This window comes from Amycolatopsis sp. NPDC024027, assembly GCF_040638975.1.
GTDB lineage: Bacteria > Actinomycetota > Actinomycetes > Mycobacteriales > Pseudonocardiaceae > Amycolatopsis.
On record NZ_JBEZYY010000005.1, the window covers coordinates 56,566 to 114,236 of the forward strand.

At 72.3% G+C, this 57,671-nt stretch carries 45 protein-coding genes and 3 pseudogenes (2 of these 48 only partly in view); 21 read left to right on the forward strand and 27 right to left on the reverse strand.

Translation table 11 applies throughout. The features are described 5' to 3' along the window. The 5 genes from AB0F52_RS14550 to AB0F52_RS14570 form a co-directional block, all read right to left on the reverse strand. Positions 1-42, reverse strand: partial view of a hypothetical protein gene (locus tag AB0F52_RS14550; RefSeq protein WP_360169768.1) — the 5' portion only. Its footprint begins 651 nt before the window's first position; the window shows 42 of its 693 coding nt (coding positions 1-42); it begins with the start codon at positions 40-42; its stop codon lies off the left edge, out of view. Between the two features lie 68 nt (positions 43-110). Beyond that, positions 111-398: a type VII secretion target gene (locus tag AB0F52_RS14555; protein ID WP_360169771.1), complete on the reverse strand. Its 288-nt coding sequence runs from the start codon at positions 396-398 to the stop codon at positions 111-113. Then, entirely contained in the window at positions 395-1,600 is a 1,206-nt protein-coding gene (locus AB0F52_RS14560) for a PPE domain-containing protein (RefSeq protein ID WP_360169774.1), read from the reverse strand. The genes AB0F52_RS14555 and AB0F52_RS14560 overlap by 4 nt, the downstream gene beginning before the upstream one ends. Continuing rightward, entirely contained in the window at positions 1,593-2,024 is a 432-nt protein-coding gene (locus AB0F52_RS14565; protein WP_360169777.1) for a hypothetical protein, read from the reverse strand. Before AB0F52_RS14565 ends, AB0F52_RS14560 begins: the two co-directional genes overlap by 8 nt. A gap of 308 nt (positions 2,025-2,332) precedes the next feature. Further along, the gene (locus AB0F52_RS14570) at positions 2,333-2,608 is read right to left on the reverse strand and encodes a hypothetical protein (RefSeq protein WP_360169782.1); all 276 of its coding nucleotides are present in this window, start codon (positions 2,606-2,608) and stop codon (positions 2,333-2,335) included. Between the two features lie 325 nt (positions 2,609-2,933). Between AB0F52_RS14570 and AB0F52_RS14575 the strand changes: the two genes are divergently transcribed. From AB0F52_RS14575 to AB0F52_RS14605, 7 genes are all read left to right on the forward strand, one after another. Further along, the gene (locus tag AB0F52_RS14575; RefSeq protein WP_360169785.1) at positions 2,934-3,593 is read left to right on the forward strand and encodes a DUF2589 domain-containing protein; all 660 of its coding nucleotides are present in this window, start codon (positions 2,934-2,936) and stop codon (positions 3,591-3,593) included. Further along, the gene (locus tag AB0F52_RS14580) at positions 3,590-4,045 is read left to right on the forward strand and encodes a DUF2589 domain-containing protein (protein ID WP_360169788.1); all 456 of its coding nucleotides are present in this window, start codon (positions 3,590-3,592) and stop codon (positions 4,043-4,045) included. Before AB0F52_RS14575 ends, AB0F52_RS14580 begins: the two co-directional genes overlap by 4 nt. Before the next feature lie 13 nt (positions 4,046-4,058). After that, positions 4,059-4,592, forward strand: a complete 534-nt coding sequence (locus AB0F52_RS14585; protein WP_360169791.1) for a DUF2589 domain-containing protein — start codon at positions 4,059-4,061, stop codon at positions 4,590-4,592. A gap of 3 nt (positions 4,593-4,595) precedes the next feature. Then, positions 4,596-5,048: a hypothetical protein gene (locus AB0F52_RS14590; RefSeq protein ID WP_360169794.1), complete on the forward strand. Its 453-nt coding sequence runs from the start codon at positions 4,596-4,598 to the stop codon at positions 5,046-5,048. Positions 5,049-5,053: 5 nt separating this feature from the next. Beyond that, a complete protein-coding gene (locus AB0F52_RS14595) occupies positions 5,054-5,695 on the forward strand; it encodes a YopT-type cysteine protease domain-containing protein (RefSeq protein WP_360169797.1) in 642 nt (213 codons plus the stop codon). 226 nt (positions 5,696-5,921) lie between these two features. Then, positions 5,922-7,190: an FAD-dependent oxidoreductase gene (locus AB0F52_RS14600; protein ID WP_360169800.1), complete on the forward strand. Its 1,269-nt coding sequence runs from the start codon at positions 5,922-5,924 to the stop codon at positions 7,188-7,190. 144 nt (positions 7,191-7,334) lie between these two features. Next, the gene (locus AB0F52_RS14605) at positions 7,335-7,787 is read left to right on the forward strand and encodes a hypothetical protein (RefSeq protein WP_360169803.1); all 453 of its coding nucleotides are present in this window, start codon (positions 7,335-7,337) and stop codon (positions 7,785-7,787) included. A gap of 196 nt (positions 7,788-7,983) precedes the next feature. Here AB0F52_RS14605 and AB0F52_RS14610 read toward each other — a convergent pair whose 3' ends face one another. The 3 genes and pseudogenes from AB0F52_RS14610 to AB0F52_RS14620 all read right to left on the reverse strand — a co-directional run. After that, positions 7,984-8,622 (reverse strand): transposase domain-containing protein, encoded by a 639-nt coding sequence (locus tag AB0F52_RS14610; RefSeq protein WP_360169806.1) that lies wholly within the window; start codon positions 8,620-8,622, stop codon positions 7,984-7,986. A gap of 63 nt (positions 8,623-8,685) precedes the next feature. Further along, entirely contained in the window at positions 8,686-9,084 is a 399-nt protein-coding gene (locus tag AB0F52_RS14615) for a DUF2255 family protein (RefSeq protein WP_360169809.1), read from the reverse strand. 119 nt (positions 9,085-9,203) lie between these two features. Further along, positions 9,204-9,332 (reverse strand): annotated as a pseudogene (locus AB0F52_RS14620) (SDR family NAD(P)-dependent oxidoreductase); the annotation flags it as partial. Between the two features lie 65 nt (positions 9,333-9,397). Between AB0F52_RS14620 and AB0F52_RS14625 the strand changes: the two are divergent. Next, positions 9,398-9,442: pseudogene (locus tag AB0F52_RS14625) on the forward strand (hypothetical protein); the annotation flags it as partial. A 24-nt stretch (positions 9,443-9,466) separates the two neighbouring features. Further along, the gene (locus tag AB0F52_RS14630) at positions 9,467-9,883 is read left to right on the forward strand and encodes a hypothetical protein (protein ID WP_360170816.1); all 417 of its coding nucleotides are present in this window, start codon (positions 9,467-9,469) and stop codon (positions 9,881-9,883) included. 167 nt (positions 9,884-10,050) lie between these two features. Here the strand turns inward: AB0F52_RS14630 and AB0F52_RS14635 are convergent, their stop codons facing one another. Together AB0F52_RS14635 and AB0F52_RS14640 are read right to left on the reverse strand one after the other, a co-directional pair. Further along, positions 10,051-10,560 carry a VanZ family protein gene (locus AB0F52_RS14635; protein ID WP_360169812.1) on the reverse strand — a complete coding sequence of 170 codons (510 nt, stop codon included), beginning with the start codon at positions 10,558-10,560 and terminating at the stop codon, positions 10,051-10,053. Positions 10,561-11,085: 525 nt separating this feature from the next. Further along, positions 11,086-11,316, reverse strand: coding sequence for a hypothetical protein (locus AB0F52_RS14640; RefSeq protein ID WP_360169815.1), 231 nt, complete (start codon positions 11,314-11,316; stop codon positions 11,086-11,088). A 12-nt stretch (positions 11,317-11,328) separates the two neighbouring features. Here AB0F52_RS14640 and AB0F52_RS14645 point away from each other — a divergent pair, with 12 nt between their 5' ends. Both AB0F52_RS14645 and AB0F52_RS14650 read left to right on the forward strand, forming a co-directional pair. Beyond that, positions 11,329-11,490: a hypothetical protein gene (locus AB0F52_RS14645; protein ID WP_360169818.1), complete on the forward strand. Its 162-nt coding sequence runs from the start codon at positions 11,329-11,331 to the stop codon at positions 11,488-11,490. Between the two features lie 11 nt (positions 11,491-11,501). Then, positions 11,502-11,840, forward strand: a pseudogene (locus AB0F52_RS14650) (cytochrome P450); the annotation flags it as partial. 182 nt (positions 11,841-12,022) lie between these two features. Here AB0F52_RS14650 and AB0F52_RS14655 read toward each other — a convergent pair. Both AB0F52_RS14655 and AB0F52_RS14660 read right to left on the reverse strand, forming a co-directional pair. Continuing rightward, entirely contained in the window at positions 12,023-13,804 is a 1,782-nt protein-coding gene (locus tag AB0F52_RS14655) for a CocE/NonD family hydrolase (RefSeq protein ID WP_360169821.1), read from the reverse strand. A gap of 212 nt (positions 13,805-14,016) precedes the next feature. After that, entirely contained in the window at positions 14,017-15,138 is a 1,122-nt protein-coding gene (locus tag AB0F52_RS14660; protein ID WP_360169824.1) for a zinc-binding alcohol dehydrogenase family protein, read from the reverse strand. Between the two features lie 91 nt (positions 15,139-15,229). On the opposite strand from AB0F52_RS14660, the gene AB0F52_RS14665 reads away from it, so the two are divergent. Then, the gene (locus tag AB0F52_RS14665) at positions 15,230-15,826 is read left to right on the forward strand and encodes a helix-turn-helix domain-containing protein (protein ID WP_360169827.1); all 597 of its coding nucleotides are present in this window, start codon (positions 15,230-15,232) and stop codon (positions 15,824-15,826) included. 715 nt (positions 15,827-16,541) lie between these two features. Here AB0F52_RS14665 and AB0F52_RS14670 read toward each other — a convergent pair. Further along, positions 16,542-17,189: a helix-turn-helix domain-containing protein gene (locus AB0F52_RS14670; protein WP_360169830.1), complete on the reverse strand. Its 648-nt coding sequence runs from the start codon at positions 17,187-17,189 to the stop codon at positions 16,542-16,544. Between the two features lie 354 nt (positions 17,190-17,543). Between AB0F52_RS14670 and AB0F52_RS14675 the strand changes: the two genes are divergently transcribed. Together AB0F52_RS14675 and AB0F52_RS14680 are read left to right on the forward strand one after the other, a co-directional pair. Further along, positions 17,544-18,047 carry a DUF3291 domain-containing protein gene (locus tag AB0F52_RS14675; protein WP_360169833.1) on the forward strand — a complete coding sequence of 168 codons (504 nt, stop codon included), beginning with the start codon at positions 17,544-17,546 and terminating at the stop codon, positions 18,045-18,047. 41 nt (positions 18,048-18,088) lie between these two features. Further along, on the forward strand, positions 18,089-19,597 hold the full coding sequence (locus tag AB0F52_RS14680; protein WP_360169836.1) for a DHA2 family efflux MFS transporter permease subunit: 1,509 nt from the start codon (positions 18,089-18,091) through the stop codon (positions 19,595-19,597). 654 nt (positions 19,598-20,251) lie between these two features. Here the strand turns inward: AB0F52_RS14680 and AB0F52_RS14685 are convergent. From AB0F52_RS14685 to AB0F52_RS14700, 4 genes are all read right to left on the reverse strand, one after another. Then, complete coding sequence (locus AB0F52_RS14685; RefSeq protein WP_360169839.1) at positions 20,252-20,875, reverse strand: MFS transporter; 624 nt, start codon at positions 20,873-20,875, stop codon at positions 20,252-20,254. A gap of 840 nt (positions 20,876-21,715) precedes the next feature. Continuing rightward, positions 21,716-23,515, reverse strand: a complete 1,800-nt coding sequence (locus AB0F52_RS14690) for a serine/threonine-protein kinase (RefSeq protein WP_360169842.1) — start codon at positions 23,513-23,515, stop codon at positions 21,716-21,718. Further along, on the reverse strand, positions 23,512-25,392 hold the full coding sequence (locus AB0F52_RS14695) for a serine/threonine-protein kinase (RefSeq protein WP_360169845.1): 1,881 nt from the start codon (positions 25,390-25,392) through the stop codon (positions 23,512-23,514). Before AB0F52_RS14695 ends, AB0F52_RS14690 begins: the two co-directional genes overlap by 4 nt. Positions 25,393-25,512: 120 nt before the next feature. Then, positions 25,513-26,448, reverse strand: a complete 936-nt coding sequence (locus tag AB0F52_RS14700; RefSeq protein ID WP_360169848.1) for a zinc-binding dehydrogenase — start codon at positions 26,446-26,448, stop codon at positions 25,513-25,515. Between the two features lie 266 nt (positions 26,449-26,714). On the opposite strand from AB0F52_RS14700, the gene AB0F52_RS14705 reads away from it, so the two are divergent. Together AB0F52_RS14705 and AB0F52_RS14710 are read left to right on the forward strand one after the other, a co-directional pair. Next, entirely contained in the window at positions 26,715-27,350 is a 636-nt protein-coding gene (locus tag AB0F52_RS14705) for a histone deacetylase (protein ID WP_360169851.1), read from the forward strand. Positions 27,351-27,433: 83 nt separating this feature from the next. Next, positions 27,434-27,658 carry a hypothetical protein gene (locus AB0F52_RS14710; protein WP_360169854.1) on the forward strand — a complete coding sequence of 75 codons (225 nt, stop codon included), beginning with the start codon at positions 27,434-27,436 and terminating at the stop codon, positions 27,656-27,658. Positions 27,659-27,674: 16 nt separating this feature from the next. On the opposite strand, the gene AB0F52_RS14715 is transcribed toward AB0F52_RS14710, so the two are convergent. Both AB0F52_RS14715 and AB0F52_RS14720 read right to left on the reverse strand, forming a co-directional pair. Then, positions 27,675-28,589, reverse strand: a complete 915-nt coding sequence (locus tag AB0F52_RS14715; protein WP_360169857.1) for a hypothetical protein — start codon at positions 28,587-28,589, stop codon at positions 27,675-27,677. Between the two features lie 169 nt (positions 28,590-28,758). After that, positions 28,759-29,154, reverse strand: coding sequence for a nuclear transport factor 2 family protein (locus AB0F52_RS14720; protein ID WP_103343990.1), 396 nt, complete (start codon positions 29,152-29,154; stop codon positions 28,759-28,761). Positions 29,155-29,396: 242 nt separating this feature from the next. Between AB0F52_RS14720 and AB0F52_RS14725 the strand changes: the two genes are divergently transcribed. Then, on the forward strand, positions 29,397-32,324 hold the full coding sequence (locus tag AB0F52_RS14725; protein WP_360169860.1) for a BTAD domain-containing putative transcriptional regulator: 2,928 nt from the start codon (positions 29,397-29,399) through the stop codon (positions 32,322-32,324). Between the two features lie 25 nt (positions 32,325-32,349). Here the strand turns inward: AB0F52_RS14725 and AB0F52_RS14730 are convergent, their stop codons facing one another. Continuing rightward, positions 32,350-32,529, reverse strand: coding sequence for a hypothetical protein (locus AB0F52_RS14730; RefSeq protein WP_360169863.1), 180 nt, complete (start codon positions 32,527-32,529; stop codon positions 32,350-32,352). 262 nt (positions 32,530-32,791) lie between these two features. Between AB0F52_RS14730 and AB0F52_RS14735 the strand changes: the two genes are divergently transcribed. Continuing rightward, positions 32,792-33,916, forward strand: coding sequence for an AfsR/SARP family transcriptional regulator (locus tag AB0F52_RS14735; protein ID WP_360169866.1), 1,125 nt, complete (start codon positions 32,792-32,794; stop codon positions 33,914-33,916). Next, positions 33,913-41,349: an amino acid adenylation domain-containing protein gene (locus AB0F52_RS14740; protein WP_360169869.1), complete on the forward strand. Its 7,437-nt coding sequence runs from the start codon at positions 33,913-33,915 to the stop codon at positions 41,347-41,349. Before AB0F52_RS14735 ends, AB0F52_RS14740 begins: the two co-directional genes overlap by 4 nt. 55 nt (positions 41,350-41,404) lie before the next feature. Here the strand turns inward: AB0F52_RS14740 and AB0F52_RS14745 are convergent, their stop codons facing one another. From AB0F52_RS14745 to AB0F52_RS14775, 7 genes are read right to left on the reverse strand one after another with little or no spacing between them, the layout of a single operon-like run. Next, a complete protein-coding gene (locus tag AB0F52_RS14745) occupies positions 41,405-42,613 on the reverse strand; it encodes an ATP-grasp domain-containing protein (protein ID WP_360169872.1) in 1,209 nt (402 codons plus the stop codon). Next, positions 42,610-43,872, reverse strand: a complete 1,263-nt coding sequence (locus AB0F52_RS14750; protein WP_360169875.1) for an MFS transporter — start codon at positions 43,870-43,872, stop codon at positions 42,610-42,612. The genes AB0F52_RS14745 and AB0F52_RS14750 overlap by 4 nt, the downstream gene beginning before the upstream one ends. Beyond that, a complete protein-coding gene (locus AB0F52_RS14755; protein WP_360169878.1) occupies positions 43,869-46,130 on the reverse strand; it encodes a lantibiotic dehydratase in 2,262 nt (753 codons plus the stop codon). The genes AB0F52_RS14750 and AB0F52_RS14755 overlap by 4 nt, the downstream gene beginning before the upstream one ends. Continuing rightward, positions 46,127-53,314: an amino acid adenylation domain-containing protein gene (locus AB0F52_RS14760; RefSeq protein WP_360169881.1), complete on the reverse strand. Its 7,188-nt coding sequence runs from the start codon at positions 53,312-53,314 to the stop codon at positions 46,127-46,129. Before AB0F52_RS14760 ends, AB0F52_RS14755 begins: the two co-directional genes overlap by 4 nt. A gap of 37 nt (positions 53,315-53,351) precedes the next feature. Continuing rightward, positions 53,352-54,056, reverse strand: coding sequence for an amino acid racemase (locus AB0F52_RS14765; RefSeq protein ID WP_360169884.1), 705 nt, complete (start codon positions 54,054-54,056; stop codon positions 53,352-53,354). Positions 54,057-54,058: 2 nt separating this feature from the next. After that, entirely contained in the window at positions 54,059-55,453 is a 1,395-nt protein-coding gene (locus AB0F52_RS14770; protein WP_360169887.1) for a methylaspartate mutase, read from the reverse strand. 2 nt (positions 55,454-55,455) lie between these two features. Continuing rightward, positions 55,456-55,869, reverse strand: coding sequence for a cobalamin-dependent protein (locus AB0F52_RS14775; RefSeq protein WP_360169890.1), 414 nt, complete (start codon positions 55,867-55,869; stop codon positions 55,456-55,458). A 185-nt stretch (positions 55,870-56,054) separates the two neighbouring features. On the opposite strand from AB0F52_RS14775, the gene sbnB reads away from it, so the two are divergent. Next, complete coding sequence (gene sbnB / locus AB0F52_RS14780; RefSeq protein WP_360169893.1) at positions 56,055-57,101, forward strand: 2,3-diaminopropionate biosynthesis protein SbnB; 1,047 nt, start codon at positions 56,055-56,057, stop codon at positions 57,099-57,101. A gap of 34 nt (positions 57,102-57,135) precedes the next feature. Then, a protein-coding gene (sbnA, locus tag AB0F52_RS14785; RefSeq protein WP_360169896.1) for a 2,3-diaminopropionate biosynthesis protein SbnA crosses the window boundary here: on the forward strand, positions 57,136-57,671 show its 5' portion. It continues 460 nt past the right edge of the window; only the first 536 of its 996 coding nucleotides appear in the window; the start codon lies at positions 57,136-57,138; the stop codon falls past the right edge of the window.

Consider the following 57,671-nt stretch of genomic DNA (forward strand, 5'->3'; position numbering starts at 1 on the left):
GCCGGGGACCGGGTCGAAGCCGAGGCCGCGGAACTCAGCCATGGCCGCGGCTCCGCCGGCCGGACGCAGGGCGGACCGACCGGCGGGCGGCGTTCGCGGGGTGATTCCGGTCAGCCATCGGCTCGGCCCAGCTCCTCGGCCGCGGCAGCATCCGCGGCCCGGTAAGCCTTCGCGGCCGTCCGGACACCCGTGGCCGCGCCGGCGAAGTCCGTTCCCACCGCTCGTATCCTGCCGGACCACTCGCCGGTCAGCGCGGTGAGCGCCGCCGAGACCGGTGCCGGGCCGAGGTCGTCCGGTGCCGCCAGCGAGTCCGCTGCCGAGCGGTACTCGTCCGCCGTGTCCTCCAGGCGCAGCGCCAACGCGTCGAGGGCCGACGGGTCGGCGTGGAAGCCGGTCATTCGCCGAACACCGGCGGATAGGCCGGCGGGAGGTCGTCGAGCAGGTCGTAGCCCTTCGCGTACTTGTCGCGGTGCTCGGTGTCCTCCTCGCGCCGCGTGCCCTGGCCCGGCGGGTACATGCCGTACCCGCCCGCCGTGCCGCGGCCGCTCGTCCCGCCCGGTCCGAAGCCCGGCGTCCCGGCCCCGAACCGGCCCGCTCCGGCGCGGCCGCCTTCGCCGAGCGTCCCGGAGCCCGGCGTTCCGGCCACGGGAACGCCCGCGAAGCCGGGACCGTAGCCGGAGCCGGCCGCGGCCGGCGAACCCGGCCCGGCGGCGCCGATGACCCCGTCGAGTGCGCCCGGGACTCCGGCGCCGGTGAACGTGGGCGGCAGCGCGGACGCCGTCGACGTCGAGTCGTCCGGTCCGGCACCCGGCTCGTCGTGGGCTCCCTCGTGCGGCGGCGAGGGAGGATTGCGGGGGTCCGGAGGCGCGGGCGGATCGCGGGGGACCGGAGGCGCGGGCGGGGTCCGGACCACCGGTGGCCGCGGTGCGGAGCCGGAGCCGGCGATCACCGGCGGGGCCGTGTCGAACTCCGGGGGCAGCCGGTGGCGGACGTCGTGGCTCGCGCTCTCGTACTGTTCCATCACGCGGACGGCCGCGGCCTTGGCGTCGTCGGCTTCCTTCTTCGTCGGCAGCCTGTCGTCGAGCAGCTGGTCCAGCATGTAGGTGCCCTCGGGGCCGTCGAGCCGCTTCACCGCGTACCCCTGCCGGAACCACCGCTCGGCCCAGTAGTGCACCGGCTCGGGCATCCGGTGCCGGGCTTCGGCGACCACCGACGTGTACGTGTCGAGGCCGGCGCCGACGCGCTGGGCGTTCTCGCCCACCGTCGCCGCCCAGCCGGTCAGCCGGTCCACCGATGCCGCGGCCTGGTCCGCCGACGACCCCTGCCACGACTCCCGCAGCTTTCCGACCAGCGCCGACACCTCGTCGGTCGCGGAGCTGACGCCGGTGGCCACCTCCTTCCACCAGGCCGCATGCTGGTCGAGCTTCGCCGGGACGGCCGACTGCACCATGTCCCACAGTTCGCGGTGCTCGTAGCTGTCCCAGTTGATCCGGCCGAACGTGGCTTCGCGGTTGTTGACCGCCTTTTCCCGGCGGACACGCCGGGCCTTCACCCGCTGCCGCGCGGTCGGGGCGTGGTGCGTCGAGTGGAACTCAGGCATCCGCGTCCCCCGTCGGCAGCCCAGCCGCGGCCTGTCCGTCGTTGCCCTGGTGCATCGTCACGACGGTGCCGAGCGTCTGCCGCAGCACCGCGAGCTCGGCCAGGTACGACTGCAGCGCGGCCTGGACCCCGCCGGCCTCGGCGCCACCGCGCACCGCGAACGAGCGGCGCATCCAGTGGGCGACCGGTCCCTTGCCGTCGGCCAGTCCGGTGTCGAGGGCGCGGGCCGTTTCGAGGTGCCGGCGCAGCTCGTCGTAGCGCTCGTCGATGGCCCTTTTGAGGGCTTCGACCCCGTCGTAGTGGAGTTCGATGCCGCCGGTGCTCGCGGTGGTCACCGGCCCCGCGTCGACCAGCTCGTTCGTCTCGCGTTGCTGCTCCGCGCGCAGCTGCCGCCGCGCGTCGGCTTCGTCGCGCACAGTCGCCATGGAGGTCCTCCCTCGCCACCCAGGCGTCCATCCTGGCCAATGCCGGCCGCGTTGAGAAGAGCGACCCACCCGGGTGCACGGGTGGACATGAAGACTGCACGGGCGGATAGGGCGGGCGTGGTGCCGGTGGCCGGCGGCCCGCCGAGGTCGGCCGGCGGCCGCACTGACGACGGCCCGGTGCGGCCCCGGGCCCGGCCGCCCTCTCCCGGCCGCGTGCTCGGCTGAGCCGGTCGCCATGCTCGGCATGAAGCGGCTCCAGCGCGGTGATCCGCCCCTCACTCGATCGAGGGGAACGCGGCTCGAACGGCTCAGTGGCGGCCGCGGCGGGAGGCACTGCGGGCCAGTGCGTCGACACGCTCGCGGACCCGGTCGTCGGCGCGGTAGACCGCCAGCAACGCCCGGATCCGGGTGTTGGCGTCCGCCCCGTCGTCCACGCGGCCCTGGCGCAGCACCCGGGCGTCGTCGGGGTGCAGATAAACGCTCACCCGGTGCGCCGTGACGGTTTCGGAGGTGAGGATCCGCGGGTCCGCCTGGTGGTCGGCATCTGGGTCGCCGGCGTCGTCTGCCCGTTCTCTGCTGGCCATTTCGTCCTCGTTTTGTCGGCACGGTTGATCACTCCTTTCGAGTCTGATCACGTCGGGCGGGAATGACCAGACGGCCATTGGAGTGACACCGGCGCACCGCCCACTTGTCCCGGCCGCCACGATCGGGGCAGGCCAGCGCCCGTCCACAAGCTACTCGGCCGGTAAAGTGAAACCGCGAGAAAGCGTTTTGACGCATTCACGTGAAATCGTCAAACACAATGGTGTAATTGCGCCGATTCGACGAATGGTCACGCGAAACACTTCATTTCCGCGGTTTCGTGCCTACAGTTCACCTCGTCGTTCCCCCCTTCGATCGGAGAAGACCGTGGCTCTCGAAAAGATGTCCGACCAGTTCCAGGGACTGCCGATGGAATCGCTCATCGGCGGTCCGCTGACCGCGGCCTGCAACGCGCAGGTGATGCTCGCCAACTCCACCGCCACCTACATCAACACCGTCGGCTTCGACCGGCCCGCGGACGGCCCGGTCACCGACCAGGCCGGCTTCGCCCGGCTGCGGACGGTGAAGTTCGCCTTCCAGCGGCCGCGCGAGGTGCCGCCCACCGGGGACACCGGCGGCGACGGGCAGGCGGTGACCGAGGACGTCAGCCTGTCGGTGCCGTTGCTGTCGATGGTCCCGGTGCCGAACCTGCAGGTGGACACCGTCGACGTCGCGTTCGACATGGAGGTCAAGTCCGCCGAGCAGTCGAAGGACAGCAAGGACGTCGAAGCCTCGCTCGACGCCAAGGGGGAAGGCCGGATCGGGCCGTTCAGCCTCTCGGTGTCGGTGCACGGCAAGGTCGCCACCCACCAGGAGAACACCCGCAGCTCGGACAACTCCGCGAAGTACCACGTGGCGGTGAAGGCGACCAACCACGCGATGCCGGAAGGCCTCGCCCGTGTCTTCGACATCATGGCGACCTCGATCGCGCCGGTGACGACGGTCATGCCGGACAAGCCCGCCGACAAGGCGGTCGCGGCGAAATGAGCTCCGAGACGGTCGCGACCATCCTGCGGGCGCTGCACCACGCGGTGCTTGACGCCCAGCGGCTGGCCGAAGAGGAGCACGTGCGGCAACTGCGCCGGCACACGCTCGACGAGTCCGGCGACACCCGCGCGCCGCAGCTGCTGCCCGTCACGATCCCGGGCACCCTGCCCGAGGCCGAGGACCAGGAGATCCAGGTCCCGGTGCTCGCGCTCGCGCCGCCGCACCCGCTGCGGATCCACGACCTGACCGTCAGCTTCCGCGCCCGGCTGCTCGGGCTCGGCGCGGTCCCGGACGCACCGGACGACCCGGCCGTCACGGCTCCGCTGCTGGCGTCACTGGGTTCCGGAACCGAGGGCGACCTCGCCCAGTTCAAGGTCACCTTCGAGACCGGCGAGCGGCCCGAGGCGTTCGCCCGGCTGCTCGACCGGATGACCACGAACAACGTGCCGTGAAGGGAGAACAGCCATGACCGCACCGGATCCACCGGTCGACACCCTGTCGCTGGACCAGATGATCGCCGCGCCCGTCGTGTCGGCGGCCCGAGCGGCCGAAGCGCTCGCGGACGCTTCGGCGGACTTCGTACGCCGGGTCGGGGTGGACGAGCACGGCGCGGTCCGCACGGTCGACTTCGCGTTCAGCCGTCCCGTCGAACCGCCGGGCCCGGCGGCCGAACAGGCGGTGGTGGGCGAAGACGTCCACGTCTCGCTGCCGCTGCTGGCCCTGGTTTCGGTGCCCAGCCTGCGGATCGACACCTTCGAGACGCACTTCAGCCTCGAAATCCGTTCCCTGGGGCCGACCGCCGGCGACACCGGGGAACCGCCGCAGGTGCTCGTGAAACCCGCCGCCCAGCGGGAAAACACGCGGGACACGGACAAGACGGCGAAGTACACGGTCGACCTGCGCGCGTCGGCGGCGCCGCCTTCGGAGGCGCTGGCGCGCGTGCTCGACCTGATGGCCCAGTCGGTCACCGCGGTCCCCCGGCCGCCGGCGAAGGCCTGACCGGTGGACACCGTCGCCGAGGGCCTGCGGTCGCTGTTCCGCGAGCTGAACGGCGAGTTCGGCGCGGTCGGCGCGGTCGGCATGCGGGCGCTGGAAGCCGCGTACTGGATCACCGCGCCGGACGGCGCCCGAGCCGTGCGGGTCACGGTCGACGGCGCCCGCGTCCGGGTGTCCGCATCGCCGGTGCCGGCGCCCGCGTGCCTCACCGTCCGGCGGCGCCCGGGCCGGCTGGTGGTGCGCTGGGCGCCGGTGCCGGGCGCGATGGCCTACGTCGTCCGGCTGGTGCGCGGTGGGGTCACCGTGCGCACGCTCACCGTCCGCGACACGACGGCGGTGGTGCCGTTCTGCCCGCTGCGCCGCGGCCGCCGGTGCGCGGTCGTGGTCGCGGCCCGCAACCGGGTCCGCGGGCCGGGGACGGCTGTTCCCGTGAAAACCCGTTCACACAAGGAAAGGTGAAAACCATGGATTACGAGAAGATCGGCTCGAAGGTGCGCGGCTCCGGAGTGCAGGAGTTCAACCAGTCGGCCGAAGCCGCCCGCGAGCGCGTGACCATCGGCAACGGCGTCTGCCGGGCCCTGGTCGTGCAGTGGCTGGCGGCGAAGGCCCGCGGCGAGGACTACTGGACGAACCGCGGGACCGTGACCGAGCCACTGCTGGCGGCCGCGACGCGCCTGACGAAAGCGGTCGACCTGCAGGCGGAGTACGAACGCGTGGCGCAGTCGCGGTTCGTCGTCGACCCCGCCACGGAAGACGCGCTGTCGGCCGCCGGCCTCGGGTTCGTCATCCGCGACACCACGGCGTCGGCCCAGTGGGGGTTCGCGACGGACAAGCCGAACGACGAACCCGAAAAGATCGTCGGCGCGGCGTTCGACCGTCATTCGCGGGCGTTCATCCTGTCGATCAAGGGCGAATCGGGTGGCCACTCACTGGGCCTGTACCGGTCCGCGCGCGGGGACGTCCGGCTGTTCGACCCCAACATCGGGGAGTTTTCGGCGAAGTCGGAGGCCGAGCTGCGCACGCTGCTGCTGGCGGTCGGCGCGGCCTACCGGGAGCACCGGATCGACCTCCACGACAGCTACATCCTGTGGAGCTTCGCCGACTGACGCGGCCGGGGCCGCACCGCGGGCACGCTCGCGGTGCGGCCAGGGCCCGAACCGGGATCCAGGTTGCCTCGGCGGTTCTGTCCGCTTGGGACGTTCGTGCGGCAAAGCTGCCCTGAATACTCCCGTCCGCGCCGTCGCCCAAGGCCGCCGGCCCATCAGGTGTAAATGGTGGTGGGGGCGGTGGGCGGCGACCGCGGGTAGGTAGTCGACGGGGGAACGGGGCGCGGTGGAGCGGACGACGTGTTGCGTCGTGGGCGGTGGCCCGGCGGGCATGGTGCTCGGCTTGCTGCTCGCGAGAGCCGGGGTCGAGGTCACGGTGCTGGAGAAGCACGAGGACTTCCTGCACGACTTCCGCGGCGACACCGTGCATCCGGCGACCCTGCAGCTGCTCGACGAGCTGGGGCTGGGGGAGCGGTTCGCGCGGTTGCCCCAGACGCGGATCACCGAGGTGGTCCTGCCCGACGGAGACGGCGGAGTGCGGCGGATCGGTGATTTCGGTGCGTTGCGCAGGTGGGGAGTGCGGCATCCGTACGTGGCGATCGTTCCCCAGTGGGACCTGCTGAACCTGCTCGCCGACGCCGCGCGGGCGGAGCCGGGGTTCCGGCTCGAAATGGGGGCCGGGGTGACCTCCCTCATCCACGAGCGCGGCCGGGTCGCCGGGGTCCGGTACCGCACGAGCGGGCCCGGCGGCGAGCAGGTCGAAGGCGAGATCCGGGCGGACCTCACGGTGGCGTGCAACGGCCGGAATTCCGTACTGCCGGCGGCCGCCGGGTTGGGGGTGACCGAGTTCGACGTTCCGTTCGACACCTGGTGGTTCCGGCTCTCGCGTCGCGAAGGCGAGCAGGTCGAACAGCTGACCCGGCGGCCGGGCCGGGGACGTTTCGCGATCGTCATCCCCCGGGAGGGCTACTTCCAGATCGGGTATGTCGCACGCAAGGGCACCGACCGCCGGCTGCGTGCCCGCGGCATCGACGCGTTCCGGCGTGACGTGGCCGAACTCCTCCCGGAGTACGCCGACCGAGCCGGCGAGCTGGTCTCGATGGACGACGTCAAGCTTCTCGACGTCCGGCTCAACCGGCTGCGCCGGTGGCACGTCGAGGGCCTGCTGTGCATCGGGGACGCCGCGCACGCCATGTCGCCGGTCGGGGGCGTGGGCATCAACCTCGCAGTCCAGGACGCCGTCGCGACCGCGACCTTGCTGGCCGGGCCGCTCCAGCGGGGCGCGGTGCACGGAACCGACCTCGCCCGGGTACGGCGGCGCCGGTTGCCGTCACTGCTGCTGGTGCAGGCCTTGCAGCGGATCATGCACACCGACCTCGCCGGCCCGATCGTGTCCGGGGGACAAGCAGGGCCGCCGGGCTGGATCATGACCGCGGCGCGGTGGGTGCCGATCCTCCGGACGTTCGCGGTGTACCTCGTCGGCGTGGGGCTGCGACCGGAGCGAGCTCCGGCGTCCGCCCGACGCGGCGTCACGCCGGAAGTGTTGCCGGGCTGAACCCGCACTGGCGACCGTTCGCCGCGGAGGTAAGCGGATCACCCATCGATCAATCGGGTGACGTTCCGGCCGGCCGAACAACCGGCGTCCGGCCTCCGGCGTGGTCGCCGTACAGGCGCACGGCCTGTTCCGAGGGAGGCACCCGTGAAGAAGTTCGCCATGCTGCTCGCCGTCTTGCTGACGGCGACCGGCCTCGTAACGCTGCCCGCCACCGCTTCGGCGGCGACCAGTTGCAGCGGCAGCCTGATCGACCGCAAAGTCGTGAGTTACGGCGGCGCGGACATCGCCGAGCTGGCGGTGTACTTCAACGCGTCGACGGGGGTGAACTGTGCCCGGATGAACCACCTCGGCGTCACGTACGGCCACCCGTACCGCACCGCGGTGTTCATCGTCGCCTGCACCGAGACGAGCCCCGCGTCGGTGTGCGACTACTACGGCAGCCCGGACGCGCAGGACGGCACCTACTCGTACTACGCGGGCCCGGTCGAGGTGACGGCGCGCGGCCGCTGCATCCACGCGGCCGGGGACATCTACTACCCGTCCGCGTCGAACAAGCGGCACGTCGAAACCTCACCGGCGGCGAGCCACTGCGGCTGAGTGGCACCGGCCTGACCAGCCCAAACGCCCGAGGGGGTGCTGCGCGGACCCGATCGGGCCCCGCGCGGCGCACCTCTCGAACAGTGACGCGTCAGCTGGAGCGGTTCGCCCACCACGTCTGGCCGGCCTCGGGGCAGCGTGGAGATCGGGTCGTAGTACCGGGTACCGCCGCTGCAACGCCTCTGGGTCGTCGAGCTCAATATCGGTCACCCTGTTTGCGCAGTGACGTTCGCGACCGCGAATGTCCACAGTAGACCACCGGGGCATTTCTGGGGCATTTGCGGAAGACGCGATCCGGACCGCGTCGACCGAGGATGTGGCGCCGGCCCGCATGTTGTGCCGACTTCGCCTGGTGCTCATCGCCGCTGGGCTCTTTCGGTTGAGCGTCGATATCGGGCCCGTGCAGGTAAGCCCGGCCATGACCACGAGTGGGTGTGGCACCCATAGGGGTGCCGAGGCTGCCACACCTGTCACTCAACTCTGCCTGACCTGCGCGCCCACCCCTGCCCGTTGCCGCGGAAGCAGACGGGGGGCAGCGAGGGCGCCAGACCACGACTCGTGACGGCAGGTCCCGGACCCGGGCCCGCACCGCTCCGCTGGCGAGGACGTCGTCGACCATCGTGAACGACATGACCTGCGTCAACTCGCCCAACTGCCCCGGGCCGGACCGGCCCGCAGCGACCGTGACCGTGCGGTGGACGACAGAAAGCTCGGACTGCGGAACTCCCAGCTCGACGGGTGTCTTCGAGGACAGCCGCCACGACGGACCTCTCCGGCTTCGTTGTCGATCGCGCAGGCCACCGCTGATCGGGCGTGAACGTCCAACCCGACACACGTCCGCTCGAGAAACGCCGGCGCCTCCCGTGGATCGCGGCGAGGCGCCGGCCCTCCATACGGTCTAGATCCAGACCTGCTCGTTCTGCTCGGGGCTGAGTTGCAGTGTGGTCGTCAGAGCGGTGGCGGTCACCATCGAACCAGCGCCCCGGCGGCCGTACTTGGCGCGGTAGGCGGCGTCGACCGCGGCTGTGACCTGGGGTGAGCTGTCGCCGATGTCCTCGATGGCGACATCGGCTTCCAGACCCGGCACGCGGATGCGGGCTCGACGTGCCCGCAGGGCATGACCGAACCAGCCGGTGTCCCGCCGGTACCAGCTCCGTACGTACACTTGCGCGCCGGCGCACACGACCCAAATCGGTACCCATCGCCGCAGTCTGCCGTCGGCGTGTTCGACAGCGATCTGCAGTTCCTTGGCCGCGTTGATGAGACGCAGGTCCTCCGGAGACCATGGGGAAGTCACGGGCGGAGTCTCCCTTGGCGGCTGCCTTCCGACCACGTCGCTGGGAGTCCGGTCACCAGGGAACTACTCCATTGTCGTCGAAGAGGCCGCCGGCCGGTCCGTCGTCGGGCAGGGTGGCGAGTGGCGCGGACGACGCCGATCACGTTGGTTTCCAGCACCCTCCGGAACGCTTCCGGTGTGACAGTTCCGGGCGCTTCCGGCCAGAATCCCGCGATACCGGCGTTGTTGACCAGCACGTCCAGCCTTCCGAATTCTTCGTCCAGGAACTCCATTTCGGTCGTGCCGCCGAGCGGCTCGGGATCGCCGGCCGGCGTTGTCGCGCACCATCACCCAGCTCGAGCGGCGGCTTGGTGTAGCGCTACTCGAACGTACCAGCCGCAAAGTGACCCTGACCGAGCCCGGGTCCGCACTGCTTGCTGAGGGCAGGGCGATTCTGAACGCGGTTGCCGCGGCCGAGCGACGCACCCGGCAGGCCGCGACGGATGACCCGAAGGTCGTGCCCGGCGCCAAGGCCGGAGCCTCCGGTGAGCTGCCGGCGAAATTGCGTGACGCGTACGCCGCGGAACCGGGCGCGGTCGGTGTCGAGCTCGTGCTGTGTGAATCCCAGCCACAATTGCTGCTCCGAGATGGACAAGCAGACATGGCGTTGCTGCACGAGCCCTATGACTCGACGGTGGGGTTCGACACCGAGGTGCTCCACTCGCAGGACCAGATCGCTGTCACCACGGTGATCGCCTGGCCGCCACACAGCCGCTCTCGGGCTGTCGCTGACCTGATCCGCGTGGCAACGCGCGTCTGAATCCTCCAGGTGAACCCTATGGGGGCTGGTGAGTTGGCGCTCGCAGGCGGTGGTGGAGCGGGGCGCGCCGACGCGCCCGCTCGTTGTCGGCGCGGAGCCGGGGTATCCGCGGCGATCTGATCGACAGGTTCCTTGGGGTGGGACCCGCAAAGTTCACTCGGGCGCGTTCAGATCCGGGAGTGCCGCGCGATCCTGCGGTTGGCGATAGCGATCGTGCCGACGGCCAGCAGAACGGCGACGATGGCGCCGAGGGTGTTCATCGTCCAGTCGTTCGTGTCGCAGATCCGCCCGAGGGCGGGCACGAGAGCCTGTACGGTCTCGATCGCGGCGGACAGCCCGGAACCGGCCGCGAGCACGAACAGCGGCCGCCGTGTGGCAAGCGCGGCGAAGAAGACCGGCGGAATGAAGAGGGCCACGTTGGCCACGAGCTCGATGCTGGTCAATGTGGGCACCGAGAACTCGACCGTGCAGGCAGTGTGACCAGTACGGGGTGAAGTCGGGGAGAGGGGTAAGGCAACGGCTGGGAGCAGGGAAAGGACCGTGAGCGCCGTCAGGATCCGTGGCCCGAATCGACGAGCGCGCAGGGCGAGGTAGCCTGCGCCGGCGCAGATCACGGCGAGCAGAAGCAGCGCCACGGGTGTCAATGCCGGATGCTCCAGCACGAAGATCGTGATCACGGAGCAGATGGTCTCACGGACGTCGAATCGCCTGTGCGGTTCACCCCCAGCGGTGGACACCGAGTTGGCCCCGGCCTGATGCAGGATCTCGCGACCGTGAGCCTGGACAAGACTTGAGCCGGCTTCGGAAGGCCGGAGGTTCGCCACGCCCGACGCGGTCGCGAGAACGTCAAGGCCGTTCGGAAGGAGTGTCCCGAGGGCGCGCAGTGGCGCGGTCCAGGCCGTCGCGGGGGTGCGAACCAGGTCAGAGCCGGTTGGTCGCCGGCTTGGTGCAGCAGGTAGGTCGCGACCGGGTTCTGGGTCGGGTCGGGCGGGACCCGGGTGAGCAGGGCCAGCGCGATTCCCCCTTCGATCTGTTCGGCGAAGGTGGGTGGGGCGAGGGTGTTGTCGTCGATGATGCAGTGGGGGATGGTCAGCACGGGCGGGGTACCGGTGACCCGGCGTGGCCCGGTATACCGTCGCGGTGTTCGGCGCGGACCGGGAACCCGTGTGCACCGGCCACGGTCGCGGCGATGGCATTGACCACTATGGACAGTGTGGTGAGCTCGGCGGGTAGGCGAGGTGCACGCAGACGGGCAGCCGGTCGGCGCTGCAGGCCGGTGTGTAGGCGACTGGCTGGTCGCTGGTGTCGTTGTGCAGCACAGGGATGGTCACCCCGCGGCTGTCGGCGGTACCGGTCGCGACCAGCGTCGCGGCCGCCGACGCCAGAAGCAGGCCGGCGGGACGGCGATGGTTCCGCCGCGGATGCCGAGCCATTCGCGGTGGGTGGTGCGAGCGAGGGCATCGAAGGCGACGGCCGGCCAGGAACACCAGCTGGGTCTCGGCCAGGTCGAGCCGGACGTCGTAGAAGACCGCGGAGTCGAGGCCGACGACGGGGAGCAGCGGGTTGAGCAGTCCAAGCCGCGCACCTCCGGCGGCGGCCCGCGATGATCGAGGCCGGCCCGGGCAAGACGCTCGACGCGGTCGAGGAGATGCTGCGGTACTTCACGATCATCGACGCGGCGGCGTCCCGGCTGTGCGCCGAGGACACCGAGGTCGGCGGGCAGCTGATCCGCGCCGGCGAAGGAGTGCTGGCGCTCGGTCATTCGGCCAACCGGGACCCGCGGGCGTTCGAGCACCAGTGCCTGGGCCAGAACTTGGCTCGGATGGAGCTGCAGATCGTGTTCGACACGCTGTTCCGCCGCATCCCCACCCTGGAACTGGCGATGGACGTCGACGAGCTGCCGGTCAAGGACGACGCGAACATCTACGGCCTGTACCAGCTCCCGGTGACCTGGTAGCGGACGGACTGCCCTCCCCACCTCATGAGGGGAGGGTCATGAAAATCATCGCGGACACCGGCAGGGCCAGTGAGGCCTGTCGTCATCGGGATTCACCGACGTCGCCGCCACGCTGGACGTGGCCCCACGAAGTGGCCCCGATCTGATTTCCGTTTCGGTGTGAAGCGTCGGCCGCCTCCGTGTCAGGCCGACTCGACGATGGGGAGCAGCAGGTAGGAGTTGTACTCGCCACCGGTGTGCAGCCTGACAGTGCCGTTGTAGACGTCGGCGGGCCGGTGCGCGGGGTCGTCGTGCGGGAATGTGTACTGCGCGAACGAACGGTGCGGCGCGGACCTGACGCCGTTGACGGCGGTGGGCAGGTCGTCGGCGCCGGCGTAGAGGTAGTCCGTGCCCCGCACGTCCAAGGTGAGCCGGTAGCCCGCGGGCAACACCAGGCTGGTGGGCAGGATCTCGACGTCCACCTCGTAGACGGCACCCGGTGTGAGCGGCTCGACGCGATCGTGCCGGTGCACCGGCAGGTACGGACGTGACTGGTCCTCGTCCAGGGCCCGGTGCGAGGCGCGAAGCCAGCCCTGCGCGACCGGCACATGAGGATCGTTCGCCCCCTGGAAGACGACCTCCGTGCCGTCCGGGGAAAAGGCGCGCACCACGAGGAACAGGTCCGCGTCGGTTGTGAAGGACTCGACGTACAGCTTCGCCGCCACGGGTCCGGCGATCTCGATGTCGCGTGGGCAGACGTAGGAGAAGCTCAGCGCGCCCGCGCCCGCGTCGTAGCTGTCCTGTGCCTGCCCGGGCGGGGCCTGTGTGCGCAGCGAACAGTCGCTCGCGTCCAGGTACAGGCGAGTCCAGTCGGTCTCGGGAAGCGGCCACTGCGCGGCACTGCGCAGCCCGACCCGACCGTCGGCGTGGCGGGTGCGCAGCTCCACTCGGGGCTGCTTGTTCCAGCCGGTGTCCTCGTCCTTGAGAAAGTGGCCGAAGAACCGCTTCTGCAGGCTCAGGCCGTACTCCGCGTAGAACAGGGAGAAATGCGTGTCCTCGTGCATCGTCAGCCACTTGTCGGCCGACGCCACCTGCTGGAATCCGCGGGTGTTGCCGCGCAGGTGCAGCCCGATCCCGCCCCAGTTGCCGGCCGACAGCACCGGCACCTGGATCCGCGTCCAGTCGGGGAACAGGCGGGCTCGGTGGAACTCGTCGTGCAGCGGGTGCTCCCGGATCTGCCGCCCGAAGTCGGATCGCCGCTGGCTGAGCTCGTCGTCCGTGAAGGTCTCGTCGCCGCAGACCAACTGCCCGGTGTGCGGATTGCGTCCGCCGGCCTCGCCCTTGCCGTACTGTCCGATCAGACCGTACCAGCGGTCCACGAAGGTGGTCAGGATCCCGCCGTGGTAGGAGGCGTCGCGGTAGCTGTCGCCCGCGCCCTCCCACACGCAGATCGCGGCCAGGTGCGGCGGCTGCGCAGCGGCTACCTGCCACTGGTTCATCGCCAGGTAGGAGATGCCGTTGAGCCCGATCCGGCCGTTGCTCCACGGCTGCTCGGCGGCCCACCCGATGCTCTCGCAGAGGTCGCGGGTCTCGCGCGCGGAGAACGGGTCGAGATACCCGGGCGAGCGGCCGGTGCCGCGGGAGTCGACCCGCACGCAGACGTAGCCGTCGGGCACCCATTTCTCGGGGTCCACGACCTCGAAGTTCTGGTACCGGCCGCTGGATCCCTCGAGGATGTCCGGGTGGTCGGTGGTCATCTTGTGCCACGCAGGGGGCATGAGCTCCTGGAACGGCCGGCCTTTCCCGTACGGTCCGCAGCTGAGGATGACGGGGTAGGCGCCAGGGGCGCTCGGGCGGAAGACGTCGGCGCGCAGGACGACGCCGTCGTCGACGGGGATGGGCACGTCCCACTCGATGGTCATGTCGTCGACGGAGTCGATCCGGAAGGGGCCGTGCGCGGCCGAGTTGTCTGCGGTTTGCAGCATGGTCGGGTCCTTCGCAGGAGGTGTCGGGTGAGCGGCCGGCGTCACGGCGCCGTCGGGGTGTCGAAGTAGTGGCCCTCGCCGAGGTCGTCGACGAGCCTGGGACCAGTCGGCCGTGGCCGGCACGCAGATCCATTTGCCGGCAGCGGCGCCCTCGCGTAAGGCGTCAAGGTCGTCGAGAGCGCCGGAGACGGTTGTCCTTGACGTTTGTGACGCTAAGGCAGGGTGACTACGACCTTCGCCGCCGAGACGCCCTTGCGCTGGATGTCCATCGCGTGCTGGAAGTCGTGGACGCCGTGTCCGACGACCGTGGGCTTGGGGGCGGCGATGTAGCGCCCCTCGGCCAGGGCACGCGGGAGGAAGTCCCGATAGATGGCCGTGCTGACCTCGTTGGCCTTCAAGGTGGTGCCGAAGATGTTCTTCGTGCCGACCCGGCGCAGGCGGGACTTCACCTGAAGCGCCACGTTGGCCGTGATCAGCCGCAGGATCACGCGCGGGAGCTCGAACCGGCGGCGGCCCTCGTCGGCGAGGCTGTCGAAGGAGACCGGCGGGCTGGCCATGGCCACGAACCTTGTGCCCGTGGCAGAGCCCACGATCGACACACAGGCCGCGGCCGATGTGGTGCCGATGGCGATCGCGCCGGCCAGCGTGCGGCCCTTGAGGGCCGCGATGATGTCGGCCACGACAGTCGGACTGTGATAGTCGAAGACCTGGCCGGCGCCGAGAGACGTGACGTGGTCGAAGTTGCGCGGCGAAGCCGTGGTGATGACCTCGTAGCCCGCGGCGACCGCCAGTTGGATGGCGTTGCTGCCGACGCTCGTCGAGCCGCCCCACACCAGGACCGTCTGTCCGGTCGGCTCGGCGCCGGCCGCCGGGTGTCGCAGTCCCAGGTGGTCGGTCTGGAACAGGCCGCAGGCCGCGGTCGAGGTGGCCAGCGGGACAACGGCGGCGTCCTCGAAGGACAGTGTGTCCGGGATCGGGCAGGTCATGCGCTCCAGTAGGACGGTGTACTGCTGGAAGGCGCCCTCAGCCGGGCTGTTGCTGTCCTTGTCGGTGCCGACTGCGTGCCCGAGCACCCGATCGCCCACCCGGAACCGGGTGACCGCCTCGCCGACCTCGACGACCTCGCCCGCGACGTCGGATCCCAGCACGGTGGGGTAGTTCAGCCAGCGGTAGGCCAGGTTGCCGGCAGACTGGATGATCCAGTCGAGCGGGTTGACGGCGACGGCGTGGTTGCGGACGACGATCTGGTCGTCCGCAGGCGGGGTGTACGGCGCCGAGGCCGCTTCGAGCCGGGCGTTCTTGGCGGTGATCCAGGCAGCGGTGTTCGTCGGCATGTGCGATGTGCTCCCTCATCAGTGATTGCACTTGGTGCAGTCACTAGCGTGCCATATGACTGCACCAAGTGCAATCAGCTACAGTGTGCGGGTGGCACGGTGGGAACCGGACGCGCGACAGCGACTCCAGCAGGCAGCCATGGAGCTGTTCGCCGAACGCGGGTACGCCGACGTGACCATCGCCGAGATCGCCGACCGGGCCGGGCTGACCAAGCGCACGTTCTTCAACCACTTCGCCGACAAACGGGAAGTTCTCTTCGCCGGCGCGCAGGCGTTCGAAACGAGCGTCGTGCGCCACCTGACTGAGGCCGGCGACGGTCTGAGCCCGATCGACTCGGTGCTCGCCGCCCTCACCCGCGCGGGCCTCGGCCTGGCACAGTACGGCGAGTTCGCCCTCGCCCGGCGCGAGCTGATCGCCTCCACACCCGATCTGCAAGAACGCGACCTGATCAAGATGGCGTCCCTCGCCGTGACCATCGCGAACACCCTGCGCGGCCGTGGCGTGCCCGACCGGATCGCCACCTTCACCGCACAGGCCGCGGTCACCGCTTTCACCGTCGCCTACGACGACTGGACCGAGGACACCACCGTGGACTTCCCCGTCCTGATGCGGCAAGCACTGTCCGACCTGCGCCACGCGACCTGCGGTGCACAGGCCGACCGCGAGCCACCCGGACAGGAACGCTGACAGGTCTGGCATCTCCCCGCCTGAACCGCGGGACGCTGAATCCCTGTGCGACTGGCACCGGATCCTGCTTTTCGCGGCCGCATCGAAGAAGGCGTGCCCGAAATCGCAAAAGCGGCCGGGCCAATGCTGCAGTGGCAGTGAGGTTCCTGGGTAGTCGCTCCCCGCCGGGAGGCGTGCCCGACGCGGGCGCCGCGCTCGCGGCGGTGTCCGGAGGGCGGAGACCAGTGCGCGCTCGAACGCGTCCGGGCCGCCCTGGGCGATCGCGACCTCGCTGATGCTGTTGTGGATGAACGTCTCGGCGAGTTGCCGGCCCTGCGCTGAGCACTGGGGACATCGGTCATGGCCCGCGATGATTTTCGGACCGAGCTGCTGTTCGGCGCTACAGCGGAGGGGGCCGTCCGAGGCGAACCGGTATTCCGCAACTCCTCCGACGAAGCTCCCAAGCCGAGGCGCGTTGGCGTCGGAGCTGGGCAACTGCAGCCACGCTGCGAAGACGATGGCGCTGCTGAACCGGCTCGATGGGGCAGGTCCATCAGGCGCAGCCGACAGCTCGCCGATCGCCACCGAGTCACGTTGCGTCTGCTTCTACCGCCCGTTTTGGGACTCCCACCCAGGGCCCCGGCCTGCGGTCAGGCAACGGGCGGCAGCGGTGCCGAATCGGCGCGCTGGAGGGCGTGGCCCCGCCCATGGCTGAGAGGCGGCCCGTCGTCCCCTGTTACGGCGGGTCCGGGGCCGACGATCGGTCGGTGGTCAGGTAGGCCACCGCCATGAGAGCAGTCCGGCTGCGCCACTGCTCCCAGGTCATGCCGTCCGGAGCTGCCTCGACACTGAGCGCGCGGTGCATCGCCGAGGCGGTGATGGTGCGGCCGATGAACGCGAGCTCCCCGTCCGCGTCTTGGAGTCGGACCGTCCCGCGGTGTGGCGCGGCTGCTTCGACCAGCAACCGCCGCAGGGCGGCCAGGCCCTCGGCGCGCTCGTCGGGGACGGGCCGCAGGCCAACCCCGAAGATCTCCGGCAGGAGGCGTCCGCTCTCGGCCATCCAGTCCACAACCGCAGCGGTGTAGGCATCGATCACCGACTCCAGATCGGCCAGTGGGGCCCGGAGCCGAGCGGTGACCCGGTCGCCGAACCGAGCGAGCATGCGGTCCTTGACGGCGCGCAGGAGCAGTTCCCTGTTCTCGAAGCGGCGGTAAACCGTGCCGACGGAGACCTCGGCGCGGGCCGCGACCGCGCCTATGGTGACCGCGTCGGCGCCGACCTCGATGAGCAGGTCCTCGGTCGCGGCGAGGAGCTTGGCCTCCGTCTCGCGGCTACGCGCCTGCTGCGGGGCCCGCACGCCGACCGTCATGTCTTCGGCCGTCATGACCCGAGACTACCGCCGGATCGCACGGTGACCGGGTGAGATCGACCTTCCGGCTGGACCGTGTTCCGTCTGCTCGCCCATATGTGAATGTGTGCTATACATTCACATATGGGAGACGCTCGATGACAAAGGCACCGCCATCGCTCACCCCAGCGCTTCGCGGACGTCCCGACGCAACTCTCGATGTCCCCTCGCGGCCGATCACGGCACCCGTACTTCGACCAGTCGGACGTCTGCGAAGCGACTTGGGTGTTCCTGCGCCCTCATTCCTCGCCCGGCAACTGGGCCATGCGGCTCGGCAGCGCTTCGGTCACTCGAACCGAAATGCCCGTCTACAAAGAGAAAGCAGTTCCCGTGAGCAACATTGCGCTTTACACGTTCGGCCTGCTCGACCCCGCCATGGAGCCGGCTGCGCTGGCCGACCTCTCCCACCGGGGCGACGAGATCTTCAATGCCGGCGACCATGCCCCGGGGTTCCTCGGCCGAGCCGGGGGAGACTATGCCGGGAACGCGGCACACGCACCCGGCGAAGATTTCGGGCACTGGGGGTCCTACGTGCTACCCCTGGGTCTTCCGGACTTGGCGGGTCACGATCCGCACGCCCACATCGCGACATTGAGCCTGTGGCAGGACGTCGCGAGCGCACGTCTGTTCGTCTACCGAGGTTTGCACCGCGAGGCTCTGAACCTCAGGTACGACTGGTTCCTGAAGGGGGCCTGGCCGGGTCACGTTCTCTGGAGCGTCCAGGACGGCTCGGTGCCCCGCTGGTCGGACGGCGTAGCCAAACTCGAGGCTCTTGACCGGGACGGAGCTTCCGCACAGCACTTTACCTTCGGCTCGCGATGGGGCCGAGAATGACGGCGCAGCACCGGCAACGCCGTGTCCCTCACGGGGGCGTCATGAGCACGTCGGACACCCCCAGTGCCACGGCGCCGAGCGGCGCACCACGTTCGGTCAACCGCCGCCTTACGCTGGTGATCTGCTGTCTCAGTGTGGGCGTGACCGGAATCGACCTCTCCATCGTCAACGTGGCGCTCCCGTCGATCAGCCGGGACCTGCACGCCTCGGTCGGCAGCCTGCAGTGGGCCGTCGATGCCTACTCCCTCGTCATGGCCTGCCTGCTCCTGTTCTCCGGCTCGATGGCGGACCGCTTTGGCCGCAAGCGGGTGTTCCAACTCGGGCTGACGCTCTTCACCCTCAGCTCTCTCGTGTGCGCCATGGCGCCCAGCATTGGGTGGCTGATCGCCTTCCGCGCCGTGCAAGCCGTGGGTGGCTCAATGCTCAACCCGGTCGCCATGTCGATCATCGTCAACGTGTTCACCGACCGTCAGGAACGAGCACGAGCGCTCGGCGTGTGGGCATCGGTCATCGGCGTCACCATCGCGACCGGACCGGTGCTGGGTGGCCTGCTGGTCGGCGCCATCACCTGGCGGGCCGTGTTCTGGGTCAACCTGCCCATCGGAATCGTCGCCCTCCTGCTCGCCCAGAGGTTCGTCCCGGAGTCCAAGGCCGCCCGGGCCCGCGCGTTCGACCCGCCGGGCCAGGTGCTGATCATCGTTCTGTTCGCGTCGATCGTCGCCGGGATCATCGAGGGGCCACGCCTCGGCTGGGCGGCCCCGTGGACACTCGGGCTGTTCACCGTCGCCGTCCTGGCCCTCGTCGGGTTGCTCATCGTCGAACCCCGGCGGCCCGAGCCGCTGATCGATCTGCGGTTCTTCCGCAGCCCGCCGTTCTCCGGCGCGAACACGATCTCGATCGCGATGACTGCCGGTCTCAGCGGCTTCCTGTTCCTCAACACCCTCTACCTGCAGGACATCCGCGACCTCAGCCCGCTGCACGCCGGACTGATGGTCATCCCGCTGGCCCTGGGCCAGGCCCTGGCCGCCACCCTCGCCGGTCGGATGGTGGCCTCGCGAGGCACCCGCCTCCCCCTCACGGTGGGCGGCGTGCTCCTCACAATCGGCGCACTCCTGTTCGTCCCTCTGACCGTGTCCACCGACAGCGTGTACCTGTTGGTGGGCTACGCGGTCTTCGGTCTCGGAGCGGGCATGATCAGTCCACCGATCACGAGCACCGCCGTTTCCGGCCTCCCTCCCGATCAGGTGGGGGTGGCCGGGGCGCTCGCCGCCAGCGCCCGCCAGTTCGGCGCTTCCACCGGCGTCGCCGTCACCGGCTCCATCGTGACCGACACCGGCGCCGGCTTCATCGACTCGAGCCACATCGCCTGGGCACTCATCGGCGGCTGCGGAGTCCTCGTGCTCGCGCTCGGCGTCCTCTCCACGAGTCCTTGGGCCACCGCCTCCGCCGCGCGCAACGGCCGGCGTCTCGCCGCCGCAGCGACCCTCGGTCCGCCGGACGACACCGAGCCCTCTCAGGCTGCGAACCCTCGCGGAGCGAGGAAGGAATGATGCGGAGGTCACCGAGACCAAGTCGACGCGACAGACGTATCCCGCTCTTGGTCAGGAACTCTCGTGCTCACACGGGGTGTCTCACACGATCCTGGCCAAGAGGGGTACGAGGATGCCGTCGCTAGCTGTACCGAATGTCGCGACGAGCAGTTCGATCGCGTCATGTGCCGATTCCGGCGGCCTGACACCCAGCTGCGCGCAGATCGCCGCGTCCGGCGGGTCACCGCGCCGGGGTTCGGAGAGCCACGACTCCGGTCGGGGTCCGCCGCACCCAGCGCGGAAACCCCGGAACTGCGCCAGCCAGACATCGCCCTCTTCACCCGCCGTGACCGCGCGGCGGACCACCCGGACGCGGAACAACCCTCGCCGGGCCAATTCGAGGGTGCTCTCGTGCTCGCCGCCGGTGAGGCCGGCGAAGAGGAGCCGGCCGGTGCGGCTGTGGAACGGCGTCTCGACGACGTCCTCCCACTCGGCGAGGTCGATCTGCGGTGGGCTGCCAGGCGCACTGTCCGATAAGGGTCGCCGGGGCGTCCGTGGAGCCAGCCGTCATCGGCGGCGACTCCGATGCAGCAAGTCCGGGCCGCGCTCGGCGAAGGCGGTGAGCGGCCCGCTTCCTGACCTCGTTGGCACTGAGTGCGATCGAGGCCATCGCCGTCAGGCGCCGCCCGATGGCCGCGGGCCGCCGGTGAACCCGGCAGGCGGGTACGGCACGCCGTAGGGCGGGACCTGGCGTTTGGCCGCGGTGAGCTTGACGAGGCCGAGGACCGCGCTGACGATGAGCGCGACGAGCAGGAACGGGATCGCGGCGAGATGGATCACCCGGAACCCCGCCGCTTCGGAGATCAGCTGGCCGATGACCGGCGCGAGCAGCAGGGCGAGCACGCCGAGCGCGGCGGCCACACCGGCGACGACACCGCGTCGACGGCGGAGTTTCAGGATCAGTGCGGCGGCCGCACCGGCGGCCGCACCCGTGCCGAGCCCGGACAGGGCGCGCCCGATCAGCAGGAGCCCGCTGCCCGGGGTGAAGGCGGCCAGCAGGACGCCGAGGAACAGGAAGCCGGTCGCGGGGATGGTCACGGCCGTGGGAAAGCGGGCACCGAGCAGGAGCCCGACGGGCACGGTGAGGGCCGCGGCGACCAAGTAGGGGACCAGCACGATCATCAGCACACTCTGACTGGACAAGCCGAGGGCGAGCTGGAGGGCCGGCACGCCGTCGAACCGGTAGACCACGGTCAGCATGAACAACCCGATCAGGGCGGCGAACCCAGGCCCGAACACCTGCCACCAGACAGGATCGACGGCCGGACGAGTGACATGAGGAGACGGAGGCGTCACGTGCATGGAGCTCACCGTATAGCGTCGCGGACCGGCATCCACGGCGTTGCCTGAAGTGTCCGGAAAATCGTCGAGCGGGCGGGCCGGGCGTGATCCTGGCCGGTCGCCTGATGTCGGCAGTCAAACGTGGGGGAGTGTCCCGATCGCCCCGTAAAGGCGTTGCAGAGGTGTCGTGGCGGGGGAGCGTACGTCGGCCTGCCTGGCGCCGAGATCACGGTCGCGGAGCCGGATTGCCGCTGGGTAGCGACTCCCTCTCAACTGTATAACGTCCTATACGACAGGCGATTAGAAAACCACCTTCGTGGCGTCCATTTCGGTCCAAACCACATAGAAGCGTACGACCCGAGCCGTTGAGCAGCACATCGACTTTTGTGGTCGAGATGATCACGCTCGTTTGGCGCGACGGGGAGCGGGCGAGTCCCGTCCGCGTCCAGGTACATCCGGCCGACGCGGCCGGGGAACAGGTTCGCGCACTTCCGGCCGAAGCGGGCGTTCCGCCCGGCCGGCTGACGCAACGCGGAGATCTGCGCGTGCGGGCGGCCGAGATTCATCAACAGCACGCCACGTCTTCCGGCGGCGGCCCGAGCGGGCAGCTTCGCCAGAGCGAGTGTGATCCGCTCCCTGTCCGGCCGAGCCCAGCCCGACGGCACCGCCACCTCGGCGCACTGCAGACCGTCCCCACAGTCCTGCCAGGACAGACCGGTCTCCGGTGCGGCCGCGGCGTCTGTCTCTCGGCAGATCCCCAGGGGCAGCCGGGCGGGCTGCGGGTGGCCGGCGGCTGAGTCAAGCCTTCGGCAGTTTCCCCACCAGGGCCTTGCCGAACGCCACCGCCGTGTCGCAGGCGCCACCGCCGGTTTTCGAGGCGAAGATCCGGATGTGTTCCGTGCGCTTCGCGTCGAACTGGCGGTGGTTCCACGACACCGCGCAGCTGTCGCCGGTCGGGTGGCGCGTGCCGGTGACGCCGCCGAGGTCGACCGGGCTCCCGTCGTCCGGCACGCTGGAATACCCCTTGTCGAAGGTCAGCCGCAGGGATGTCGCCGCCGTCCACTCGCACTCGCGCAGCCGGTTGAGCTTGACCTCGCGGACCGGGCCGAGCACGGGCGCCACCGCGGTCTTGTCGAGCACCGTGCACGGGTCAGACGCGAGCAGCGTGCCGGGCGGCAGGTCGTACCCGGCGCCGCCGCGGACGCGCTCGAGGACCTTGGCGAGGGTGGTCTTCGCCAGGCCGCACGTCTTGGCCAGCGCCGTCACGCCCAGTTCCGGCTGCGCGGGAACCTGGACGCTGGCGTCGCACGTGCTGCCGCTGATCTCGGTGAACAGCACCGGCCGGCCGTCGAGGTCCTCGGCCGGCCTGCCGCCCTCGACGTAGATCTCGTCGCCGAGCTTGATCGAGATCTTCTCGCCGGACTTCGTCCGGTAGTCGCAGCGGTCGAAGTACCCCGAGTCCGGGACGGCGCTCAACTTGCCCGCGTCCTGGACACGGACGTCGTTCAGCACCTTGCACGGATCCGTGCGCCGCAGCGTTTCCAGGCTCGTCGGATCCAGGTTCGCGCCCGCGGTCGGCGGATCCGCACTGGCCCTCGTCACCAGCACCGCCACCAGGCTGCCCACGGCGAGTGCGGCGACGGCGGCCAGCGCCGTCACGGCCGGGAACCAGCGGCGACGGCGGGGCGGCGGGGGCAGTGGCACGGGCGCCGGCCAGGACAGCGCGGTGCGGACCGCGGTGTCCTGCGCTTCGATCAGCCGGTGCACCGTGTCCGGCCACGGCCGCGTCCCGGGCGCCACCGGACCGAGGAAGTCGAGGATCCGCTGCGGCGACGGCCGCCGGGCCGGGTCCTTGGCCAGGCACGGCTCGACGAGGGTCCGGATCTCCGGCGGCAGCCCGGTCAGGTCGGGGGCGGCGTGCACGACGTTGTAGAGCAGCTGCGCCGTCGTCGAGCCGGGGAACGGGCCGCGGCCGGTCGCCGCCATCACCAGCAGGCCGCCGAGGGAGAAGACGTCGCTCGCCGGGGTCAGCGGGCGGCTTTCGGCCTGCTCGGGGGACATGAACGCGGGGGAGCCGACGATGCCGCCGGTGCCGGTGAGGTCGGCGCCGCCCTCGGTGGCGCGGGCGATGCCGAAGTCGATCACCCGCGGCCCGTCCCCGGTCAGCAGCACGTTGCCGGGCTTGAGGTCGCGGTGGATCAGCCCGACCCGGTGGATCTCGATCAGCGCGGTCGCCAGGCCGACGGCGAGCCGGCGCACCGCCTCGACCGGCAGCGGCCCGGTCGCTTCGACGGCTTCTTTCAGCGATGGCCCGGTGACGAACACCGAAGCGAGCCACGGGGTTTCGGCGTCGGCGTCGGCGTCCATGACCGCCGCCGTGAACGCGCCGGAAACCTGTTGCGACGCCAGCACTTCCTGCCGGAACCGGCTGCGGAAGCGGGCGTCGCGCGCGAACTCCGCGTGCACCTGCTTGAGCGCGACCAGCCGGCCGTCCGGGGCGACACCGAGCAGGACCCGGCCCATGCCGCCCTCCCCGAGCGCGGCGACGAGGCGGTACTTCCCGGCCTGCCGGGCGTCGCCCGGCTCCAGCGGCTTCACGGCTTCGGCAGCCCGGACCGGGCCGCCTTGGCGAAGTCCTGCACCTGGCGGCAGGTCTGCTCGATGGTGAGCGTGCTGGCGGAAGTGGTGTGCTGGACGATGACGTTCTCCGAGGCTTGTTCGCCGACCGGCCGGTGCGGCCAGGTCACGGTGCAGTTGACCGACGCGGGGTTGATCTGGTCCGCGGTGAAGTACGCGGTGAGCCCGCCGAGGTCGACGGTGCCGGCCGCGTCGTAGGAATTGTCCTTCGCCGGGACAGGCGGGCGCCCCCGCTCGAGGTTCACGCTGATCTCGCCGCCGGCCGTCCAGCGGCACTCGTGCAGCCCGCGGGGTTCCACCTTGGTGATCGGGCCGGCGATCCGCTGCGCGGTCGCGGTGGCGACGAGGCCGCAGGGGTCGACCGGCGCGAGACTTCCCGGCGCCGCGGCGGAAACGCTCCCGGCGCGCAGGCGGTTCAGCGTTTCGGTGAGCGCGGTCTTCGCCGCGTCGCACGGCTGGGCGAACTTCCCCACCCCGATGTCGCCGGCCTCGACGCCGATGGTGGCGGTCGGGCGGTCCACGACCGGCACCGAGGCCGTGCAGCCGCTGCTCTTGTTGTCGAGGCTGAGCGGCAGGCCGTCGAGCTCCCCGGCGGGCGTGCCCTTGGCGGCCGACGGGCCCCCGATCGTGAGCTGCATCCACTGCCGTTGCGCGGTTTGGAAGGTGCAGGAGTAGAAGTGGACTTCGCCCTGCGGGGTGAGCTTCCCGAGACCGGGCGCCGACGGCAGCACCTGGCACGGGTCGGCGCCGCGCAGCTTGTCCGGGCCGAGCGGATCCGGGTTCGGCGCGGACGTCGTCGTCACCGGGGGCGGGGCCGGGCTGCTTGCCGGGGCGGCGGTCGCGCCCCCGTCGCCGTTCAGCAGGGTGACCGCGGTGATCGTGCCGGCCACGACGGCCGCGGCGGCCGCGGCGGCGAGCGCGATCCGCCGGCCCCGCCGCCGCGGCTTCGGCGGCTTGGCCACGACGGCCGCCACCTCGGCCCGGTGGCGGGCGATCAGCGCGTGCACGGCGGCCGGCCACGGCCGCTGGACCGGCGGCAGCGGCCCGAGGAGGTCAAGCAGCTGCGTCGGCGTCGGCCGCCGGGCCGGGTCCTTCGCGAGGCACGGTTCGGCGAGGGCGCGGATCTCGGGCGGGAGGACCCGCAGGTCCGGGTGCGTGTGGACGACGTTGTACAGCGACTGCGGAGCCGACACCCCGGCGAACGGACTGCGTCCGGTGACCGCGAGGACGAGGAGCGCGCCGAGGGAGAAGACGTCGCTCGCCGGGGTCAGCGGCCGCCCGTCCGCCTGCTCCGGCGACATGAACGCCGGCGAACCGAGGATGACCCCGGTGTGGGTCAGGTCGGTGCTGCCTTCGGCGGCTCGGGCGATGCCGAAGTCGATGACGCGCGGGCCGTCGTCGGTGAGCAGGACGTTGCCCGGCTTGAGGTCCCGGTGCACGAGCCCGGCCCGGTGGATGCCGGTCAGCGCGGACGCCAGCCCGGCGGCCAGGTGCCGCACCGCGGGCGGCGGCAGCGGCCCGGTCGCATCGACGGCCTCCTGCAGCGAAGGACCCACGACGAAGACCGAGGCCAGCCACGGCGTCGGCGCGTGCGGGTCTGCGTCCATCACCGCCGCGGTGTAGGCGCCCGAGACCAGCCGGGAGACCTCGACCTCGCGGCGGAACCGTTCGCGGAACCCGGGATCGTGCGCGAAGCCGCGGTGGACCTGCTTGACGGCGGCCAGCCTGCCGTCGGGAGCGACCCCGAGCAGCACGCGCCCCATCCCGCCCTCGCCGACCGCGGCGAGCAGCCGGTACCGCCCCACCTGCGCCGGCTCACCCGGACCCAACGGCTCCACGCCCCACCTCCGCGGGCGATCGTAGAACGGGCCCGCGCTCACCCCGGTACCGACGTCGTGAACGACTCTTTCCTGGCGTCCGGCGACCTGAACGGGTCGTTCACGACCTAGGCAGCGGCGTCAGGGGCGGAGCAGGAGCTTGCCGGTCACCCGGCGTTGTTCGAAGTCTTCGTGCGCGGCGGCGGCCTCGCGCAGCGGGTAGATCCGGGTGACGACCGGCTTCAGCCGGCCTGCCGCGGTCTCCGCCAGCACGTGCCGGATGCGGCGCGGGGTGTCCGGCCAGAACTCCGGCAGCTGGGACATGTCCGCCACCGTGAGCCGACGGCGGTCGGCGTCGGTGAGGGCGGTCGGCGCGCCGCTGCTCATGCCGTAGCCGGAGAACCGGCCGCCGTCGCGCAGCCGGGCCAGCGCGGCCGAGCCGAGCGGGCCGCCGACCCCGTCGAACACCACGTCCAGCCCGGGCAGCCGCCCGGCCCAGTCCGGGGCCGCGTAGTCGACGGCCCGCACCCCCAGATCCCGCGCAAGAGCGAGCTTCTCCGGCCCGCGCACCGCGGCGATCACCGCTGCCCCCGCGTCGCGGGCCAGCTGCACCAGCAGGCTGCCGAGCCCGCCCACCCCGGGCACGACCAGGACCTCGTCACCGTCCGACACCGGGGTCTTCTCGAGCAGCGCCACCGCGGTGCTGCCGTCGTCGAGGACGGCGAGGGCCTCGCGCAGCCCCAGCCGGTCCGGCACGCGGAAGGCGAACCCGGCGTCGGCGAGCACGGTGTCCGCGTAGCCGCCGCTGGGCGCGCGGGTGACGACCCGCGCGCCCAGCCACTCCGCGGCCACCCCCGGCCCGGTCACGGTGCCCGCCACCGCCCCACCCGGCACATACGGCGGCCGCACCGGGAACTCGGCGGGGCCGTTGCCCTTCCGGAGAAGCGTGTCCAGCCATCCCACCCCGGCGTACTCGACGGCGACCCGGAGCTGGCCCTCCGCCGGTTCGGGCGTGGGCAGGGTGACCGGTTCCAGCACCTCGGGACCGCCGAAGCGGGTGACCATGATCGCGTCCATGTCCCGAGTGTCGAACTTCAAGGACCCTTGAGGTCAAGGCGCGACGATGGCGGCCTCGTCCGGGTGTTACGACGAAAGGCCGACCAGGCACTTGACGAAGGTGGCCACCGCGGGCCACTCCTGCGGCGTTTGGAGGCCCTGATCGCCGCGCAGGACAGCAGGGGGGCGCGGTTTCTCTGGAAAGCGGCCTCTTCGCCGACGGCTCCTTCGGTTACCTCGCGCCGAGCTCGCCCGGCTCCACTGGGAACGCGCGATACCGTGGTGTGATGGGGACGCCACCGCCGTTGGTCTGGTACGCCAGCTATGGATCCAACCTGTACTCGGCGCGGTTGCGGTGTTACCTCGAAGGCGGAACTCCGCTGGGCGCCCAGCGTTCCTACGTCGGATGTCGTGACCGCAGTCCGGCGCGTGGCATCGTGGCGAGCGAGTTCCCCGGCGGGGTCTACTTCGCCACCGAGTCGCCGGTCTGGCACGGTGGTCGGGCGTTCTTCGACCCGAGGCTGCCGGGCCGGGCGGCGATGCGGTCGTACCTGGTGACCGCCGGGCAGTTCGCCGACATCGCCGAGCAGGAGATGTACCGCGAGCCGGGGCCGGACCTGGATTTGACCACGGTGCTGCGGACCGGCCGCGACCAGCTCGGGCCGGGTCGCTACGAGACGTTGCTGCACCTCGGCGATCTCGACGGTTTCCCCGTCCTGACGTTCACGGCACCGTGGTCGGAGCCGGAGATCGAGAAGAACCCACCTTCGGCCGCCTACCTGGCCATGCTGGTAGGCGCATTGCGGGAGGCGTACGGCTGGTCTTATGCGGAGATCGCCGAATACCTGGCGCCGCTGCCCGGAGTACAGGGGCACTGGGCAGCACAGAAGATCGCCGACCTGGCTCCAGAGGCCCCTGCTTAACGGTCGCGCAGCAGGGGAGTGTCCACCATTCGTCTGGTAGTGACGCCGATGCGGGTAAGTGAGGCATGTGCGGACCGCTCGTGATGGGAGCCGTGCGCACGTTGCCTGCCGCGATGATGATCGCGGAACTGGATCTGGCCCCCGTTAACTGTATAACAGCCTATACGGCGACGGATACATGGCTCAACCAGCGGCCGATTGCCACACATCGGCAGTCAAACGCAAAAAAGCGCCCCGACAATGGGGTCTGCAATGGTGTCGTGGCGGCCCGGGGTATCGACACCCTCATCCTGCTCGATCAGGTCTGAACGGCTTCGAGCTCGATCAGTTCGCCACGCCGAGGGTGATCGTCCGAATCGCGGGGTCGTACCGTGCGCTCGTGAACGACATCGGTTCGCTCAATACCTGGTCGCGTACCATGCCGTCGAGACCGATCCGCAGCACCAGGCTGCCGGCCAGCTTGGTCATGAGGTCGGCGCCGGGTTCGTCGCGTACCCCTGACCGTTGTGCGATCTCGGCTTCCAGCGCGCCACGGCTGGCGAACGAGGCGTTCGGGTCGTCACTCAGGTCGGTGAGGACGCTGTCCCAGCGGCCCGCGAAGATGTCGGCGAACGCGCGGCGGATATCGGCGACGTGCTGCTGCTCATGCGTCAACGTGGCTTGCCTGAAGCCGGCGGCATCGACCATCGACACCGTCACCTGCCCACTGGCGGGCAGCCTGCCGACGAGCGGTCCCAGCACGGGTGCGCTGACGGTGAACGACGCAAGCGCCTGTCGAAGCCAGGCGGCTTCGAAGATTCCCGTCCACGGGCCCGGCCGGGGATAGGTGACCAGGGCACTGCCCAGATTCCTGCCCGGGTCCGTCACCCGCCACTGGCCGCTGCTCGCCGGTTCCAGGACCGGCGGGTTGAGCGCATTGCGGATCTGGGTCGTCGCGTTGGTGGGAAGAGCATTGCGGTAAAACGCCCGCTGGCCGTTGAACACCGGATACGTCATGCCGACGTAGCGGCTGCGCATCCCGGTTTCGGCGATGTTCAGCGTGGGCGAGGGCGGCATCTCGTGGAACTCGGCGATCCGCTGGATGCGGGCCTCGACGAACCGGCGGGTGACCAGGTTGCCCGCGGCGGCTTGCATGCTCAGAAGAGCGGCGGCCACGGGCGGATTCGGCCGGGCCGGCACCACCCTCTTTGCTCGCTCAGGAGTCGCTTCGGCTTCCGCGGGGTCCGGTGTGCGCCGCACTTCCACCTCCTCGAGCCAGGGGTATCCACGCCGAATCTGCCTGGCAGCCGGTAAGCGGGCCAGGTACGCAGGCGTGACCTTCGGGGCAGTATCGCCCGCCTCATCGTGCAGCCTGCCGGACGTCGGGAAGGTACCCGTGGCGACCTCGATGACGCGTCGCCCGGGAGGCTCAGCCGGCGAGTTCCGCCAGGTAGTGGAACCGCCGCTGGCTGAGCACCAGTGCGTCGTCGGAGAGGGTGAACACGTCGGCGAAGTCGAACTCCGTCCGGCCGGTGTCCGGGTCGCGCGCGAGGCGGCGGCCGGTCACCACGACGCTGTCGGCCGCGGCGATGATCTTGTACAGCTCGTGCCGCGCCGCGGGGGCCGCGCGGGCGGCTTCCGCCGCTGCTTCGCGCCCGTATGCCGGTACCGCGCCGACCCCGCGGACCTGCACGTTCTCGTCCAGCAACGACGCGTAGCCGTCGAACTCGCCGGCGTCGAGGTACCGGTAGAGCAGCCGCACGTGATCGACGCCGCACGGCGTGGTCGCCGCGCTGGCGGTCAGGCTGGGGAGGTCACCGACCATGATCGCTCCTTGGGGACGGTGCTGTCGGCATCGACTCTGGCGGATTCGCGCATTCCGGCGCAATCACGGCGTTATCACCGGGCGCGTGGCCACCTCCCGCTGCGGCAGTCGGGCGATATGCCGGTGCAGAGATGGTCGTGTGTGACACCACCCCCTACATTCGAACATCGGGGGTCGCCAGACCGGTCTGTCCGGGGCAGAGCCGACGAGGGCGCTGGGGTACGAACACGACGAGGATGGCAGTGACGACAACCGAGACGGCCGACGCGACGCTGCGCATCCTCGGTCCGATCGAAGTGGAAGGGTCCGCTGGGGCGGTCCACGTCCCACCCGGCCGCCAGCAGGCGGTGCTCGCGTTCCTGCTGATGGAGGCCAACCAGGTCGTCAGCATCGACAGCCTGGTGGACGCGCTGTGGGAGGAAAACCCGCCGGACACGGCGCGGACGCAGGTGCAGATCTGCGTGTCGCGGCTGCGCCGCAACCTGACCGACGGCGGGGTCGGCGTCACCATCGAAACGCGGCCGCCGGGGTACCGGCTGCGGGTCGAGCCCCGGCGGATCGACGCCCAGGTCTTCACCGGGCTGGTCGCCCGGGCCCGCACGCTGATCAAGGAGGGCCGGGCGGCGCAGGCGGCGGCGACGTTGCGCGCGGCCGTCGCGCTCTGGCGCGGCCCGTGCCTGAGCGGGCTCTCCAGCCCGACGCTGCGGACGCGGGCGCTGCGCCTGGACGAGGACCACCTCACCGCGACCGAGGACTACCTCGAACTGGAACTCGGGCTCGGCAAGCACCGCCAGGTGGTCGGCGAGACGGCCCGGCTGGTGCGCGAGCATCCCCTGCGGGAGCGGTTGCGGGCGCTGCTGATGGTCGCGCTCTACCGCTCCGGCCGCCAAGCCGAGGCGCTCGAGGCCTACCGCGTCGGCCGTGACCTGCTGATCGACGAGCTCGGCCTGGAACCCGGGCCGGACCTGCGGGGCCTGGAGGCGGGGATCCTGGCGGGTGCGCCCGAGCTGCGCTACCACCCGCCGGAACCCGGCGAGGACACCCCGGAGCCCGCGACGCCGCGGGTGCGGGTGCCCCGCCAGCTGCCCGCCGCCACCGCGGACTTCGTCGGGCACGAAGACGTCCTCGGCGAGGCGACCGGCATCCTGACCCGCGGCCCGGACAGCACGGCGCTGGGTGTGCTGGTGGTCGTCGGGCGGCCGGGTGTCGGCAAGAGCACGGTCGCGGCGCTGCTCGGGCACCGGCTGGCCGAGCAGCACTTCCCGGACGGGCAGCTCTACTGCGACCTGCGCGGCACCCGCGCCGAACCCAGCGGCGCGGCCGAGGTGATCGGCCGGTTCCTGGTGGCCCTCGGCATCCCGGGCCCGATGCTGCCCGAGGACCTCGCGGGGCGCGCGGACATGTACCGCACCCTGCTCGCCGACCGGCGGGTGCTGGTCGTGCTCGACGACGCGGTCAGCGAACAGCAGGTGCTGCCGCTGCTGCCCGGCAACCCGCGCTGCGCGGTGCTGGTCACCAGCCGTTCGCGGCTCACCGGCGTGCCGGGCGCCCGCCGCGTCGAGCTGGACGTGCTGCGCCCCGAAGAGTCGCTGGAGCTGATCGGCCGGGTGATCGGCCACGACCGCACCGACCGGGAGCGGGAAGCGGCCGGTGCCTTGGTGCGCACCGTCGGCGGGCTCCCGCTGGCGCTGCGGATCATCGCCGCCCGGCTCGCCGCGCGTCCCCATTGGACACTCGCGTCGATGGTGCAGCGGCTGGCCAGCGAGCGCCACCGCCTCGACGAGCTCGCGCACGGTGAGATGACCATCCGCGCGAGCCTGTCGCTGACCCACGACGGGCTGGACCCGCGCTCGCGCCGGCTCTTCGGGCTGCTGAGCCTGCCGGAGGCGCCGTCGCTGTCGGGGTGGGTGGCGGGCGCCGCGCTCGACGACGACCGCCGCCATCCTTCGGACCTGCTGGAACCGTTGGTGGACGTGCAGATGCTCGACGTCGCCGGGATGGGCCCCGGCGGCGAATTCGCCTACCGGTACCAGGACATGGTGCGGTTGTTCGCGCGGGAGAAGCTCGCCGAGGTCGAGGCGAACGGGCGCGCGGCCGCGCTGGACCGGGTGCTCGGCGGCTGGCTGGCGCTGGCCGAGGACGCGCACCGGCGGATCTACGGCGGCGACTACACGGTCGTGCACGGGCGGGCGCCCCGATGGCGGCCGGACGCCGACCACGTCGAGCAGCTGCTCGCCGATCCGCTCGGCTGGCTGGCCGACGAGCAGGAGAACCTGTGCGCCGCGGTCCTGCAGGCCGCCGCGGGCGGGCTGGACGAACTGGCCTGGGACCTCGCCGTCACGTCGGCCACGTTGTTCGAGGCCCGCGGGCTGCTGGACGACTGGGAACGCACGCACACCGCCGCGTTGACCGCCACCCGCGCGGCCGGCAACACCCGGGGTACCGCGGTGCTGCTCAGTTCACTCGGCACGCAGCACCTCACCACCGGCCGGGCGGCCCGCGCCCACGAGCTGCTGACCGAGGCACTGGCGTTGTTCGTCGAGCTCGACGAACCCGTCGGCCTGGGGCTGTGCCGCCGCGATCTGGCGTTGCTGGCCCGGCGCACCGGGGACGAAGACCTGGCGATGGAGCTGTACGCGCGGTCGCTGCGGGACTTCGATCGCGCCGCCGACGTGGTCGGCCGGGCGACCGTGCTCACCCAGCGGGCGCACGTGCTGGCGCGGCGGAACCGGATCGAGGCCGCGCAGGCAGATCTGGCCGAGGCGCTCGGCAGCTACCGCGAACTGCGGTACGCGGGCGGCATCACGCACGCCATGCGCCGGGTGGGTCAGGTGCAGTCGCGCGCGGGGGAACACGAGGCCGCGGTCCGGACGCTGTCGGAGGTGCTGGCCATGGTCCGGGACAGCCGCGACGTGATCGGCGAAGGCCACCTGCTGCACAACCTCGGCGAGGTGTGCGTCGCCGCGGGCCGGCTGGATGCCGCCCGCGGGTACTTCGAACAAGCGCTCGCGGTACGCGAGACGATCATGGACCACCAGGGCATGGCCGCCGTGCGCGCGGACCTCGCGGTGGTGCTGGGGCAACTCGGCCGGACCGGCGGCACCGGGCAGGCGGTCACCGCGTTCGCCGAGCGCACCGCGGTGGAGCCGGGTCCCGGCACCGGCCGCTGAGGGGCGCCCGGGCGGCGTCCGGGGCTCAGTCCCACGGGTTGCCGTCGGCCGGCAGGTCCTGGGCGATCCGGACGACCTGGGTCTGCTGACCGGCGACGGCCGCGGCGTGGTCGGCACCCGGCTGCATCGAACCGGCCGCGATGGCGAACGCCGCGGCGGCGAGAGCGGCGGTGGTGGCGATGCGGGCGGTGAGCGTGCGGGCCATGACCGAACCTCCGTGATCGGGGATTTCCGGGGTTTTCCCGGCGACGAGATGAACGTTATGGACGCCTCGAATCCCGGCGCTATCCCGCCCTTATCCCCGCCATCGCCCGGCTCCGAGCTGCGGAAATCCCGTCGGCGCGACCGAGCCGGCCGGTCTTTTTCCCTGGCTTAACCCAGCGATAACGCCGGGATAGCGGAATGGCGCGAGATGGACTCACCGGTCTGGTGGCCCTGCCGTTTCCCGGGCCTTGGAAGGGGAGAGAATGAAGTTTCACATCCTGGGGGATCTGAAGGTCGAGGGCGCCGGTGGGCCGTTGTCGCTGACCTCGCACCGCCAGCGGGCGGCGGTCGTGATGCTGGTGCTGGCGGCCAACCGCGAGGTGGCGGTCGAGCGGCTGGCCCAGGCCATCTGGGACGAGTCACCGCCACCGACCGCGCGCGACCAGATCCAGATCTGCGTGTCGATGCTGCGCAAGCGGTTCGGCCAGGAGGGCGTGGCCGCTTCCATCGTCACCGGGCCGGTGGGCTACGCGCTCGAGGTCGACCCCGCCGAGGTCGACCTGCTGGTCTTCGAGGACCTGGTCGCCGCCGCCCGCCGGGCGCTCGACGCGGGGCACCCCGAGCAGGCGGAGCGCGACTTCCACGCCGCGGTCGGCATGTGGCCGGCGACGGGCAACCCGCCCGGTGGGAGCCAGGTGCTCGACGCCGTGGCCGTGCGGATGGCCGAGCAGCGGCTGACGGCGATCGAGGAGTGGGCCGCGGTCCGCCTCGACGTCGGCGAGCCGGACGGCCTGGTTCCGGTCCTGCTGGACCTGGTCGCGCTGCACCCGCTGCGGGAGCGGTTGCGCGGGCTGCTGATGCGGGCGCTGCACCGCACCGGCCGCCGGGCCGAAGCGCTGGACACCTACCGCGCGGGCCGCGAGGTGCTCGTCGACGAGCTCGGCATCGAACCCGGTGAAGAACTGCGCCAGCTGCAGCAGCACATCATCGCCGACGAGCCGAAGCCGCGACGGCCGGTGCACCGGGTCCGGCTGTCCGCGTCGCGGTCCGGGCCGGCACGGGACCCGGTCACCGGCCGGCCGGTCCGGTTGTCCGGCGAGGACAAGGCCCTGCTCGTGCTGGGGTTGCTGTCGGGTGATCTCACGGTGGCGGAGGCGGCCCGCAAGTACCAGCAGCCCGAAGCCGATATCGAGCTGTGGCAACGGCAATTCCTCGACGGCGGCCGGGCCGGCCTGACCGACACCGCCCCACCCGGCCCGTCCCGGGACCCGGACCTGTCCGCCCGGGTGGCGGAACTGACCACCGCGCTCGGTGAGGCCCACATCGAGCTGCGGACGTGGAAACGCAGGGCTCTGACCGAAAACAACCCCCTGAAGGTGGCGACGTGAGCACGGATCCGGCTCTCCTGGAAGTTTCCCTCCGGTCCACGCTGACCGGGCTGATCGACGAGCAGACGGCCCGCACCCCGGAGGCCGTCGCCGTGGTGACCGCGGACGGCCCGCTGACCTACGCCGAGCTGGCCGGGCGCGTCCGGACGCTGGCGGCGCACCTGCGGACGCTCGGCGTCGGGCCGGAGACCGTGGTGGGCATCTGCGCGGTGCGCGGCGCGGCCATGATCGTCGGCGTGCTGGCGATCCTGCGCGCCGGCGGTGCCTACCTCCCGCTGGACCCCGAATACCCGGCCGACCGGCTCTCCTACATGCTCGGTGACGCCCAAGCCGATCTGCTGCTCATGCACGAGCCGACCGCGGCCGTGGCCCGCGCTCTCGGCTGCCGCACGACCGTCGACATCGACGCCCCGCTCCCGGCCGCCGCCGACGACGACGACGAGGTGCCGGCCGCGAAACCGGACAACCTCGCCTACGTCATCTACACCTCGGGCTCGACCGGGCGGCCGAAGGGCGCCTGCCTCGCCCACGCCGGGGTGGTCAACCGGCTGCTGTGGATGCAACGGGAGTACCCGATCGGGCCCGGTGACGCGGTGCTGCAGAAGACGCCGTTCAGCTTCGACGTGTCGGTCTGGGAACTCTTCTGGGCCCTTATGACCGGCGCCCGGCTCGTCATGGCCCGGCCCGGCGGGCACCGCGACGCCGCGTACCTCGCCGCCACCATCCGCGAGCACGGGATCACCGTCGTGCACTTCGTGCCGTCGATGCTCGCGCAGTTCCTGCAGGAGCCCGCCGTCCGCGGCATCACCAGCCTGCGCCACGTCGTGTGCAGCGGGGAGGCGCTGCCCTCGGACGTCGCGCAGCGAGCGATGGACCTGCTGCCCGGCACCCTCGAGAACCTCTACGGCCCCACCGAAGCGTCGGTCGACGTGTCCTACCACCGGTGCGACCCGGTGGCCGACACCACCACCGTGCCGATCGGCCGCCCGGTCGCCAACACCGGGCTGCACGTGCTCACCGGCGACTTCTCGGCGGCCGCCGACGGCGAAGCGGGCGAGCTCCACCTCGGCGGCATCCAGCTCGCCCGCGGCTACCACCGGCGCCCGGGCCTGACCGCGCAGCGCTTCGTGCCGGACCCGTTCGGCTCCGGCGGGCGGCTCTACCGCACCGGCGACATCGCGATGCGGCGCCCGGACGGCGAAATCGAGTACCTCGGCCGCACCGACCACCAGGTCAAGATCAACGGGTTCCGGATCGAGCTCGACGAGATCGGCGTCGCGCTGCGCACCCACCCCGCCGTGCACGACGCCGTCGTGGTCGCGCACACGACCGCGGCCGGGCACCAGCAGCTGCTCGGCTACCTCGTGCTCGACGGCGACCGCGAGTGCCCCCGCCCGGCCGAGCTGCGCGAGTTCCTGGGCCGGACGCTGCCCGCGCACATGATCCCGGCGCGCTACCTGACGATCGACGAGATCCCGTTGAGCCTCAACGGGAAGATCGACCGCAAGCAGCTGCCCGTGCCGGAGGACCGGGTGGCCGGGCCGGACACCGCGGCGGGCACGGCCGTCGAACGCACCCTGGTCGAGATCTGGCGCGGCGTGCTGGCCGGCGCCGGACCCGGCGACGACTTCCTCGACCTCGGCGGTGACTCCATCGTCGCCCTCACCCTGGTCGCCCGGGCGCGCGCCGCCGGCCTGCGGATCACCGCCGAGCACATCCTGCGCCACCGCACGATCCGCGCGATCGCCGGACTGGCCGAAGCGGTGACCGCGCCGGACGACTCCGGTGCGGCCGTGGCCGCGCACGGCCGGGACGCCGCCGCCGTGGCCGCGATCGCGGCCCTCGACGACGTGGCCGACGTCTACCCGCTGACCCCGCTGCAGGCGGGGATGTTGTTCCACAGCCAGTACAACGACGACGCCACCGACTACTTCCAGCAGTCCGTGCTGCGGGTGAGCGGCCCGTTCGACCCCGGCGTGTTCGCCGCCGCCTGGCGGGACGTGGCCGGCCGCCACCCGGCGCTGCGCTCGCGGGTCGCGTGGGCCGGTCTCGACCGGCCGGTGCAGGTCGTCGAGCACGCCGTGCGCACGCCCGTCACGGTGGTCGAGGCGGCCGACCTCGACCGCGTGGTCGCCGAGGACCGGCAGGTGGGCTTCGACCCGGCCGCGGCGCCACCGCTGCGGCTGACCGCGGTGCGCCTCGGCGAGCGGGACTGGGCGGTCGTGCTCAGCCACCACCACCTCGTCCTCGACGGCTGGAGCATGGCACTGGTCGTGCGGGAACTGGTGCAGCGCTACCGCGAGCACGCACTGGCCGAGCCCGCGGAAGTCACCGCGGGGCCGGCGTTCCGCCGCTACGTCGACTGGATCGAGCGGCAGGACCGGGAGCGGGCCGCGACGTTCTGGCGCGACCGGCTGCGCGGGTGTGCGGGTCCGTCACCACTGCCCGGGAACGACGGACACGACGACGTGCCCGACGGCGTCGGCGAGGTTCCGGTCAGCCTCGCCGGGGCCCGGGCGGTCGCCCTGCGTGACCGGGCCCGCGCCGAGGGCCTGACCCTGAACTCGGTGGTGCACGGCCTGTGGGGACTGCTGCTGGCGCGCTACGGCGAGCGGCAGGACGTCGTGTTCGGCTCGACGTTCTCCGGCCGCCCGCCGGAGCTGGCCGAGGTCGACACCACCGTGGGCTTGTTCATCACCACGCTGCCGGTGCGGTTGCCGGTGCCGTCCGGCGCGCAGCTGGCGGAGTGGCTGCGCGAGGTGCAGTGGAACCTGCTTCAGCTGCAGGACTACCAGCACTGCTCGCTGCCCGACATCCGGGCCTGGAGCGGCGTGCCCGCAGGCCAGGCGCTGTTCGACACCATCGTGATCGGGCAGAACCAGCCCGCGCCGCAGGCGCACGACCCGGCGACCGGGCTGTCGATCAGCTCGCACGACACTGTCACCAACACCGGCTACCCGCTGGTGCTGCTGGTCGAGGAGCACGGCGAGCGGGTCGAGCTGCTGCTGCGCTACCAGCGGTCCCGCTTCGACGAGGCCGCGATGCGGCGCATCGCCGGGCACCTCGACGCGGCACTGGCCGCCTTCGCCGCCGATCCGGGCCGCCGGGTGGGCGACGTCGAGCTGATCACCGCCGAGGAGTCCGCTTCCTGGCCGGTCTTCGGGGCGCAGGTGCCCGAACCCGTCGCCGCGGCCACGATCCACGGGCTCGTCGAAGCCACCGCGCACCGGGTGCCCGGTGCTGTCGCGGTCCGCGGGCGCGACCACGAGCTGACCTTCGCCGAGCTGAACACCCGCGCCAACCGCCTGGCTCACCACCTGCGCGAGCTCGGGGCCGGCCCCGAGACGCTGATCGGCGTCTGCGCGCACCGCACGCCGGAGCTGATGGTGTCGTTGCTGGCCGTGCTCAAGGCCGGGGGTGCCTACCTGCCGCTCGCCCCGGACAACCCCGCCGAGCGGCTCGCCACCATCATCGCCGACGCCGGCCTGCGCTACCTGATCGTCGACGACGACCTGCGCGAGCTGGTCGCCGGGTCCGGCGCCGAGCTGATCGCCCCCGGCAGCGGCACCGACGACCGCGATCCGGTGCCGCTGTCCACTCCGGACAACCTGGCGTACGTGATCTACACGTCCGGGTCGACGGGCAAGCCCAAGGGCGTCGCGGTCACCCACCGCGGGGTGGTCAACCACCTGCGGTGGTGCCTCGCACAGCTGCCCGAAGACGCGCGGGGTGGCGCGCCGGTCTTCTCCTCCTACGGCTTCGACCTGATCGTGCCGTCGCTGTACGCGCCGCTGCTCGCCGGGCAGCCGGTGCGGTTGCTGCCCGACGGGCTCGACGCCGGCGAACTCGCGGACCAGCTCGCCGAGGGCGCGCCGTACAGCTTCATCAAGCTCACGCCCGGGTTGCTGGAGCTGCTCGCCGAGCACCTGTCCCCGGAGCGCGCGGCCCGCCTCGCGCGGGTGCTGCTGGTCGGCGGCGAGGCGTTCCCCGACCGGGTGCGGGCACGCTGGCGCCGCCTCGCGCCGGACACCGCGATCGTCAACCACTACGGCCCCACCGAGGTGTCGGTCGGCTGCTCGTCGTTCCGCACCGGAGCCGAGCCGGCCGGGACGACGCTGGTGCCCATCGGCCGCCCGCACCGGAACCAGAGCACGTACCTGCTCGACGAGCGGCTGCGGCCGGTGCCGCTCGGGGTGCCCGGCGAAATCTGCGTCGGCGGCGTCGGCAACGCGCGCGGTTACCTCGACCGGCCGGGCCTGACCGCCGGAAAGTTCGTGCCCGACCCCTTCTGGCCGGTGCCCGGCGGCCGGATGTACCGCACCGGCGACCGCGCGGTCCGCCTGCCGGGCGGGGACCTCCTCTTCCTCGGCCGGCGCGACGGGCAGGTCAAGATCCGCGGCTACCGGGTGGAACTCGGCGAGATCGAGCGCGCCTTGTCCGGGCACCCGGACCTGCGCGGGGCGGTGGTGACCGCGCCGGCCGACGACACCGGCCGGCAGCGCCTGGTCGCCTACGTCGTGGCCGCCGGCCCCCGCCACGCCCCGGCACCCGGCGAGCTGAGGTCCTGGCTCGGTGACCGGCTCCCGCCGTACCTGGTGCCGGCCACCTACCTGGTGCTCGACGAGCTGCCGCTGACCGCCAACGGCAAGGTCGACCGCACGGCGCTGCCGGTGCCGGAAGCGATCGACCGCGCGGTGCAACGGGAGTACGCGGCCCCGCGCGGCGACACCGAGCGGGTGCTCGCCGAGTGCTGGGCGCACGTGCTGCGGGTGGAGCGCGTCGGCGTGCACGACAACTTCTTCGAGCTCGGCGGCGACTCCATCATGACGCTGCAGGTCGTCGCGGGGGCCCGGCAGGCGGGCCTGCGGATCAGCCCGAAGCTGATCTTCCGGTACCCGACGGTCGCGCAGCTGGCCCCGCAGGCCGCCCCGATCACCACCGCGACCCCGCCGCGGCCCACCGCGAAGACCGGCGAGTGGTTCCCGCTCGCGCCGATCCAGCGGGCGTTCGCCGAGCGGGACCTGCCGGACCACCACCACTACAACCAGTCGGTCGTGCTCACCCTCGACCACGCCGACCCCGGCCGGCTGGCGGCCGCGCTGCGGGCCCTGGTGGCGCACAGCCCGGCGTTGCGCACCCGGTTCGACCTCGGGGCGCTCCGGCAGCGGGTGGTGGACCGCGAGGACGCGGACCTGCTGTGGTGCCGGGACTTCGCGAGCCCGGACACCGCCGCGATCACCGCCGCGGCCGATGCGGTCCAGTCCTCATTGGACATCGTGTCCGGACCGGTGGTGCGGGCCGGGCTGTTCCGCACCGGCCACGGGCCGGACCGGCTGCTGCTCGCGGTGCACCACCTCGTCGTGGACACCTTGTCGTGGCGCTCGCTGATCGAAGACCTGGCCGCGGCCTACGAAGGCGCGCCGTTCGCCGCGCCGACGTCGTCGTACCAGGACTGGATCGGCGCACTGGACACCCTCGACGTGGCGGTGGCCGGGCCCGCGGCGGTCCCGTCGTTGCCGGCGGACCACGACCACGGGCCCGACACCGTCGCCACGGCGGCTTCGGTGCACGTGCGGCTGTCCGAAGAGGACACCGAGCGGCTGCTGCGGGAAGTGCCGCGGGTGCACCGCGTCCGGGCCGAGGACCTCGTCGTCACCGCCGCGGCGAAGACGCTGGCGGAGTGGACCGGCGGCCCGGCGGTGCTCGACGTCGAACGCCACGGCCGCGACGGCGCCGCCGACGACCTCGACCTTTCCCGCACCGTCGGCTGGTTCACCCAGGTGCTGCCCGTCCGGTTCGACGAGCCCGAACTGCACCACGTCAAGGAGGTCCTGCGCGGCCTGCCCGCCGTGGGCGGCACCGGCCCGGTCTCGCCGGTCGTGGTCAACTACCACGGCCGGGTGGATCGCTCGATCCCCGATGCCGGCCCGTTCACCGTGGCGGCGACGCCGCTGGGTGCCGAGAAGAGCGCGGCCTACCCGCGGCCCCGGCCGATCGAGATCGAAGCCGGCGTCCGCGACGGCGTCCTGCACGTCGAGTGGATCTACCCGGCCACCCGGCTGCGCGCGGACACCGTGCGGACCCTCGCCGAGGCGTTCCTCGCCCACCTGCGGGAGCTGACCGCGTACTGCGTCGCCAACCCGGGCGGGCACACGCCGTCGGACTTCCCGCTGACCCGGCTCACCCAGCGCGAGGTGGACCACTTGGCGGCGAGCGGTCCGGGCGGCTCGGCGCTCGAGGACGTCCACCCGCTCACCGCGATGCAGGAAGGACTGCTGTTCCACAGCCTGCTCGACCCCGACGACGACATGTACCTCGGCCGGCGGACCTACCGCCTCGACGGGCGGATCGACCTCGGCGCGTTCGCCCAAGCCTGGCGCGAGGTCGGGCGCCGGCACCCGATCCTGCGCAGCACGATCGTCTGGGACGGGCTGCAGGAGCCGGTCCAGGCCGTGTGGGCCGACGCCGGCATCCGGGTGACCGACGTGGTGCGCACCGGCGGGTTCGACCTGGCGGCGGCGCCGCCGATCGAGGTCGCGCTGCGGCCCGAAGGCGAGAGCGTGCACGTGGTGCTGAGCTACCACCACATCATCGTCGACGGGTGGAGCGTGTCCACTGTGGTCTCCGAGGTGATGGAGGTCTACCAGGCGCTGCTCGAGGGCAGCACCGCCCGCCCGGCCCCGGCGCCGCCGTTCGGGCAGTTCGTGGCCTGGCTCGCGCGGTCGGACGCCGAGCAGGCGCGCACCTACTGGCGCCGGACCTTGGGCGACCTCACCGGGGCGACCCCGCTGCCGGTCAAGCCACCGCAGGTACCGGGCACCAGCTCGGCCACCGTCGACGTGGACCTGTCCCCGTCGCTGCACGAGGCGGTGCGCGGGTTCCTCGCCCGCGCCGGCCTGACGCTGGCGACCCTGGCGCAGGGCGCGTGGGCGAGCGTGCTGGCCGAGCGCACCGGCCGGGACGACGTCGTGTTCGGGGCCACCGTGGCGATCCGGCCCGGCGAACTGGCCGACGTCGGCCGGATGGTCGGGCCGCTGATCACCACGCTCCCGGTCCGGGTCCGGCTGGCCCCCGCGCCGGACACCCGCGCCTGGCTGACCGGCCTGCAGGGGCGCCACGCCGAACTGCGGGAACACGTGGCGAGCTCGCTCACCGACATCCACCGGCTGAGCGCGGTGCCCGCCGGCGAGCAGCTGTTCGACACCATCCTCGTGGTGGAGAACTTCCCGCGGCCGGTCATCGCGGGCCCGCAGGCGTCGCTGACCGCCGTGCGGGAGTTCGAGCGCACCGGCTACCCGATCGTCCTCGGCGTGATCGACGCCGACCCGATCCGGGTGCAGGTGCTCTACGAGCAGGCCGACTGCGATCCGGCTTTCGCCCGCGACCTCGCCGAGGACACGGTCCGCGCGTTCGCGCGGTTGTGCCGGTCCTGACCGCCTGCGACGACGGTGCCGCCCGCCGGGACTCCCGGCGGGCGGCACCGTCGTTTCACGCCGCTTCCCAGCCCCGTTCCGCGACGAGCTCGCGCAGAGCGGCGTACCGCTGCTCGAACTGCGCGTCGTCGGCCGCGGACAGGAAGAACTTGTGCACGAAGTCGGTGGAGTTGTCCACCTGGCCCGCGCGCCTGCTGCCGAAGCACAGGTGCACGCCCAGCTCCGGCGGCAGAGACCCGGCGGCGAAGGGCACCGCGACCGCGTCCGGCCGCGAGTAGAACCCGACGAGTCCCCAGACCCGGCCCAGGCCGTCCGACGGCGCCGGTGTCAGCGGGTCGGCACCCGACTGCGCGCGCAGCGCCGCCGAGATCAGGTCGACGCCGTGCGCCTGCCGGACGATGTAGGCGATGCCCCCGCCACCCGGCCGGGCCGCGATCTCGCAGAAGACGATCCGGTCGTCGGCGGTGTGGAACACCTCCAGGTGCGTGACGCCTTCGCCGAGGCCCAGGTGCCGCACGACCTCGGCGTGGTACTCGCCGATGCGCCTGCTGAGCTCGCAGTCCTGGAGGGTGACGCTGCCCTGGACGCCGGAGGAGCGGAAGTCGCCGGGCTGGGTGAGGTAGCGCGAAACCGACCCGAACACCGCCTCGCCGTTCTCGACGACGCCGTCGCAGTGGTACATCACGCCGGCGACGAACTCCTCGACCTCGACCCCGCTGGGGTCCTTCGCGAGCAGCTCCCGGCGGGCCTCGTTCACCTCGTCCACTGTGGACACGATCCGCACGGTGGTGGAGCCCATGCCCATCCGGGACTTCACCACGTACCGCTCCGCCGGCCACGGCAGCTCGGTGAGGTCCTGGTCCGCCTCGACGAACCGAGGCACGCCCGGGCAGCCGGCGTCGCGCAGCGCGCGTTTCATCACGACCTTGTCCCGGAACCGCAGCGCCGAGCCGACGTCCTGACCCGGCAGGCCGAACTCCTCGCGCAGCTCGGCGGCCACCACCATCAGCTGCTCGCTGATGGTCACGATCCGGTCCGGCCGGGTGGTGGCGGCCAGTTCGTAAACCGCCTTGCGCACGTGCTCCTCGTCGTAGATGTCGGTGCAGGCGGCCACGTGCGGGAAGTCGGCCGGGTCGTGGCCGTCGAGCGCGCCGTTGTACTCCGTGGACACGAGCTGCCGCTCGGCCGGCGCCACCGGCACCCGGCACGCACCCTGGAAGAACAGTTCGCCGTAGGGGTGGCTGTTGATGACGAGCACGCTCATGACACGGCCTCCGGAACAGGGTCGGGGATGGGTTCGGTGGTGACGTCGCGATCGGTGCGGACGCGACGGATGGGGGACAGGAGCATCCAGAGGGCGCCCGCGGCACCGCCGGCGACCGCGACCCAGATCGTGGGCCGCAGCCCGATCTGCTCGCCGAGCACGCCGCCGAGCACCGCGCCCAGCGGCTTCATCGACCAGTTGACCATCCGGATCGTGGCGCCGACCCGGCCCTGGATGCGCACCGGCGTGGTGGTCTGGCGCAGGCTCACCAGGTTCACGTCCAGGACCGAGAGGCCGAGGGTGGTGAGGAACTGCGCGGCGACGAGCATCAGCACCACGGCGAGCACGTCGCCGCCCGCCGAGGCGACCAGAGCCGGGGCCAGGCCGAACAACGCCGTGCCCACGATGACCGCGCGGCCGGTGCCGAGCCGCTTGGCCACGGTGCCGGCGAACACGCCGCCGACCACCGCGCCGAGCCCGCCCAGCAGCAGGATGGTGCCGTAGAGGGCCGCGCCGATGTGCAGGACTTCCACGACGTAGAGCGCGAAGACCGCCAGCAGCACGAAGTTGAACAGGTTGACCAGGCTCATCGCGAAGGCCGGCATGGCGAGCACCGGCGTGCGCAGCAGGTACCGCGTGCCCTCGACGACGTCGGCGAGGATCCGCCGCTTCGGCCCGGGCTCGCAGGGCGGGTCGTCCTTGATGCGGGACAGCAGCAACGCCGAGACCACGAACGACACGGCGTCGATCGCGATCGCGATCGGCGCGGTGAACGCCTGCACGGTGACGCCGCCGAGGCCGGGACCCGCGACCTGGGCGCCGGAGCGCGCCACCGTCACCGCCGAGTTCGCGCCGACGATCCGGTCCTTCGGGATCACCTGCGGGATGTAGGAGGTGTAGGCCACGTCGAACCACACGCTCGCGCACCCGGCCAGGCAGGCCACCAGGTAGAGCTGCGCCATGCCCAGCACGCCGAACAGCGCGGCCACCGGCACCGATCCGAGCAGCAGGGCGCGGCACCAGTCGGCGATGATCAGGATCCGCCGGCGCCGCAACCGGTCCACCCACGCGCCGACCCACAGGGCGAGTACCGGGTAGGGCAGCACGGCGAGCGCGGCGAGCAGGCCCATCTCGGCCGGGGTCGCGTTCAGCATCAGCACCGCCGAGAGCGGCAGCGCGACGATCGTGACCTGCGAGCCGACGGCCGAGAAGGTCTGCGCGGTGGAAAGGGTCAGCAGGTTGCGGTTCATCCGGCTCATTCGTCCGCCTTCCGGTAGAAGCCGATGCGGAACTCGTTGGTGTGGGCGCCCAGACCGTGGTCCAGCCACATGGCGCCGGCTCCGGGCAGCATTTCGGTGACCCGGAACGGCTGCGTGCTGGACTGCACGCCCTTGACGAAGATCTCCACCAGCAGCGGGTTGCGGAAGTCCACGAAGATCGGCTTGGGCTCCTCTTCGAAGCTCACGAACACCTGGTCGGGCAGGCCGTGGTCGTGCTTGATCCGCCAGGCCAGGCGCTGGTTGTCGAACTGGAAGATCTTGCGCTTGGCCGGCTCCGGCTCGATCCACCAGGTTTCCCGGGCGAGCACGAAGCGCCCGACCCGCAACCGCGGCAGGTGATCGGCCGCGGGGCCGCCGAGGAAGTCGGTCATCCGGTAGGCGCGCACCCCGGTGAAGCACCCGAACAGCGACCCGGTTTCGTCGGCGAGCCACTGCTGCGGCGCCACCACCAGTTCCACCTCGCCGTGCCGGTCGCCGTGCAGCGCGAGGCGATCGCCCCGGTCCCGGATCGTCAGCTCGTCCGGGGTGAGCCGGAGCCGCTCGGGCTGGGCCGACCGCGCGGAGAACTCGATCTGCGGGCTGCCGAAGGGCACCCGCACGGACATCTTGCCGCGGTGGGCCTTGAGCGGTTCGCAGATGACCGTGTCGCTCAACGCCTCGCGGTGCGCCGCGCAGTCCTCGGCGAGCGAGCCGGGGTCGGGGTGCAGCAGGGCGAACGTGCTCGCGAGGACCTCGTGCAGGGCGTGCACCTCGCCCAGCACCCAGGTGAACTCGCCCGCCCGCACGGCATCGTCGCCGGCCGCCGACAGGTGCAGGTCCGCGCTGCACAGCGCCCAGGCGTCGAACGGCGCGTCGCCGAGGTGCTCGCGCACCCACGACAGGGGCAGGACCACTTCGGACCGGTGCCGGTTGGCGTGCAGGACGGCCGACAGCGGCGCCGGGTACTCGGCGCGCTGCTTGTCGTCGAGCACCTGCAACCGGGTCGAGAGGTCCGTGTCGGCGGCCGCGGCCAGGGCCTGGTCGACGGTGACCACCGACCCGGTCCCGAACGTCTCGGTGAACCACCGGTGGCACTCCGCGCGCCGGGCCCGCAACCGGGCCAGCGGCAGCTGGAAGAGCAGCTCCAGCAGCTGCGGGAACTCCTCCCGCAGGCTGGCGGCGGCGGGACCGGCCAAGGTCGCGGCACCCCAGTCCTGCCGGCAGTCCTCGTACCAGAGCGTGCGGTCGGAGGCGATCTGGCCGCCGTCACGCGCGGTGGCGCCGGCCCCGGTCCCGGCGTAGCCCTCGTTCAGCGCTTCCACCGCGGCGATGCGCGCCGGCAGGCCGCGGGCGTCCTGCACCCGCTGCCGGAGCGCGTCCAGCCGGTCCAGCTCGGTGAGCCACCGCTCGCGTGGCGCGGCGGGCAGCGCGGCGACGCGCTCCCGCAGGAACGCGAACGGTTCGGGCGCCCCGGACGGGATCGTGATGTCCACTTCGAGCGCGGCGCAGTCCACCAGTTCGGTGAGCTGCGCGGCCAGCCGCTCCGGGTCGGTGCCCGACGCGGCGGCGAGGTCCGCGATGGTCCGTTTCCCGTCGCACAGCGCGAAGAGCTCGCGCAGCGGCGGCCCGGTCAGTTCGGCCACCGGCTCGACCAGCGGCGGGTGCCCGGCGAAGTCGACCCGCCGCGCGCCGCCGTCGGTGAGGAACGTCTGCGTGGCCGGTCTCGGCGTCAGCGCGGGCCACACCTGGGGGTCCGCGGACACCAGCCGGGCCAGTTGCTGCACCGACCAGTTGCTCCAGAACACCCGGTTGCGCAGCTCGCCCGGCCCGGCGAAGGCGAACGGCTCGTCCGGGGTGCCGGTGCGGACCCAGGCGAGCGGCCCGAAGAAGCTCGAGGTCTCGTTCTTCGTGCACAGCCGCTGCAGGTACATGGTCAGCAGCTGCACCCGCCGCTTCACCCGGTGGTTGAGCGTCGCGGGCACCTCTTCGTGCACCCAGTCCCGCAACCGCTGGTAGGCCTCCGGACTGGACAGGTACACGGCCTCGAGGGCGCGTTCGTCGCGGCCGGCCCGGACCAGCTCGCCGACCGAAGCGCGCAGCACGTCGTCGAACCGCTCCGGCAGCGCGGCCCAGTCACCGCCCGCGGCCGCCGCGCGCAGTTCCTCGGCGAACTCGTCGTCGCGCTGCGGGGCGAGGAGGTCGAACGGGAAGCCCGCTCGACGCAACATGGCCCACGAGGACATGCTCCATGCGCTCATACCCGGTTCCCTTCTCGAGATTCGGCGGCCGCGCTCAGCGCGGCCTTGAGGTGACGGGCGGTCTCCGCGGCCCGCGGCGGGTAGACCACGTCGTGGTGGTTGCCGGCGAGTTCGACGACGTGCAGCCGCCCGTCGGTGCGTTCCTGCCAGCCCTGCGGGTCGACCTTCGGGTTGGGCAGTGCCGGGTGCTTGTCCCGGGCCCGGAACAGGTGCACGTCGGCGCGCACCCGGGCGGTGTTGGCGTACTTTTCCGCGGCGTAGCCGTTGGCGGTGAACACCCGCATCATGCGGCGCACCGTGGCCGAGTCGGCGCGCGGCGCGAGCCGGCCCTTGGCGTGCGCGTCGCGCAACAGCACGTCGAGGAAGTCCTGCTCGTCGAGGTCGGCGACGCCGTCCGCGCCGAGTTCGGCGCCGATGCGGAACCGTTCCGCGTCGGACTTGTCGCGGTACCACTGCTCGACGCCGTCGCGGCCGAAGACGCGGGCGTCGATCGGGCCGAGGAACTCGATCTCCTCGCCCTCGGCCTCCAGCCGCAGCGCCATGGCGTAGGCGACGTTGCCGCCGTAGGACCAGCCGGCCAGGGCGTAGGGCCCGTGGGGCTGTACCCGCCGCAGCTCGACGAGGTACCGCTCGACCATGTCCTCCAGCCGGTCCAGCGGTTCCTCGTCGGTGTTCAGCCCGACCGCCTCGATGCCGTAGACGTCGCGGTCTTCGGCGAGGTCCCGGGCCATCGCCGCGTAGCAGCAGACGTCGCCGCCCTGCGGGTGGATCAGGAACAACGGGGTGCCCGTGCCGCCCCTGCGGGCCAGCGGGACCACCAGTCCGGCCGGGACGTCGTCGAGCGCCGTGCAGAGCCCTTCCACCGTGGGCCTGGTGAACACCGTGTTCAGCGGCAGCACCACGTCGAACTCCTGCTTGATGGCGTCGACCAGCTGCACCGCTTTGAGCGAGTGCCCGCCGACGGCGAAGAAGTCGTCGTGCACGCCGATCGGCCCGCGTTCGAGCAACCGCTCCCAGACGCCGGCCATGCGCAGCTCCACCGCGTCGCGGGGCGCCACGATCTCCCCGCCGAGCGCGGCGAGATCGTCGACCGGGGTGGCGAGCAGCGCCCGCCGGTCGACCTTGCCGGTCGGGGTGAACGGCAGCTCCGCCAGTGTGGCGAAGCGGGACGGCACGAGGTGGCTCGGCAGCTGCGCGGTCATCCGGGCGGCGATGGCCGCGACGTCGGTGGCGTCGGCGTCGAGCACCAGGAAGGCGACCAGTTCCCGCTGCAGCGCCTCCCCTCGGGGCACCACCGCGGCGGCCCGGACCCCGGGCAGCGCGGTGATCGCGGCTTCGATCTCGCCCGGCTCGATCCGGATGCCCCGCAGCTTGAGCTGCTGGTCCACCCGGCCGTGGAAGCGCAGCCGGCCGTCCGGGGCCCAGCGCACGAGGTCGCCGGTCCGGTACATCCGCCCGCCCGCCGGCCCCCACGGATCGGGCACGAACCGCGCGGCGGTCGCCCCGGCGGCGCCGGCGTACCCGCGGGCGAGCCCGGGGGTGGCCAGGTACAGCTCGCCGACCGCGCCGGGCGGCACGGGCCTGCCGTCGCGGCCGAGCACGTACCCGCGGGCGCCGGGGATCGGCCGGCCGATCGGGGCCGCGCTGTCGATCCCGTCGCGGCCCTCGAGAGCGTGGTAGGTCGAGGTCATCGTGCACTCGGTCGGCCCGTAGTGGTTGACCAGCCGCATCCGCGGTCCGATGCGGGCGGCGTCGCGCACGTGCTGAGCCCCGAGCACCTCGCCGCCGACCATCGCCAGCCGCAGGCTCGTCCCGTCGTAGCCCGGTTCACCCGCGCCGATCGCCAGCGCGGACACCATGGACGGCACGAGGCTCATCAGCGCGGTCACCCGGTGTTCGGTGACGATCCGGGTGATCGCGTACGGGTCCTTGGCCTGCTCGTCGGTGAGCATGACCAGCTGCGCGCCCTGGCCGAGCGTGCCGAAGATCTCGCGCACGGACGCGTCGAACCGGGTGCCGGCGATCTGCGGCACGATGTCCGCCCCGGACAGGGCGGTGACCGCCCGCAGGTACCGGAGGTAGTTCGCCGGCCCGCGGTGCGTGGTCGCGATGCCCTTCGGCGTGCCGGTGGAACCGGAGGTGTAGAAGATCGCGGCGAGCCGGTCGAGATCGGCCGGGACGCCCGGGTCGGTGTCCGGGTGCGCCGCGAGGTCGACGGCGCCGATGTCCACCACGGAGCCTTCCGGCGGCGTGTGCCGCGCGAGTGGCCCGGCCAGGTCGGCGCCGGCCAGGACGAGCCGGGAACCGCAGTGGCGCAACACTTCCGCGTTGTGCGCGGCCGGGTGCGCCGGGTCGACGGCGACGTAGCCGCCGCCCGCCTTCAGCACGCCCAGCAGCGAGACGACCAGCGCGGGGCCGCGGTGCTGGGCGATGCCGACCGGTTCGTCGGCCCGCACACCCTGGCCGATCAGCCAATGGGCCAGCCGGTTGGCGCGGGCGTCGAGCTCCGCGTAGCTGAGCCGCTCGTCGCCGGACCGCACGGCAATCGCGTCCGGGGTGGCGGCGGCCTGCGCCGCGACCTGCTCGTGCACCGGCGCCACCGCGGCGTCCGGCGTCGCGGCGGGGAGTTCGTCCGGTGTGCTCAAGGTGAGCCGCGAGAGCGGGACCTCCGGCGCGGCGACGGCCTGCTCGACCAGCGCCTGGAACGCGGCCGCGAACCGCTCGACCGTGCGGTGCTCGAACAGGTCGGTGGCGTAGACGAACGAGCCGTGGATCTGCGTGCCGTGGTCGAGCAGCGACGCGACCAGGTCGAACTTCGCGGTCGTCGCGGCCGGGTGCAGTTGCTCGGCGGTCGTGCCCGCGAGCTCCAGGTGCCCGACCGAGTCGTCGTCCATGGTGAACAGGACCTGGAAGAACGGGTTGCGCGAGGCGTCGCGCTCCGGGCGCAGCTGCGCGACCAGGTCCCCGAACGGCACGCCCTGGTGGTCGAGCGCGGCCAGCAGGCCGTCCCGGGCGCGCCCGGTCAGCTCGGCGAACGTCGGGTCGCCGGTGACGTCGGCCCGCAGGGCCAGGAAGTTGATGAAGCAGCCGATGAGCCGTTCGACGGCGGGTTCGGCCCGGCCGGCGACGGGCGTGCCGACGATGGTCTCCCCGGCGTGGGTGTATTCGGCGAGCAGGTACTGGAAGGCGCCCAGCAGCGTCTGGAACGCCGTGGTGCCGTGCTCGCGGCCGTATTCGCGGATCGCGGCGGTCAGCTCCGCCGGGAACGACCAGCGGACCTCGGCGCCGCGGCCCGAACGGACCGGCGGCCGCGGGTGGTCGGTGGCGAGCTCGCCGCTGGGCGCGTCCGCGAGCTGCGTCCGCCAGAATTCCAGGTCGTTCGCCGCGGCGCCGGCGTCACGGTGGTGCTGCCAGTAAGCGACGTCGCCGTAGCCCAGCGGCAGCTCCGGCAGCTCCGGCCTCCGCCCGGCCAGGTGCGCGGCGTAGGCGGTGGACAGTTCGTTGCGCAGCACGGTCCACGACCAGCCGTCCATCGCCGCGTGGTGCACGACGACCACGAGCAGCTGCTCGTCCGGGCGCAACCGCACCACGCGCATCCGCAGCAGCGGCGGCTCGGTCAGGTCGATCGGGGTGGCGATCTCCTGGGCCACGGCGGCGTCGGCCTTGACCGGCAGGTCGGTTTCGGCGACCGCGGTCAGGTCCGTCACCTCGACCCGGGGCGAGCCGGCCTGTGGCACCTGCACCGGCTCGCCGTCGTGGGTCTCGAACCGGGCGCGCAGCACCTCGTGCCGGTCGGCCACCGTGGTCAGCGCCGCCTGCAACGCGCCCAGATCGAGCTGCCCGGTCAGGCGTAGCACGGTGTGCACGTTCAGCTCGCCCGCGCGTTCCCCGAGCCGGTCGAGGAACCACATCTGCCGCTGCGTCGGGGAAAGCGGGGCCACGGTGCCGGCCGGACGGCGGGTGAGCCCGGCCGATCCGGGGCCCGGGCCCGCCCCGGCTTCGGCGAGGACGGCGCACAGCCCGGCCACGGTCGGGCCGGTGAACAGCCGCTGGACCGGCACCGTGACCCCGTATTGCGCGCGCAGCCGCGTCACGACGCGGATGGCGTGCAAGGAGTGGCCGCCGACGGCGAAGAAGTCGTCGTGCACGCCGATCGAGGGCAGCCCCAGCACGTCGGCGACGACACCGGCCACCGCGTGCTCCAGCGGAGTGCGCGGCGCGACCGAGCCCGCGCCGGCCGTGGGAGCGCTCGGCTCGGGCAGCGCGGCGCGGTCCACCTTGCCGTTCGCGTTGAGGGGCAACGTCTCCAGCTCGACCAGGGCCGAGGGCACCATGTACTCGGGCAGGTGGCGGCGCAGGTGTTCGCGGACCGCGTCGAGGTCGCCGGTGCCGTGCCAGACGACGTACCCGGCGAGCCTGCGGTCGCCGTCGCCGCCGAACACCGTCGCCGCCGCGCGGGCGACGTCGGAGTGCGTGGCGAGGATGGTTTCCACTTCGGACAGTTCGATCCGGTGCCCCCGCACCTTCACCTGGGAGTCCGCGCGTCCCAGGTACTCGAGCGTGCCGTCGGCGCGCCACCGCGCCAGGTCCGAGGTCCGGTAGAGCCGCCCGGCCGAGCCGGAGGGGTCGGGGACGAACCGCTGCGCGGTCAGGCCGGGCCGGCCGTGGTAGCCGCGGGTGACGCCGTCGCCGCCGAGGAAGATCTCGCCGACGACACCGGGCGGCACCGGGCGCATCCGCGCGTCGAGCACGTGCACGGTGGTGTTGTCCAGCGGCGTGCCGATCGGCAGCGGCCGGTCGGGTGCGGCGTCGCCGATCGCCGTGCGCACCGACCAGACCGTGGTTTCGGTCGGGCCGTAGTAGTTCCACAGCTGCGCGACCTTGGCCGCCAGCTCGGCGGCGAGCACCGGCGGCACCGCCTCGGCGCCCGCGACGGCCCGCAGGTGCGGGGCCGTGAACCCGGTGTCCAGCAGCATCCGCCACGTCGTCGGCGTCGCCTGCATCACCGAGACCCCGGCTTCGGCGATCAGCGCGGCCAAGGCCTCGGGGTCCATGGCGGTGTCGCGGGGGACCACGGCGATCGTCGCGCCCGCCAACAGCGGCGTGATCAGCTCCGGGATCGACATGTCGAAGGCGTAGGAGGCCAGCGCCGCGACCGTGTCGCCCGGCCCCATGCGCAGGTCGCGGATCATCGACGCGGACAGGTTCAGCACGCCCCGGTGCGGCACCATCACGCCCTTGGGGCGGCCGGTCGACCCGGACGTGTAGATCACGTACGCCAGGTCGTCGGGGCCCGGACCGGCCGGCGGACGGGGCACGCTCGCGGGCGGATCGTCGGCACACAGTTCGTCCACGCACAGGGCTGTGACGCCCGCCGGCAAGTCCAGCCGGTCCAGCAGATCGGTGGTGGTCAGCACGAGTTCGGCGCGCGCGTCGCCGAGGATGTGCCGGATGCGGGCCGCCGGGTACTGCGGGTCCACGGGCACGTACGCGGCGCCTGCTTTGAGGACGCCGAGCATCGCGGCGATCATCGAGCAGCTCCGGCCGACGTAGAGCGCCACCCGCGCGTCCGGGCCGGCTCCGCGTTCGCGCAGGACCGCGGCGACCGCGTCGGAGGCCACGTCCAGCTCGCCGTAGGACAGCAGTTCGGTGCCGCAGCGGACGGCGGTGGTGGCCGGCTGCCGGCGGGCGACGACGGCGAACAGCTCGGGAATGGTCGCGGAGCTCGCGTAGGGGACCGCGGTTTCGTTGCCGGCGGCCAGCGCGGCCGCGTCGTCGCCGGTGAGCACGGCCAGCTCGCTGACCCGCGTGGCGGGTGCGGTGACGGCGTCGAGCAGCAACGCCAGGTAGCTGCCGGCGAACCGGTGGGCGGTGGCCTCGGTGAACAGCGCCGAGTCGTATTCGAGGGTGCCCGAGAGGGTCTCGCCGTCGGTGACGGTCAGCGCGAGGTCGACCTTGGCCGTGGCGCTCGCGAGCGGGAGCTCGGTGGCGGTGAGGCCGGGTGCGGTCAGCGTCGTGCCGGACTCGCCCTGCACGGTGAACAGCACGTCGAACAACGGGTTGCGCGAGGCGTCGCGCACGGGCTGCAGGTCCTGCACGAGCCGGGTGAACGGCACCCCCTGGTGGTCGTAGGCCGCGAAGGTGTCCTCGCGGACGCGGTCGAGCAGGGTCACGAACGGCGGGTCGTCGGCCAGCGCCGGGCGCAGCACGGAGGTGTTGACGAACAACCCGATCAGCGGCTCGAACCGCACCTGCGGCCGCAACGCGATCGGCGTACCCACCGCCACGTCGTCCTGCCCGGTCCACCGCGCGAGCACGGCGGTGAAGGCGGTCATCAGCACGGCGTAGGGCGTCACGCGGTGCGTGGCGCAGAACTCGCGCACCGCTCGCGCGGTCGCCGCCGGAACCGCGAACGGCATGCGCGTGCCTTCGCCCGAGCGCACCGCGGGCCGCGGGTGGTCGGCCGGCAGCCGCAACGGCGTCGGCGCCGCCAGCCGGGTGCGCCAGTACGTCAGGTCGGCGTCCGCGCCGGTGCCCGCGAGCAGTTCTCGTTGCCAGGCCGCGTAGCCGGCGTACTGACCCGGCAGCGGCTCGAACTCCGGTGCGCGGTGGGCGAGAGCCGCTCGATAGGCCGTGCCGAACTCCCGCCAGAACACGCCGAGCGACGTCGCGTCGACGGCGATGTGGTGCAGCACCGCGACCAGGTACCAGTCGTCGCCGGCGCAGCGCACGAGCGACATCCGGACCGGGACGTCGTGCGCGAGGTCGAACGGTTTCGCCGCTTCCTGCCGGGCGTGGGTCAGCGCCTGCCCGGCGGGCTCGGGTGCCCCGGTCAGGTCGACCACCGGAACCTGCGCGTCGGCGGCCAGCACCACCGGCACCGGGGTGCCGCCGGCGTCGCGGTAGACGGTCCGCAGCACGTGGTGGCGCTCGAGCACGGCCCGCAGCGCGGTGGTGACCGCGGCCGGGTCGAGGGCGCCCCTGACGTGCAGGGCACGCGGGATGTTGTAGAGCGGGGTGCCCGCGGCCAGCTGGTCGGCCGTCCACACCCACCGCTGCTGCTCGGAGAGGACGGCGGGGCCGGCGATCGGCGGCGAGGACTCGTCGGTGGCGCGGTCGTGGGCCGCGCGCAGCCGCCGGTTCAGCGCCTCGCGCACCGCGGGGGACATCGTGGGTGTGGACATGGCTGCCTTCCCAGGTGGAGGGGGTGCGGGTGGCCGGTCAGGCGACGGCGAGGCGGACCGGGCGGAACAGCTGTGCGGCGGCGGCGGCGAGCACCGCCGTCGGGTCGATCACCGGCACCACGGGACGCGGGTCGGCGGCGAAGACGATCGGCAGCTCGGTGCAGCCGGCGATCACCGCGCCCGCCCCGGCCGCGCGGAGCTCGGTGGTGACGGCGCGCAGCCGGCCGGCGGTCCGCTCGGACACGTCACCCGCCTTGACCGCCCGGATCACGGCCATCACTTCTTCCTGGTCCGGTGGCGCCGGGACGAGCAACGGCCGCCCGGCCCCGGCGAACGGTGCGGCGTAGAGGTCGCTCTGCGCCGCCGCGGTGCCGGCGAGCAGCCCGACGGGCACGCCCGGCGGCAGCAGCCCGGTCACCTCGGCCACCGTCGCTTCGACCATGCTGAGGAAGCGCGCCCCGGTGACCGCGGTGACCTCCGGCAGGAACAGGTGCGCGGTGTTGCAGATGGCCACCAGCACCGAGGCGCCCATGGCCAGCAGCGCGCTCGCGCCGGTGATCAGCGCCGGGGTCGGGTCGGGCCCGCCGTGGCACAGCGCGTCGGTGCGGTCGGGCACCCGCGGGTCGTTCCAGACGACCACCGGCACGTGGTCCTGGTCCCGCTCGGCCTCGGTCGCCCGGACGAGCTTGTCCAGGAAATCGACGGTGGCGGCGGGACCCATGCCGCCGAGCACTCCCAGCATGATCAGCTCCTCCCGGTCGGGGTCGCGGCGCAGCGTTCGCAGGAACGGCCGGCCGCGAAGTGGTTGATGTCCGCGGACAACGTGGTGAGCAGGTCGCCGGCGGGCCGCGGGCGGCGCGCGCAGCCGTCGTTGTGCCGGCGCACGGCGGGGGAGAAGGGCAGCGCGCCGAAGTCGCGGTAGCGGATCGCGCCGCGGGCATCGCGGCCGGGCACGACCACGGACTTCGCGTGCACGCTCGCGCTGAACGGCACGTCGAGCGTGCCGCGGGCGAACGCGGAAACGATGCGGGGCAACGGATCCGCCGCGTCGAGCACCGGGTCGAGCAGTTCCGTGACCTCGCGCCGGAGCCAGCCGCACTCCTCGGCGAGCAGGCCCTCGTCGAGCTCGACGAAGTCCAGCAGCGGCGACAGACCCAGTTGCGCGCACCGGATCCCGTCGGCGTTGACCTCCGCGCTCGGGATGCCGCTGGCCTCGTGGACGGTCTTGTTGATCACCTTCGCCGCACCGCCGAGCCGGGCGGTCAGCGCGCCCAGCAGGATCAGCGACCGGGCGCAGCCCGGGCACCGCGGGAAGACGCCCATGAACTCGTGCAGCACCGGGTGGACCTCGACGTGCGCGGGCAGGTACCGCCGGGCCAGCGCCGGGATGGCCCGCAGCGCCGCGGTGTCCTGGTAGACCTCGCCGCTCTGCGGGTAGGCGATCGACAGGCAGCGGACCCCGGCGTCGGCGGCGAGCCGCGCTTCGGCGAACGCGCACGCCAGGCTGATCGACGGGGGCATCAGCACACCGGTCAAGGTGCCGAAGAGCTCCCGGTCGACGACCACCCCCGCGGCGGCGAGTTCACCGCAGGCGGTGTCGACCTCGCGCCACGACTCGAGCGAGTCCCGCAGCGGGACGTCCTTGCAGTACGGCAGGTTGTAGCCGATGCCGCCGCCTTCGAACGAGGTGATCCCGGACGCCAGGGTGCACGCGAACAGGTCGCGGGCCTCGGGGGAGCCGTGCCGGACCTCCAGGGGCACCCCGACCGCGGCGGTGAGCTCCCGGCCGCGTTCCCACCCGTGGGCGAGCAGCGGGTAGCCGTTGAGGTCGGCGGGGCGTTCCCGCAGCACCCGGGCGGCGGTGCCGAAGTGGCCCAGCCGCGTGTGCGAGTCGATGGTCACCGACAACAGGCCGGGGCCGGCCTGGTCCAGGGTGCGCAGCGACGCCAGCATCCGGGCGTGGTCGCCGACGCCGCAACGCGGCTGCACGAACGGCCGCCGGGCCGCCCGCAGCACGTCGACCGCATGGCGGCGCTGCGGCGCGCTCAGCCATGACACGACCTCCGGCCACGGCGGCAGCGCGGCCGCGGTCGCCGGGCTCACGGTCATCGGGAACGCGGCGGTGGTGGGAGCGGACACGGCTACACCGCCACCTTCGGCCGCAGCGAGTCCAGCAGGGGGATCAGCTCGGCCGCGTCGGTCAGGACGCGGTCGACGCCGAGCTCCAGCAGCCGGCGCCGGGCGTCGGCGGACCGGTCGACGCCGACGGCGAGGTTGCCGCCGACGATCACCGGGCACCGCAGTTCGCCTTCGGCGCGCAACACGGGCAAGTCCCGCAAGTCGGCGTGCGCGTGCCCGTTCAGGCTGCCGATCAGCACCGCTTCCGCGGCGGGGTGCCGGCGCAGCGCCGCGGCGAAGTCCGCCAGCGGTGTGCACGTGCCGAGGTTGACCACCTCGAAGCCGGCTTGGCTGAGGTGCATGGCGATCAGCCGGTTGGCCACGGCGTGGGCGTCGCTCTCCGCGACCCCGAGGATCACGAGTCTTTGCGGGGCCATGCAGGTCCTTCCGTCGTGCCGGTTCGCGTGGATTGGCTCGGCACAGCGGACTCCTCGCCGGTATCGCCGCGCCTTCACCGGACCGGTGGCGCCCCGCCGTGCGGTGATGGCGCGGTGAAGGCGGCTCGAAGGCGGCCGCCGGTGTCATCGCTGGCATCGACCGAGCCGAGAAGACGGAGCTGCAGATGACCATCGCTGTGACGGACCTGGACGCGGCCCAGACGGCGCCGTCGTTCACCGTGGTGCCCGGTGCCGTGGTGCACCAGGTGCTCGACGGGGCACGACGCGAGGTGATCGACGTCGTCGAGGAGGCCTACCGCACCCACGGCGCGGGGGCGACGGTCAACCCGCCGTCCTACTTCCTGCGGTTCCCGGAGCGGCCGGCCTCGCGCATCATCGCGCTGCCCGCCTCGGCGGGCGGCGCGATCGGGGTGGACGGGATCAAGTGGATCTCCAGCTTCCCCGAGAACATCGCCGGCGGGCTGCCGCGTGCCTCCGCGGTGATGATCCTCAACGACCAGCGCACCGGGTACCCGACCGCGTGCCTGGAGGCCTCGATCATCAGCGCCGCCCGCACCGCGGCGTCCGCGGCGCTCGCCGCGCGCACCCTCACCGCGGGCCGGTCCGCCCCGCGCCGGCTCGGCATCGTCGGGGCCGGGCTGATCAGCCGCTACGTCTACGAGTACCTGCGGGCGGACGGCTGGGAGTTCGAGCGGATCGGCATCCACGACCTGTCGGCCGAGCACGCCGGCGGGCTGCGCGACCGCATCGAGCGCGACGGGGTGCCCGCCGAGGTGCACCCGGATGCCGAGAGCCTCGTGCGCGGCAGCGACCTGATCGTCTTCGCCACGGTGGCCGCCACCCCGCACATCGACGCGCCGGAGTGGTTCGACCACCACCCGGTGGTGCTGCACGTCTCGCTGCGCGACCTGGCGCCGTCGGTGATCCGGGCGGCGGCCAACTTCGTCGACGACGCCGACCACTGCCTGCGGGCCGCCACGTCGGTCCACCTCACCGAGCAGGAGACGGGCAACCGGAACTTCCTGGCGGGCACGTTGTACGACGTACTCACCGGCGCCCTCGTCCCGCCCGCGACCGGCACCATCGTGTTCTCCCCCTTCGGGCTCGGCGTGCTCGACCTGGCGGTGGCCAAGCTCGTCCACGGCCGCGCGCGGGACGCCGGAGCGATCACCGTCGACGGGTTCTTCCACGAACTGCGCAGGCACGGCTGAGCGGCCGCGCACCGGACGGGAGGTTCGACCAGTCATGCCGGTCATCACCGGACCACACCAGTACGTGGAGGACGATCTCTTCATCGACCTCGGCCCCACGTTCCACCCGGGCCTGCACCTCAAGTGCGAGGGCTTCAACTTCGGCGGCTCGGTCAAGCTGAAGGTCGCGGCCGAGATGGTCGACCGGGCGCAGCGCAGCGGGGTGCTGCGGCCGGACTCGATCCTGGTCGAGTCCTCGTCGGGCAACCTCGGCGTCGCGTTGAGCGCGGTCGCGGCCAACCGCGGCCTCGGGTTCGTCTGCGTCACCGACAGCCGGTGCAACCCCACCACCGTCGCGCTGATGCGCGCGCTCGGCGCCACCGTCCACGTCGTCACCACCCCGCACCCCACCGGCGGCCTGGTCGCCGCGCGGGTGGCGCTGATCCGCGAGCTGCTCGCGGCGGACGAGCGTTGCGTGTGGACCAACCAGTACGCCAACCCGGCGAACTGGACGGCGCACTACCGGCGCACCGCCCCGGCCATCCTGCACCGGTTCCCGGAGCTCGAGCTGCTGTTCGTCGGCGCGGGCAC

Bases quoted from the DNA above. Each gene is read 5' to 3' on its own strand.
- AB0F52_RS14555 (WP_360169771.1), bottom strand. From the start codon at position 398: ATGACCGGCTTCCACGCCGACCCGTCGGCCCTCGACGCGTTGGCGCTG.
- AB0F52_RS14560 (WP_360169774.1), bottom strand. From the start codon at position 1,600: ATGCCTGAGTTCCACTCGACGCACCACGCCCCGACCGCGCGGCAGCGG.
- AB0F52_RS14565 (WP_360169777.1), bottom strand. From the start codon at position 2,024: ATGGCGACTGTGCGCGACGAAGCCGACGCGCGGCGGCAGCTGCGCGCG.
- AB0F52_RS14570 (WP_360169782.1), bottom strand. From the start codon at position 2,608: ATGGCCAGCAGAGAACGGGCAGACGACGCCGGCGACCCAGATGCCGAC.
- AB0F52_RS14580 (WP_360169788.1), top strand. From the start codon at position 3,590: ATGAGCTCCGAGACGGTCGCGACCATCCTGCGGGCGCTGCACCACGCG.
- AB0F52_RS14585 (WP_360169791.1), top strand. From the start codon at position 4,059: ATGACCGCACCGGATCCACCGGTCGACACCCTGTCGCTGGACCAGATG.
- AB0F52_RS14595 (WP_360169797.1), top strand. From the start codon at position 5,054: ATGGATTACGAGAAGATCGGCTCGAAGGTGCGCGGCTCCGGAGTGCAG.
- AB0F52_RS14640 (WP_360169815.1), bottom strand. From the start codon at position 11,316: ATGGCTCGGCATCCGCGGCGGAACCATCGCCGTCCCGCCGGCCTGCTT.
- AB0F52_RS14655 (WP_360169821.1), bottom strand. From the start codon at position 13,804: ATGCTGCAAACCGCAGACAACTCGGCCGCGCACGGCCCCTTCCGGATC.
- AB0F52_RS14660 (WP_360169824.1), bottom strand. From the start codon at position 15,138: ATGCCGACGAACACCGCTGCCTGGATCACCGCCAAGAACGCCCGGCTC.
- AB0F52_RS14670 (WP_360169830.1), bottom strand. From the start codon at position 17,189: ATGACGGCCGAAGACATGACGGTCGGCGTGCGGGCCCCGCAGCAGGCG.
- AB0F52_RS14680 (WP_360169836.1), top strand. From the start codon at position 18,089: ATGAGCACGTCGGACACCCCCAGTGCCACGGCGCCGAGCGGCGCACCA.
- AB0F52_RS14700 (WP_360169848.1), bottom strand. From the start codon at position 26,448: ATGGACGCGATCATGGTCACCCGCTTCGGCGGTCCCGAGGTGCTGGAA.
- AB0F52_RS14705 (WP_360169851.1), top strand. From the start codon at position 26,715: ATGGGGACGCCACCGCCGTTGGTCTGGTACGCCAGCTATGGATCCAAC.
- AB0F52_RS14710 (WP_360169854.1), top strand. From the start codon at position 27,434: ATGGGAGCCGTGCGCACGTTGCCTGCCGCGATGATGATCGCGGAACTG.
- AB0F52_RS14720 (WP_103343990.1), bottom strand. From the start codon at position 29,154: ATGGTCGGTGACCTCCCCAGCCTGACCGCCAGCGCGGCGACCACGCCG.
- AB0F52_RS14730 (WP_360169863.1), bottom strand. From the start codon at position 32,529: ATGGCCCGCACGCTCACCGCCCGCATCGCCACCACCGCCGCTCTCGCC.
- AB0F52_RS14735 (WP_360169866.1), top strand. From the start codon at position 32,792: ATGAAGTTTCACATCCTGGGGGATCTGAAGGTCGAGGGCGCCGGTGGG.
- AB0F52_RS14745 (WP_360169872.1), bottom strand. From the start codon at position 42,613: ATGAGCGTGCTCGTCATCAACAGCCACCCCTACGGCGAACTGTTCTTC.
- AB0F52_RS14750 (WP_360169875.1), bottom strand. From the start codon at position 43,872: ATGAGCCGGATGAACCGCAACCTGCTGACCCTTTCCACCGCGCAGACC.
- AB0F52_RS14755 (WP_360169878.1), bottom strand. From the start codon at position 46,130: ATGAGCGCATGGAGCATGTCCTCGTGGGCCATGTTGCGTCGAGCGGGC.
- AB0F52_RS14760 (WP_360169881.1), bottom strand. From the start codon at position 53,314: ATGTCCACACCCACGATGTCCCCCGCGGTGCGCGAGGCGCTGAACCGG.
- AB0F52_RS14765 (WP_360169884.1), bottom strand. From the start codon at position 54,056: ATGCTGGGAGTGCTCGGCGGCATGGGTCCCGCCGCCACCGTCGATTTC.
- AB0F52_RS14775 (WP_360169890.1), bottom strand. From the start codon at position 55,869: ATGGCCCCGCAAAGACTCGTGATCCTCGGGGTCGCGGAGAGCGACGCC.
- sbnB (WP_360169893.1), top strand. From the start codon at position 56,055: ATGACCATCGCTGTGACGGACCTGGACGCGGCCCAGACGGCGCCGTCG.